Origin of the sequence: uncultured Pseudoteredinibacter sp. (genome assembly GCF_947502065.1) — a bacterium.
GTDB lineage: Bacteria > Pseudomonadota > Gammaproteobacteria > Pseudomonadales > Cellvibrionaceae > Pseudoteredinibacter.
The window spans coordinates 57,672-115,342 of the sequence record NZ_CANMYE010000005.1; the positions used below are offsets into that span (position 1 = coordinate 57,672).

49 protein-coding genes (2 of these 49 cut by a window edge) are annotated in these 57,671 nt (G+C 44.0%); 13 read left to right on the plus strand and 36 right to left on the minus strand.

The genetic code is table 11. The features are described from left to right. Positions 1 to 50: the 5' portion of an NIPSNAP family protein gene (locus Q1A41_RS13660; protein WP_299980061.1), read on the minus strand. 283 nt of this gene lie to the left of the window's left edge; the window shows 50 of its 333 coding nt (coding positions 1-50); its start codon is at positions 48 to 50; its stop codon lies off the left edge, out of view. A gap of 133 nt (positions 51 to 183) precedes the next feature. Between Q1A41_RS13660 and Q1A41_RS13665 the strand changes: the two genes are divergently transcribed. After that, complete coding sequence (locus Q1A41_RS13665; RefSeq protein ID WP_299980064.1) at positions 184 to 858, plus strand: winged helix-turn-helix domain-containing protein; 675 nt, start codon at positions 184 to 186, stop codon at positions 856 to 858. Positions 859 to 873: 15 nt separating this feature from the next. On the opposite strand, the gene Q1A41_RS13670 is transcribed toward Q1A41_RS13665, so the two are convergent. Together Q1A41_RS13670 and Q1A41_RS13675 are read right to left on the minus strand one after the other, a co-directional pair. Continuing rightward, positions 874 to 2,103 carry an NADH:flavin oxidoreductase/NADH oxidase family protein gene (locus tag Q1A41_RS13670; RefSeq protein WP_299980066.1) on the minus strand — a complete coding sequence of 410 codons (1,230 nt, stop codon included), beginning with the start codon at positions 2,101 to 2,103 and terminating at the stop codon, positions 874 to 876. After that, positions 2,100 to 3,047, minus strand: a complete 948-nt coding sequence (locus Q1A41_RS13675) for an alpha/beta hydrolase (protein ID WP_299980069.1) — start codon at positions 3,045 to 3,047, stop codon at positions 2,100 to 2,102. Before Q1A41_RS13675 ends, Q1A41_RS13670 begins: the two co-directional genes overlap by 4 nt. A gap of 133 nt (positions 3,048 to 3,180) precedes the next feature. On the opposite strand from Q1A41_RS13675, the gene Q1A41_RS13680 reads away from it, so the two are divergent. Continuing rightward, positions 3,181 to 3,786, plus strand: a complete 606-nt coding sequence (locus Q1A41_RS13680; protein WP_299980072.1) for a TetR/AcrR family transcriptional regulator — start codon at positions 3,181 to 3,183, stop codon at positions 3,784 to 3,786. Between the two features lie 71 nt (positions 3,787 to 3,857). Then, positions 3,858 to 5,738 carry an amidohydrolase family protein gene (locus Q1A41_RS13685; protein ID WP_299980075.1) on the plus strand — a complete coding sequence of 627 codons (1,881 nt, stop codon included), beginning with the start codon at positions 3,858 to 3,860 and terminating at the stop codon, positions 5,736 to 5,738. A 134-nt stretch (positions 5,739 to 5,872) separates the two neighbouring features. On the opposite strand, the gene Q1A41_RS13690 is transcribed toward Q1A41_RS13685, so the two are convergent. After that, a complete protein-coding gene (locus Q1A41_RS13690; protein WP_299980078.1) occupies positions 5,873 to 6,172 on the minus strand; it encodes a hypothetical protein in 300 nt (99 codons plus the stop codon). Between the two features lie 831 nt (positions 6,173 to 7,003). Continuing rightward, on the minus strand, positions 7,004 to 7,807 hold the full coding sequence (locus Q1A41_RS13695) for a hypothetical protein (RefSeq protein ID WP_299980081.1): 804 nt from the start codon (positions 7,805 to 7,807) through the stop codon (positions 7,004 to 7,006). A gap of 516 nt (positions 7,808 to 8,323) precedes the next feature. Here Q1A41_RS13695 and Q1A41_RS13700 point away from each other — a divergent pair. Continuing rightward, the gene (locus Q1A41_RS13700) at positions 8,324 to 9,385 is read left to right on the plus strand and encodes an AraC family transcriptional regulator (protein ID WP_299980085.1); all 1,062 of its coding nucleotides are present in this window, start codon (positions 8,324 to 8,326) and stop codon (positions 9,383 to 9,385) included. A 239-nt stretch (positions 9,386 to 9,624) separates the two neighbouring features. On the opposite strand, the gene Q1A41_RS13705 is transcribed toward Q1A41_RS13700, so the two are convergent. After that, a complete protein-coding gene (locus Q1A41_RS13705; RefSeq protein WP_299980088.1) occupies positions 9,625 to 10,419 on the minus strand; it encodes a helix-turn-helix transcriptional regulator in 795 nt (264 codons plus the stop codon). Between the two features lies 1 nt (position 10,420). After that, positions 10,421 to 11,392, minus strand: a complete 972-nt coding sequence (locus Q1A41_RS13710) for a helix-turn-helix transcriptional regulator (protein WP_299980091.1) — start codon at positions 11,390 to 11,392, stop codon at positions 10,421 to 10,423. A 289-nt stretch (positions 11,393 to 11,681) separates the two neighbouring features. Between Q1A41_RS13710 and Q1A41_RS13715 the strand changes: the two genes are divergently transcribed. The 4 genes from Q1A41_RS13715 to Q1A41_RS13730 all read left to right on the plus strand — a co-directional run bounded on the left by Q1A41_RS13715 (position 11,682) and on the right by Q1A41_RS13730 (position 14,876). Next, positions 11,682 to 12,986 (plus strand): hypothetical protein, encoded by a 1,305-nt coding sequence (locus Q1A41_RS13715; protein WP_299980094.1) that lies wholly within the window; start codon positions 11,682 to 11,684, stop codon positions 12,984 to 12,986. A 25-nt stretch (positions 12,987 to 13,011) separates the two neighbouring features. Beyond that, the gene (locus Q1A41_RS13720; protein ID WP_299980097.1) at positions 13,012 to 13,698 is read left to right on the plus strand and encodes a hypothetical protein; all 687 of its coding nucleotides are present in this window, start codon (positions 13,012 to 13,014) and stop codon (positions 13,696 to 13,698) included. A 214-nt stretch (positions 13,699 to 13,912) separates the two neighbouring features. Then, entirely contained in the window at positions 13,913 to 14,368 is a 456-nt protein-coding gene (locus Q1A41_RS13725; RefSeq protein ID WP_299980100.1) for a hypothetical protein, read from the plus strand. 19 nt (positions 14,369 to 14,387) lie between these two features. Further along, on the plus strand, positions 14,388 to 14,876 hold the full coding sequence (locus Q1A41_RS13730; RefSeq protein WP_299980103.1) for a hypothetical protein: 489 nt from the start codon (positions 14,388 to 14,390) through the stop codon (positions 14,874 to 14,876). 106 nt (positions 14,877 to 14,982) lie between these two features. Here Q1A41_RS13730 and glmS read toward each other — a convergent pair whose 3' ends face one another. From glmS to rpmH, 22 genes are all read right to left on the minus strand, one after another. Beyond that, positions 14,983 to 16,812: a glutamine--fructose-6-phosphate transaminase (isomerizing) gene (gene glmS, locus Q1A41_RS13735; RefSeq protein ID WP_299980106.1), complete on the minus strand. Its 1,830-nt coding sequence runs from the start codon at positions 16,810 to 16,812 to the stop codon at positions 14,983 to 14,985. A gap of 60 nt (positions 16,813 to 16,872) precedes the next feature. Continuing rightward, entirely contained in the window at positions 16,873 to 18,234 is a 1,362-nt protein-coding gene (glmU, locus tag Q1A41_RS13740) for a bifunctional UDP-N-acetylglucosamine diphosphorylase/glucosamine-1-phosphate N-acetyltransferase GlmU (protein WP_299980109.1), read from the minus strand. Positions 18,235 to 18,410: 176 nt separating this feature from the next. After that, a complete protein-coding gene (locus Q1A41_RS13745) occupies positions 18,411 to 18,836 on the minus strand; it encodes a F0F1 ATP synthase subunit epsilon (protein ID WP_299770677.1) in 426 nt (141 codons plus the stop codon). A 61-nt stretch (positions 18,837 to 18,897) separates the two neighbouring features. After that, the gene (gene atpD / locus Q1A41_RS13750; RefSeq protein ID WP_299770679.1) at positions 18,898 to 20,295 is read right to left on the minus strand and encodes a F0F1 ATP synthase subunit beta; all 1,398 of its coding nucleotides are present in this window, start codon (positions 20,293 to 20,295) and stop codon (positions 18,898 to 18,900) included. Positions 20,296 to 20,337: 42 nt separating this feature from the next. Further along, positions 20,338 to 21,198 carry a F0F1 ATP synthase subunit gamma gene (gene atpG, locus Q1A41_RS13755; protein ID WP_299980112.1) on the minus strand — a complete coding sequence of 287 codons (861 nt, stop codon included), beginning with the start codon at positions 21,196 to 21,198 and terminating at the stop codon, positions 20,338 to 20,340. A gap of 56 nt (positions 21,199 to 21,254) precedes the next feature. Continuing rightward, positions 21,255 to 22,799, minus strand: coding sequence for a F0F1 ATP synthase subunit alpha (gene atpA / locus Q1A41_RS13760; RefSeq protein ID WP_299770683.1), 1,545 nt, complete (start codon positions 22,797 to 22,799; stop codon positions 21,255 to 21,257). A 27-nt stretch (positions 22,800 to 22,826) separates the two neighbouring features. Continuing rightward, entirely contained in the window at positions 22,827 to 23,363 is a 537-nt protein-coding gene (locus Q1A41_RS13765) for a F0F1 ATP synthase subunit delta (RefSeq protein WP_299980115.1), read from the minus strand. A gap of 12 nt (positions 23,364 to 23,375) precedes the next feature. After that, positions 23,376 to 23,846 (minus strand): F0F1 ATP synthase subunit B, encoded by a 471-nt coding sequence (locus Q1A41_RS13770; RefSeq protein WP_299770688.1) that lies wholly within the window; start codon positions 23,844 to 23,846, stop codon positions 23,376 to 23,378. 49 nt (positions 23,847 to 23,895) lie between these two features. Continuing rightward, the gene (atpE, locus tag Q1A41_RS13775; protein WP_166851939.1) at positions 23,896 to 24,144 is read right to left on the minus strand and encodes a F0F1 ATP synthase subunit C; all 249 of its coding nucleotides are present in this window, start codon (positions 24,142 to 24,144) and stop codon (positions 23,896 to 23,898) included. Between the two features lie 98 nt (positions 24,145 to 24,242). Further along, entirely contained in the window at positions 24,243 to 25,166 is a 924-nt protein-coding gene (gene atpB, locus Q1A41_RS13780) for a F0F1 ATP synthase subunit A (RefSeq protein WP_299980118.1), read from the minus strand. Between the two features lie 103 nt (positions 25,167 to 25,269). After that, entirely contained in the window at positions 25,270 to 25,689 is a 420-nt protein-coding gene (locus tag Q1A41_RS13785; RefSeq protein ID WP_299980121.1) for an ATP synthase subunit I, read from the minus strand. Positions 25,690 to 26,070: 381 nt separating this feature from the next. Beyond that, on the minus strand, positions 26,071 to 26,265 hold the full coding sequence (locus Q1A41_RS20400) for an EAL domain-containing protein (RefSeq protein WP_363322399.1): 195 nt from the start codon (positions 26,263 to 26,265) through the stop codon (positions 26,071 to 26,073). Positions 26,266 to 26,450: 185 nt separating this feature from the next. Next, on the minus strand, positions 26,451 to 30,485 hold the full coding sequence (locus Q1A41_RS13790) for an EAL domain-containing protein (protein WP_299980124.1): 4,035 nt from the start codon (positions 30,483 to 30,485) through the stop codon (positions 26,451 to 26,453). Positions 30,486 to 30,795: 310 nt separating this feature from the next. Then, a complete protein-coding gene (locus tag Q1A41_RS13795; RefSeq protein ID WP_299980128.1) occupies positions 30,796 to 31,725 on the minus strand; it encodes a ParB/RepB/Spo0J family partition protein in 930 nt (309 codons plus the stop codon). Between the two features lie 63 nt (positions 31,726 to 31,788). After that, a complete protein-coding gene (locus tag Q1A41_RS13800; protein ID WP_299980131.1) occupies positions 31,789 to 32,601 on the minus strand; it encodes a ParA family protein in 813 nt (270 codons plus the stop codon). An 84-nt stretch (positions 32,602 to 32,685) separates the two neighbouring features. Beyond that, positions 32,686 to 33,318, minus strand: coding sequence for a 16S rRNA (guanine(527)-N(7))-methyltransferase RsmG (gene rsmG / locus Q1A41_RS13805; RefSeq protein ID WP_299980135.1), 633 nt, complete (start codon positions 33,316 to 33,318; stop codon positions 32,686 to 32,688). Positions 33,319 to 33,351: 33 nt separating this feature from the next. Further along, a complete protein-coding gene (gene mnmG / locus Q1A41_RS13810) occupies positions 33,352 to 35,241 on the minus strand; it encodes a tRNA uridine-5-carboxymethylaminomethyl(34) synthesis enzyme MnmG (RefSeq protein WP_299980138.1) in 1,890 nt (629 codons plus the stop codon). Positions 35,242 to 36,282: 1,041 nt separating this feature from the next. Beyond that, positions 36,283 to 37,665, minus strand: coding sequence for a tRNA uridine-5-carboxymethylaminomethyl(34) synthesis GTPase MnmE (mnmE, locus tag Q1A41_RS13815; protein WP_299980142.1), 1,383 nt, complete (start codon positions 37,663 to 37,665; stop codon positions 36,283 to 36,285). A gap of 65 nt (positions 37,666 to 37,730) precedes the next feature. Beyond that, complete coding sequence (yidC, locus tag Q1A41_RS13820; protein ID WP_299980146.1) at positions 37,731 to 39,407, minus strand: membrane protein insertase YidC; 1,677 nt, start codon at positions 39,405 to 39,407, stop codon at positions 37,731 to 37,733. Positions 39,408 to 39,412: 5 nt separating this feature from the next. Continuing rightward, positions 39,413 to 39,652: a membrane protein insertion efficiency factor YidD gene (yidD, locus tag Q1A41_RS13825; protein ID WP_299770713.1), complete on the minus strand. Its 240-nt coding sequence runs from the start codon at positions 39,650 to 39,652 to the stop codon at positions 39,413 to 39,415. After that, complete coding sequence (rnpA, locus tag Q1A41_RS13830; RefSeq protein WP_299980149.1) at positions 39,652 to 40,017, minus strand: ribonuclease P protein component; 366 nt, start codon at positions 40,015 to 40,017, stop codon at positions 39,652 to 39,654. Before rnpA ends, yidD begins: the two co-directional genes overlap by 1 nt. A gap of 37 nt (positions 40,018 to 40,054) precedes the next feature. Then, a complete protein-coding gene (rpmH, locus tag Q1A41_RS13835) occupies positions 40,055 to 40,189 on the minus strand; it encodes a 50S ribosomal protein L34 (RefSeq protein WP_166851970.1) in 135 nt (44 codons plus the stop codon). A gap of 603 nt (positions 40,190 to 40,792) precedes the next feature. Here rpmH and dnaA point away from each other — a divergent pair. The 4 genes from dnaA to gyrB are packed head-to-tail and all read left to right on the plus strand — an operon-like array spanning position 40,793 to position 47,171. Next, positions 40,793 to 42,406, plus strand: a complete 1,614-nt coding sequence (gene dnaA, locus Q1A41_RS13840) for a chromosomal replication initiator protein DnaA (protein WP_299980152.1) — start codon at positions 40,793 to 40,795, stop codon at positions 42,404 to 42,406. A gap of 60 nt (positions 42,407 to 42,466) precedes the next feature. Then, entirely contained in the window at positions 42,467 to 43,570 is a 1,104-nt protein-coding gene (gene dnaN, locus Q1A41_RS13845; RefSeq protein WP_299980155.1) for a DNA polymerase III subunit beta, read from the plus strand. Between the two features lie 26 nt (positions 43,571 to 43,596). Then, positions 43,597 to 44,703: a DNA replication/repair protein RecF gene (gene recF / locus Q1A41_RS13850; RefSeq protein WP_299980158.1), complete on the plus strand. Its 1,107-nt coding sequence runs from the start codon at positions 43,597 to 43,599 to the stop codon at positions 44,701 to 44,703. A 50-nt stretch (positions 44,704 to 44,753) separates the two neighbouring features. Next, the gene (gene gyrB / locus Q1A41_RS13855; RefSeq protein WP_299980161.1) at positions 44,754 to 47,171 is read left to right on the plus strand and encodes a DNA topoisomerase (ATP-hydrolyzing) subunit B; all 2,418 of its coding nucleotides are present in this window, start codon (positions 44,754 to 44,756) and stop codon (positions 47,169 to 47,171) included. Positions 47,172 to 47,251: 80 nt separating this feature from the next. On the opposite strand, the gene Q1A41_RS13860 is transcribed toward gyrB, so the two are convergent. From Q1A41_RS13860 to glyQ, 7 genes are all read right to left on the minus strand, one after another. Beyond that, positions 47,252 to 47,926: a spondin domain-containing protein gene (locus tag Q1A41_RS13860; RefSeq protein ID WP_299980164.1), complete on the minus strand. Its 675-nt coding sequence runs from the start codon at positions 47,924 to 47,926 to the stop codon at positions 47,252 to 47,254. A 179-nt stretch (positions 47,927 to 48,105) separates the two neighbouring features. Beyond that, on the minus strand, positions 48,106 to 49,191 hold the full coding sequence (locus Q1A41_RS13865) for a methyl-accepting chemotaxis protein (RefSeq protein WP_299980167.1): 1,086 nt from the start codon (positions 49,189 to 49,191) through the stop codon (positions 48,106 to 48,108). Positions 49,192 to 49,517: 326 nt separating this feature from the next. After that, complete coding sequence (locus tag Q1A41_RS13870; protein ID WP_299980169.1) at positions 49,518 to 52,244, minus strand: pitrilysin family protein; 2,727 nt, start codon at positions 52,242 to 52,244, stop codon at positions 49,518 to 49,520. A gap of 89 nt (positions 52,245 to 52,333) precedes the next feature. After that, positions 52,334 to 53,032 carry a lysophospholipid acyltransferase family protein gene (locus Q1A41_RS13875; RefSeq protein WP_299980172.1) on the minus strand — a complete coding sequence of 233 codons (699 nt, stop codon included), beginning with the start codon at positions 53,030 to 53,032 and terminating at the stop codon, positions 52,334 to 52,336. An 11-nt stretch (positions 53,033 to 53,043) separates the two neighbouring features. Beyond that, entirely contained in the window at positions 53,044 to 53,601 is a 558-nt protein-coding gene (gmhB, locus tag Q1A41_RS13880; RefSeq protein ID WP_299980175.1) for a D-glycero-beta-D-manno-heptose 1,7-bisphosphate 7-phosphatase, read from the minus strand. A 10-nt stretch (positions 53,602 to 53,611) separates the two neighbouring features. Then, positions 53,612 to 55,690: a glycine--tRNA ligase subunit beta gene (glyS, locus tag Q1A41_RS13885; RefSeq protein WP_299980178.1), complete on the minus strand. Its 2,079-nt coding sequence runs from the start codon at positions 55,688 to 55,690 to the stop codon at positions 53,612 to 53,614. Then, positions 55,690 to 56,634 (minus strand): glycine--tRNA ligase subunit alpha, encoded by a 945-nt coding sequence (gene glyQ / locus Q1A41_RS13890; RefSeq protein ID WP_299980181.1) that lies wholly within the window; start codon positions 56,632 to 56,634, stop codon positions 55,690 to 55,692. Before glyQ ends, glyS begins: the two co-directional genes overlap by 1 nt. Before the next feature lie 224 nt (positions 56,635 to 56,858). On the opposite strand from glyQ, the gene Q1A41_RS13895 reads away from it, so the two are divergent. Then, positions 56,859 to 57,671: the 5' portion of a lysophospholipid acyltransferase family protein gene (locus Q1A41_RS13895; RefSeq protein ID WP_299980184.1), read on the plus strand. The gene runs 45 nt beyond the window's last position; 813 of the gene's 858 nt are visible here — the first part of the coding sequence; the start codon lies at positions 56,859 to 56,861; the stop codon falls past the right edge of the window.

Consider the following 57,671-nt stretch of genomic DNA (forward strand, 5'->3'; position numbering starts at 1 on the left):
CTAATTTTGTTTGGATCTATCTGGTATTCAATAAAACAGGTAATTTTCAAAACAGTTGCCTCTTTGTTAGTTTTTAGGCACTTTACTTACTAAACCTAGCGAATACTTCGATAGCCATCGAACTAATTGCTGTAGAATCAATAGCTACAGAACAGACAGCCATAAGACTATAGAGACCTTAACGTGGAACCCAATATTGCAACTATAGGAAGTCTCGTTGGCGATCAGGCCAGATCAAAAATGCTTATTGCATTAATGGGGGGCAAAGCTCTAACAGCAACCGAGCTTGCACTAGAGGCCGATATAAGTGCTCAAACTGCCAGCAGCCATCTAGCAAAGCTTGTTGAAGGTGGTTTGCTTGTTGTTCGAAAACAGGGGCGTCATCGATACTTTCAGTTGAGAGGCGAAGAGGTAGCCGGGTTAATTGAGAATATGTTTAATATCAGCAGCTCTCTCTCTGAAGAGTCGGTCTTTACAGGCCCCAAGGATAAAAATCTGAGAGCCTCACGTATCTGCTACGACCACATGGCAGGGAAGCTCGCTACACAACTCTATGAATCATTAGTCGATAAACAATTCATAAAAGATAACATATCAGAATCAACATTAAGCGAGGAAGGAAAACAGTTCTTTCTCGATCTCGGCGCCGACCTAAGCGAAGTATCTGGCCTTAAAAGACCGCTGTGTAAACCTTGCTTAGATTGGAGCGAGCGTAAAAGTCATCTGGCCGGTAGCATTGGCAAATGGGTACTTAGCGATGTTATACAACGAAAATGGGCTGCGCGAGATTTAAACTCGAGAGCGCTGCGCTTTAGCGATGATGGTCTCAAGGCGTTCAAGAAAAGATATGGACTGTAAAAAGCAGCTTACTCATTAAGCTCGCCGCTTTTTAAACGCATAAACCCCTAGGTTTTTAAATACCTTCCAAGCAGCATACCACTCATTCAAGTTCGCCTTTGGCGACTGGCCTTTTGCGATTCTATCAAACTGGGCTTCGTACCAACTCATATTCAATAAAACCATCTCGTCTAGTTTTTTGATTCCTGTGGAAAGAGGACGAAGATGGATTGTGTAGCCATTATCGGCCATAGCTTTGTTGGGCAGATCGGGCTCTACTGCAAGAGGGCGTGCAATACCGATTAAATCGCAAGCTTCTTCGGCTAGAGCGTCATTCATTGCTGATGCTGAGCGAAAACCACCCGTTAATACAACGGGGCTATCGACAGATTGACGTAGCTCTTTGGCATATTCTAAAAAGTACGCTTCGCGTTTTTTGCTGCTTTCTTTTTGTATTCCATCAGCCATAGCAGGTACTTCATAGGAGCCACCCGAAACCTCTATAAGATCGATACCCTCTTTGGCTAATGCTTGGGCTACAGTAATGGAATCACCTTCACTGAAGCCGCCATTCATAAAATCAGCGGAATTAAGCTTTACAGCTACGGGGAAGTTATCGCCCACTTCCTTTCGAATGGCACGATAGATTTCCAGTAGAAAACGCATTCTATTTTCTAAAGGCCCACCCCTTTGGTCATCCCGCTTATTATGACGGGGCGATAAGAACTGGCTGATTAGATAACCATGGGCCGCGTGAATTTGCACACCCTGAAAACCCACTTGCTTCGCTAAAGCCGCGCTGTTAGCAAACTGCGCAATCACCTGCCATATTTCATCTTCCTTAAGGGCTCGCGGCTTGTTGAAGTTCAGTTGTAACGAGCCTTCTAGAGCAATAGCCGATGGGGCTACTGGCAGTTTTTGTAAAAATTTGGGTGACTGTTTGCCAGGGTGATTCAACTGTGCCCAAAACCGGGTGTCATTTGCCGAGGCTGCCTGCACCCAAGCCTGATACTTTTCGAGATTACTATGGTCATCTAAGACCGTGTTGCGGGGCTCACCTAAATGTTCCCTATCTACCATGATGTTACCACTAAGGACTACAGCCGCACCGCCTTGTGCCCAAAGGCTATATAAGGTATTGAGGCCTTCACTAGGGTTATGGTCATGATCAGCTAACTGCTCGCTCATAGCCGATTTAAAAAATCGGTTTTTTATCATTTGTCCGCAGGGAAGTTCGAAGCTTGATGATAATTCTATCTCACTCATTTGTTTTCACTCTCCTCGCATGCAATTTGATCCATAAACTCTAAGTAAGCCCCAGCTACATCTTGTGGAGCCTCTACTTGGGGGTAATGACCTATAGCCTCTAACTCTTTTAAATAGTCCAAGCGGCAAGCCAGCTCTTTATAGCGCTCGACCATATGTTTTCCTGAAACAGGATCAACAGAGCCATTAACTAAGGCCAATGGGGTAGCCGAATCTTGTAGTGGTTTTAACCAACGTTCGCGATGCTGCTTGCGATCGTTAATATAGGTAATCAAATTGTGGAAAAGGTGCTTGCCGTCATTCTCATTGATTAGCTGCCAAAACACCTGCAACTCAAATTCACTGGGTTTGCTTTGTGGACCAAAAACGCTACTGAAGTTTTTCTTAAAGCTAGCGTAACCATTAAAGCGATTTACAAAAGCCCCGATAGGGGAGAGCAATAGTTTTTGGGTAAACAATGCTCGATGTGTTTCTGGAAACAAGCCCCCATTTAGAAAACAACAGGATAGGCATTGCCCGCTACCCTTAGCTTCATATTGGCGCGCCAGCAGCTCTTGGGCCACGGTATCACCATAGTCGTGAGCTAGTATGTGGTATTCCTTCAGCCCAAGCTCATCGATCAACGCTTCAAACAAATCGGCTTGGCCATGAATGGTGTAGCGGCGTTGATTGGGCTTTTCAGAAAAGCCAAAACCCAACATATCCAAGCTTACTAGGCGGTAATGCTTATTGAGTGTCTGCCAAATGGGCAGCCAATCCCAGCTGGAAGTAGGGAAGCCATGAATAAGGACAACGGTGGCTTTTTCAGTCTCTATTGATGGGCTATCTATTGTAAATATCTGCCTTTTGCAGAGCTGGCGCAGCTGGCCTTTTTGGCGCCAGCTTTCGATGGTATTTGTTATCTTCTCGTCATTTAGCTTCAAGTTATCGGTTTTTATCGTCATTTTCTCGGATTTTATGTAGTTTTAATAGTAGAGAATGTCCTGTCTTGTTGGTCTAGTCTAAAACATAAGCGAACTTGACTTCCAGTTCATGTTTTATTTAGATTAGATCTTAATACTTGCTAGAAGCTATGTGATGAAAACACTCCCCACCCAAAAACGGGCGCTCGCAAAGCGCGCCGCGCTGATTCAAGCCGGCCGAGAAAGCTTTGCTAACCGTGGTTACGAGCAGAGCACCGCCAAGGTAATAGCAGAAGATGCCGCCGTGGCGACAGGGACCTTCTATCAAAACTTTCAGAACAAAGATGAGTTATTAAGAGTGATCGCCCAGCTTAAGCGCGATGAAATTTTCCACGCCGTACCCGGTTTAGAAACAAAGCAAAGTCGCTTAGATCCATTGGAGCATTCTACCGAGCTGCTATTTCGCAAGGTTTTGGAAATTGTTTATCACTACCATGAAAGCGAGGCAGAGTTGCACCAGGTGCTGGAGCAACGCCGATTCATCGACCCCTTGCTTGACGAGATACTGCTAAAATCTGAAGCCGTGTTGGAAGAAAAGGTGCTGGCCTATGTAAAGGCCCACAACAAAGAAAACCCGGAAGCCGTGGCTTATAACCTGTTTGCGATGGCGGAAGGTTTAGTCCACCGCCATGTATTCGGCCACCCCCTAAGCAGCAAAGAAGACACCCTAGACTTAGGGGCCAAGATGCTGGCCTGTTATTTCGAGTGCGAGCACCGTTAAGCAATACTGAAATCGAATACTTTAAGCCTATTTAGTGACAACATAAAAAACACTATAAGAAGAGAAATATAATGAGTGAGCAAACTCCAGCCTATGACACCCTAATACAGGGCGCGAAAGTCTTTAACGAAGGTAAAGCCCCCATCATCGAAGATGTCGCTATTAAGGATGGACAGATCATAGAGCGCGGTGCCAAGCTTGATAGTACTAAAGCAGCCACCGTCATAAATGCCGAAGGGCAGTGGTTGATGCCTGGTTTATTCGATATACACACTCATTATGATTTGGAGCTAGAAGTTGCACCTGGGCTACCAGAATCTATCCGTCACGGTACGACATCAGTAGTTATCGCCAACTGTAGCCTAGGCTTGGCCTTTGGTAACCAAAGAGACGGGCGCAACGACCCGATTGTTGATTGCTTTGCACGGGTAGAAAACCTGCCCAAATCTATATTGAAAAGCTGCGCCGATAAAGTCGACTGGGAAACACCAGAAGAATACTTAAACCATCTAGATACTTTAAAACTCGGACCTAATGTTGCAACCTTGCTACCACATTCTATGTTGCGTATTGATGCAATGGGTTTCGAAGACAGTATTAGTCGTGATCCAAGTGCTAGTGAACTTAGCGCCATGAAAAACACCTTGGCCGAAGCTGTCGATCTAGGTTATGTGGGTATGTCCACCGATGCCTTACCCTTTCACTATCTGGCCAGTGCCGCGCACTGTGATAAAACCATTCCCACACAGTTTGCCAAGTATGAAGAAATTAAAGAGCTCACCTCGGTGCTGCGAGAAAAAGATGCACTCTGGCAAGCCACACCGCCAAAAGATAGCGCCATAGGCACACTTAAAACCTTTATGTTGTCCAGCGCCTTCTTCCATGGCAAACCTTTAAAAACCACAGTGGTAGCTGCACTAGATGTATTCAATAACTTCAAAATTCTAAAGTTAGGCCGTTTATTATCGCGAGGTTTAAATTCCAAATTACTTAAAGGTGATTTTCATCTGCAAGCCCTGGGGGCACCTTTTAAAACCTGGTCAGACGGCGCCGTGACACCACTGGCTGAAGAGATTCCAGAGCTACGTCGCTTAAATGAAACCGATTTGGAAGACAAAGAAAGCCGTTTAAAAATCCTTAATGACCCAGAGTACATAAAAACCTTTAAAGAGATGTGGCTTAAAGGTAAATCTGGCTTTAATGTCGCCAGGCTAAAGCGAATCATCAACATGGAAGATTACGCCTTTAACCGCAGTATGGAAGATATGTTCGTAGAACGCTGCCCCATCGAATACTGGCAGGGTAAAGACTTCCAACAGCTATTCGAGAGAGTTCTCGATATAAAAAGAGGCGTTGAAGTCGCTAGCTTAAGCGATGAAGAAGCCAGCATTGTCGCCAGGGATTTTTTCTGGGTAAGTGACGAGGCTGACTTTGTACTACAAACCTTAAGAACCTTTGATCTTGAATTAAGCTGGTGCACCACCACTGCAAACCGCGACCCTAAAACCACTCGCGATTTAATTATGGATCCATTACTAATGCCCGGCTTTAACGACAGCGGCGCACATCTAAATAATATGGCCTTCTATGATGTAAACCTACGATGCTTACAACTAGCCTCACAAGGTGGCGATACGGATGTTAGCTATATGGTGAAAAGGCTAAGTAAAGATGCAGCGGATTTATTTGGCGTAGAAGGCGGCAGTATTAATATCGGCGATAAAGCCGACTTGATTTTAATAGACCCTAAAGCGCTAAGCAGTTATGACGGTGAAGCCAATATTCAACGTGTTCTACGTGATGAGTATCAACACCATCAACTCGTAAATCGCTCAGATGATGTGGTACCACTGGTAATGGTGGGTGGCCATATCGCCTGGCAAGATAATAAGCATAGTGAAGCGCTTGGACAGATTCCAATGGGGCGTCTGTTGAGAGCTAATAAGGGCTAAGCCTCATAATATTCAATAGCAACTTAAGAGCTAAACCTTCTCTTAGCTCTTAAGAGCTCCTTCACTAATATAGTAGGTTAATGAGTCAATTCTGATCGCCGATGAACAAAGACCAACTTGTATTGCAAACACCTTTATAATTCTTCACTCCGTTTGAACCCCAGCAGTTCAAGCTGGCTCTGTTTTACCGGCTTTTCAATTTTATCTATTACTTCAAATAACTGCTGACTTTGGTTTAAAGGGACACTGTAAATCCAGATAAGGTCGTCTCCGCCCTGGATTACAATTCTGGCATAGTCGCTATCGCCGGCGAGTTCCGCCCTGAAGGTGTCGACATATACCCATACACTGGTCTTTAGAAAGTAGCTCTCCCAACTGGGATCAGCATCCCACATTTCATCGATATGGACAAAGTCTCTTGGCGTTTTACGCATAGTCAGTGCTCATCGGCTTGTTTTACCACGTATGGGTGGTCTATTTGACTATGCTATCTTATGATTTGCTTTGCTTATAGGTACAGATCTCGATAAAAAGAAGGGTACAGTCCAGTAGCGGCGGATGCTGTTGCTTTAATATGAGAATGGAAATGCTGTTTTGACATTCCTATAAGGGTGAAAAGATAGACTAACTATTGCTTGTTAAAAACTTCATTGTTTTGTTAGCAACTTTATTGTTCGCCCACAGCCTCTGTGGATTGACAAAAAAGTATCATACTAACTTAGGGCTAATAACTTTTTGAGTCCCCAAAGGCTACAAAAAAGTATCATACTTGAGAAAAACCTATTTAAAATCAGATGGTTAACAATTAACTGCCTAAAGCTCATAGGTTTTTGACTTTCTTAACATACAGGCCGAAAAGATATTGCTTATTGAGGTAATCAATTTGGTTTCAACTTCAATCAAGTACCGGAAATAGAGAATCTGCCCAGTGTTTAGTAGCTTAAACTCAAAATCTAGTTTTTCTCCATTATCCCTAGACAACACAGGTTGACACCGACAATCAAGCCAGTAGGGATTGATGTACCTTTAAGCTACCTTGCAGTGGACATGGATATCGATCTCTTTTCTGGGTCCATCCCGTCTATCTTGCTATCTATATTATCCGCAATCATTACTAATAAAATAATCTGGAGAATTGTAGTGATGCTCACTGTGCGAGTAACAAAACATAGAGCTAGGCACTCCCTAAGTATGAATAACGAATAAACTACATGTGCGGCTCCACAAGGGAGCCGTTTTTCTGTATTTTACTAATAGAGATATAGCTAATATCTAGTAGTGACGCTCGATTGCTTCCTAATTCGGCCAGCCGCTATAGGCAAAAAAGTCAATGCCAGAATAATTAGCAACGGTATTGGAAGCGCCGGTACAGATTGGGCGCTTTGAGCACCCGGCGAATTTGGTACACCGTTTACGCCTAAGTTATACCAAGCTGGAGCTCGATTATTTAATGCAATACCTGAAGCCCTTGATATTATCGCAACCTCACCAGGATTACTTGTTGGCAAACCGTCACCAAAGCCTGCACTAGTAACAGCTGGGTCAGTAACCTGTCCATAGAAAAAACCAATCTGCCCTTCTCCTGCCGGAACGCTATACGCGCTTGATCTTATGACTAACTGAAATGTGCTTCTGACCGAGTAGTTCTTGTCGTAATGCCCAAGTTCGACGTAGGTCACGACTAATTGGTGTGGCGTAGATATGTTTAGGTAAATGAGTGAAGGGGCGTCAGAGGTACTGTCTAGATCCGTAAAGGAGCCCGCTATCATAGGTGCAATTGATTGGGTGTTTAATGGATCAGCGCTATAGGAGGTTCCACCTATACCAAAGGTTACATATCCATTACTACTAATATACAAACCGTTGTAATTATTCCCAAAGAAATTAATGCTAGACCCTCCTGGGAATGACACGGGGCCGTCGAAACAGTCATCACAATCACTTACCGTAATTAGCGGCGCACCAAAATCATTAGTGTAGAGCTGCGCATTGGTATTATGTACAAACATAAGCATCGTCGACATAGAAATGGCTAGTAACTTGAGTTTGGCCAAGGTGGGTTTGAGCATTAATAGATCTCCAATTACTTATTTTGTTAATAATATAGTTGTTGTAAATCAGGGTATTTAGAACCGGTATGTTTAAGTAGTAGCAAGGATTCGTCCTTCATTTTGTATCGGGCTTAGTCTGTTCTTGATTTCAAGAAATTTAATTCAATCGCAGTAACTATGTTTTTACTGCCACTTAATTGGGGCGCAATCATACACAAACGCGTAGGAATTCCGATGACCTTACTGATCGACAATGAGGAACATTTTCGATCAAGGGGATTTGCTTGTTTTCTAATAGAGAAATTACATGTGCGGGTTTATGGATACTTATTATTAGTACTTTCTAAAATATCTGATACAAAAAGATACAAATAAAAGAACATTACAGAGCCAATTTACATATAATTGTCAGCTAGATTATGTAGCAGCCTTGCAACTGGTCACCCTTCGTTAAATAATCACTGAATGGTGGTTTAATGTAGTAAATGGCCTACATGGGTTCATGGCGAATAGAAATAGGAATTTAGGTAAAACGTGGGACCATACTTTGTCAGTGCAAGTGAGCTAGACACTTTATTATGCGATTTAAACAGTACAGTTATAAACACAAACCAATCGGAAATTTTAAGTTATTCACAAAATAATCCTATTGGTGAGTTAACCGAGCCCGAAAATGAAAAGCGCAATGTGAGTGATCTTGTGGCGCTTCCCCAAGCTCTAAAGATGCTTGAAAAGCACCAAGCTCTTACGCTTGATGAGAGCTACACAATCTCTAAAAGAAAACTGAGAAAAGGAAGTACAAGGTTAATATTTTCCGCATTACAGAATTGTAAAACCTTAGAGGAAGCGCTTGTTTCCTTGGCTGAAAGCTACAATATTCTCCACGGAGGTGAGTTTAACCTAGTTATCAAGAAAGGAAATACTATTAGCTATGTTGTAGACGACAAAAATTTTCACTATCAAATTGAAGCCGTACCATTAGCAATTGAATTGGCGCTACTAGGTATTCATTGCACTCTTTCATACTTATGTGGCCGGCCACTGAAAACCACCAGAGTGGGGAGCAAAAGAAAGAACCAGCCAGAATACAAACATCACCTAGATATATTCAGTTGTGAGCTGGAGTTTTCAAGACGACAATATGAACTTAGCTATGAGATCAGCCAAGCCAGCCTAGATATACGACTTCAATCCGTAGAAGATATTATCGATGTGCAAAAAAACTATTATGAATATTTCATAAAATTAGTGCGTAACGAAGACAAGGCTAACTTCTTACGTCATTGCAAAGGCAAGTTACTTACTGCTAGCGCTAAATACGTCCTAGTTGAACAAGAATACATTGCTAAATGCCTTGATATCAGTGTAGCAACACTCAGACGTAGATTGAGAGAATACGGTAGTAGCTTTCGAGAAATAAGAGACGAATGTAACAACGCAATAGCTTGTAAGTTCTTATTGAGGGGCTGGGAAATAAAGAGGATCTCTGAACAACTAGGCTATAGCGATGTGCGGAGTTTTACAAGAGCATTTAAACGCTGGCAGGGTGTATCGCCATCTATATATGCAAAAGTTAGCGCCGTCAAGAAAGATTAATTAGGTCGATTCCCCGATACTCTAAAGTCAAAATAAATCAAGCTTTGAGATCTAGTTTTGATGAACTTTATTATCCTATTTGAATGTATTAAATATTTTATTATTCAAAATGAACTGCTGAGATTTGGATACATTTTAAGAATGGAACCGTATTTTCAGAAGTTTTAGAGAATAGTTGTTAAATAACCAATGATTAAAACCTAGGCATTTGATGCTTAGCCAGCAAATACCGAGAGCTTCTATTTATATAATTTTAAATTGTGAATTAACATCGCACGCGAACGAATACCTAGTTTTCGATATATAGTCGTCAATTGGTTTTCAATCGTCTTCTCAGAACATTCTAGGGCCAAAGCTATTTCTTTATTAGTTTTGGCTTTTGCGACAAAGAAGGTGATTTGCTTTTCTTTATTACTGAGACTATTAAAAATCTCTGGTATCTGAAGTATTTCCAAATAGCGATAGCCTAATAGCTCCCCACCAAATAATATTGCATTTTCACTGCATGAAAATCCTTCTTTATAAGAAAAATCACCACTAAGGTTATCGGTGCTAACACTAACTTTACCCAAAAAATCAAATATACAAAAACCAAAATCTAAGGATCGACAATACCGTAAAGCTGAATAAAGTAGCTGTAATCGATGAGCTTGTACTAACTGTGGCCCGAGAACTTTCAACGGGCATAAGTTACCATCTAAATCGCCGGATTCTTTATTTGCGTCGATATATATAGCATGCCGGCAATTACTTTTTTCACAATAATTCACATAACTAGGTTGAGTTTGCTCCAGAGGTGAATCCATGAACGTCAGCGGTGGCGGGATTTCACCCTCCCGATTATTTACTCTGCTTTCCTCTCCAAAAGAAGTGAACCAATGGAGTCCACTGATACTCAACTCTTTTTGAATGTGATTTATGCACTCAGCCCTAAAACTCTGTTGATCTAAAATATGGATAAAGCTATATATTTTAGCTACAACCTTGCCAAGTTGAATGCTAGCCTGTGGCTTGCTGATCTGTAGTACTGACATATCAATTTTGTTTAATCGACCTGGAAATGAGCTGCTCTCTCGATTCGCAGTTTTTGGTCTTTAGAATAGATTTGACATGGTTTTTAACTGTCGCCTCACTGATACCCAATTTATCCGCAATTTCTTTATTAGAAAGCCCTTTTGTCACCCAGCTCAGTATTTCTCGCTGTCTTTTGGTTAGACTATTTCCTTCATTCGCTGTCGCATAGAGGTACAGCAAACCTCTGGCGCTAACAGCCCTAAATCTTGTATCGCCAATAGTAAACTCATCCACTATCGGTCTCGGAATAGCTAACTTACCTTGATTTATCAATGAGTTTTCATCTGCGAAACACCAAAACTCATCATCCGCTTCTATCAAGTTTCCATAATGATCCACTACCACCTTCAAAAGTCCTGGTTTCGAAGGTGACGCTTGAAATCCATCTAGGATATTTAGTTTTAAAGCTGCACAAAGATTGGGAACTAAAAACTCTTTAATCTGCTTCTCTGTGACAGAAAAGGGCTTTTGCACATTGTGACGAGCCAAAGTAATAATATGCATTAGTTGATTTTCTGGGGCTACTGTAACAGTCATTAGCGAATGGTACAGCTGATACTTTTCGCAATAGAGCTTATACATATCTGATGCAAGCCAATCTTCTTCTGGCAAGATATCAAGTATATCTTTCGTGTGCCCTAAATTTCCTAGCATCACTCCAAATATTTGTTGAACTTGTTGAGAGACGCTAGATAAATCATGGTAGTCCTCTATAAACCCTTTTGGAAGATTCAAGGTGAGGGCATCTTGTTCATAAAATGGTATTTGTTGCTCGGCTCTTGTTATCCATACACCGCTGTCAGCATCTAAATGTTCTGCGAATAGTTTAAAAGCCGCTTCCTTAAAGGAATCGTAAGGTTCCTTTAACGCTAACTCAAAAAACTCGCCTACTATTTGATCAAGATACCTAAAATTGTTGATACTGCTTTCCATCAATTTATAAAGCTCTTAATGGTGAAGTCGACTCGTATAGCCCTTTCCCCCTAATAGGTAGTAAACAGCTATTTCTGCTTGTCGTGATCGTCGGTAGCTCAGTGGTAAAACCTATTGACGATCAGTGCTTTGAAAACACATTTAGTTTACATCAGCCATATTTTGACTGCTACTAACCTCTGATTGCCGGGCTTTTCCTATCCGCATAAACTCCGCGCCCTTATAAACCCAGTAACCCTAATCCAACAGGCGGCATGGGTTTAGAGCCTTAACGGATTTAGGGGAAGAAATGAGAATAAACTTTTTTACGTTGCTTTTAGCAATAAATACGGCTGTTTGTAACTTTGCATTGGCAAATGATACCTCTTTGCAAGATGAGAACTCTGAGTTTGCCACCCGTAGCTGTAAATTGAAGCAATATATAAAACACAAAACAGCACTGCCTGCTGATTGCCGCTGCGGCTCAAATCGCTCCAATTCAAGTGGTCTAAACGTATGTCAAAGGCCAACTGAAGTCGCTAGAAATATGGGTATTAATATTGGTAAGGGGCCTTCATTCGCTAACTATTATAATTCACGGCTAACCGGTGGTTTCATTGATTATAAAAACAACGAGCTTATTGCTTCTGTTCAATGGGGCTCAGGAAAAGAGTCTAGAGGCTTAATTGTAGCTTACGATATGTCTGATTGGTCTCGCCGTTTTGTGAGCGGAGATGCTCAAGATGAATATGGGCACCATGTAATTGCTAAAGGACCCAGTTTTTTTAAGTTAAAAGATGTTCAAGCTGGTAAAGATGGATACTGGTACGGGTTCTCTCATGAGCAGGTTAAAGGAGGTGGCTTAAGAATCTTGCAAGTCGACCCCAAAACTGGTGAACGCAAGTTAATCTGGGCTGGCAGAGATAGTAGCTATGGCCAGTGCCTTTCAGGCAGAAAGATAGTTAGAAACGATTCTCAGAAGTATGTCCAGTACACACAAGAGGCTTTCGCTGTCGATCCATCAGACGGCTCGTTCCTAGTCACGTTTAGCAATAACAAAATGGGTGGCACAGGTATAGCACGTATTTCATCAGATGGATCAACTTGTAACTTTGTCACCTTAAGTGGTAGTCGCGACGATAATCTTAAAGTAGGTAGAGGCTTTGATCTACGAGGTCCAATGCTTGGTTTGTATATCCACGACGGGAAAATTTTTACGCACTCCAGTGGAGAAAAGACTTTTTATGAGATAGATCCAAACAATGGCAACCGAAAAGCTTTAGCACGTAAAGGCCCTAAACCACCCGCATGGAGACGGGTAGCATGGGACGAAAAACGGAAGGTATTTTGGGTTTCTGGAAAGATGAACTCTGTTTCTATTGCCGCCTTTGACCCCGAAAAGAAAAAGTATCTCATTGCCCACAAGAGTTGCGGAATGAAATTCCCTTGGGCGTGGTACCCCCTGTGTATGGGTGGCCCAATAAGAATCAACTCTCTTAACTACGGCCCAATGTGGCTAAACAAAAAGACTGGCAATCTTCTTTTTGGACAGGATTTGATTGGCATTGTCGAATTCGAACCATCAACTGGAAATTCAATCAATCGTAGCTTCTAACTTATTCAACTAATGAGACTTATTTATGTATAAAATTAAAGCTATAGCTTTTATGCTAGTGTCACTATTTAGCACCTCAGTAATTGCAGATCCATTTGTGTATGGCATTACCACGTTTACCGCAGCTAACGGTAATACCGGCATATTTTCAGGTAGCAACAGTGTTCCCGTAACTTTTTATGTAACACTCGATAATGGTGGTAATTCTAGGTTGAATCAAACCTGGGCAGTTAGTGATATTCAGGAAGTAAGTTTCGTTTTGAATGGTGTTAGGGTTAGCACAATTAATACTCAAGCTCCAAGCTATACCCTAAATGCTACTGGTACAACCACCACCTTTCAAAGCGATGCATCAGGAAACATGACCCTTGTACCCAACGGTATCACGGGAAGTAACTCATCAGCAGGCGCCGTCACCGTCGGGAGTGACCCAAGCTTATTGGTTGACTGGGATTTATTGGGCCCTGTTTTCTACTCTTCTAACCTTGGTGCAAATCAATTTTTGTTGTTAAACCCTTCTTTATTAGCAAGTGCTCCTAGTAACTGGATTTTCTATTCGTCTGGTGCACCATCTGGTGGGGGAAGTAGCGGCGGCTCACCTGCGGCTGGAGTTTCTTCTCATTCAGTGCCCAGCTTGCCTATCTATGGAGCTGTTTTCTTAGCCTTATTGATGTTAATTTTTGGTTCACGCCGAGCAAAGCTTAGTAGTTAAGCTTCTTATGCAACTGCTGTCCCCTTACGCTGCAGTTGCTTTTTTTCCCTTTCTGTGTCTGACAGGTGTATATAATTTTCACTAATTACCTTTCATTGTCCGAAATTCGCATTCGAATGGCAGAGAATCGAAACTTCTTTTTGATTTCCAAAAACCCTTCTGTGCTAGCTTATATAGTTAATTCACTACCTTAAGAAGTATAAGAAGTAAGACTATGTCCTCAATTAAAAAGTTACTTTTAACCATCTTTATTTTGACCTATTCCATTAATAGTAGCGCCGCAGCTGAAGCTCGCGGAAAAATTAATAATATGGCGTACGTTATTGGGAAAGGTCTGCGCTATGACTATACCGCTTTTTTCAAGATTAAAAATCGTGGCTCAGATATGAAAGCCTACGCCGACATTCACCAATTCATAGATAGGAGCTCAGATTTCAAACTGGTAGCTACCGGGATATACAAAGGCTGCGTTTTAGCATCGTTCAAAACGCAAAGTAATGCCAGTGAAGGCCAGATTTCTATCAAGCTAGCAAATGCCTCTAGGAAAGCGGACCTTAGAAAGGTGAAAAGCAAACGAGGATTAGCTAAAGCTGAAATGAAGGTGGTAAACAGTAGCAGGTATCAGGATGCTAATATGGACGACGTTTTTCTAGAAAATTTTTGCCGCTAGTAAATCGGGAGATATCTTCATGAATGCTTTAATTTTACGATTACTCTTTTCTTCAGTATTACTAATAAGTGGAACCGCTCAATCTTCGCAAGACCTTGATTTAACTATTTATTTTACAGATGGTTCGAGTCTGAACGGACCAGCAGAACTAGACGGCCAAAGCAATAAGCACTTCTCTGTTAACTACGAGAACGAAATAATTAAGGTGCCTTTTGTGGATATCTCAAAGGTTGAGATAGAATCATATAGAAAAGGAAAAGGTATAACTCGAAAGTTTGGACCTACAAAGGAGTGGTGGATAGATTATACATTTAAGTTATCCACTAAAGCCGGGATGGATGTAATCGTCAAAGGTGACCGCTTTCCATGCTACGCAAATATTCTTAGAGTTAACAAGCTTACAAAAAAGACAGAGAAGAAGAGATTCCTCTTTACTGGCGCAAATAGTGCTTGTAAATATAGTTCGGATAGTTCTCAGAAAAAAATAGTAGCAATTGAGTTTAACTGAACGTAACACTTCCACATTCTCTATAATTTTTTACATATACAGACGTATAGTGTTTTTGAAGCAATGATAAGAGAGCTTAGCGCTTCAACCTAAGCTCTCTTACCAATTACTCCACAGTAACCGACTTTGCCAAATTTCTGGGTTGGTCCACATCCGTGCCTTTCAATACAGCGACATGATAGGAAAGCTGTTGTAGCGGCAAAGTATAAATAATAGGCTCTAAACTTGCTGGTACATGGGGCAGATTAATCACCTTGGTGCTGCCATTGTTTTGGAAGCCAGCATCTTTATCGGCAAAAACGTATAGCATTCCGCCGCGTGCTTGCACCTCTTCTAGGTTTGATTTTAGTTTTTCAAGCAAATCATTATTTGGGGCGACCGCAACGATAGGCATATCGGAATCAACCAGCGCCAGCGGGCCGTGTTTTAGCTCGCCTGCAGGATATGATTCGGCGTGGATATAGGAGATTTCTTTAAGCTTAAGGGCGCCTTCCATTGCCACTGGATACTGTGGACCACGGCCTAGGAAAAGCGAATGATGCTTTTCTGAGAAATGTTCTGACATCTCCAATACTTCTGGATCCAATGCCAGTACTTCTTCACATAGTGAAGGTAAGCTGTGCAGGGCTTTTACCAGCTCTGACTCTTTTTCGCTACTTAGCTGGTGGCGACGACCTAGCACAATGGTAAGTAGCTGCAATGAAACTAACTGAGTGGTAAAAGCTTTGGTTGAAGCTACACCAATCTCCGGGCCAGCTTGAGTCATAAATACTAAATCAGATTCACGAGCTAATGAGCTATTGGGTACATTACAGATAGTCAGTGATGCTAAATAATTTAGCTCCTTAGCTAAACGTAACGCCGCTAACGTATCGGCTGTCTCACCTGATTGAGAGATAGTTACAAATAGGGTACCTGGACTAACAACTACTTTGCGGTAGCGATATTCAGAAGCTACTTCGATATCACAGGGAATGCCCGCCCAATCTTCTAACCAATATTTGCAAACTAGGCCGGAATGGTAACTGGTACCACAGGCAATAATTTGCACACGTTGCACTTGGTCAAAAATTTCTGCAGCCGAGGTACCAAAGACTTGCTCTAGTACTTTGTTTTGCCCAATACGGCCTTGCAAGGTATTTCTAATAACACGAGCTTGTTCAAAAATTTCTTTTTGCATGAAGTGTCGATAGTGGCCCTTATCCACAACTTCATCAGCCTCGGCTATTTTGGTGATAGGGCGATCTACAGACTCACCGGAAACATCGACAATGCTGTAAGTCTCACGACGAATATCGACCATATCGCCTTCTTCAAGGTATACAAAGCGATCGGTAACTTGGCGAAGCGCCATTTGATCAGAAGCCAGGAAGTTTTCTTCGATACCGATACCGATCACCAAGGGGCTGCCGCTGCGAGCCGCAACAATTCGATCTGGCTCTCTGCTGGAAACAACCGCTAGGCCGTAGGCACCTTCAAGCTGTGAAACAGTTTTTTGTAAGGCCGTAAATAAATTCTGCTCTTGCTCGTAAACTTTATGTAAAAGGTGAGCAATTACCTCTGTATCGGTTTCAGTAATAAACTCATAGCCATCTGCGCTTAATTGCTCGCGCAAAGGTTCATGGTTTTCGATAATACCGTTGTGGACGATCGCGATATGCTCAGAGTAGTGTGGGTGAGCATTGGCCTGACTTGGCTTGCCGTGGGTTGCCCATCGTGTGTGAGCGATACCTAGATTACCGCGAGTAGGGTTGTCTGTTAGCTCTTTTTCCAGCTCGCTAACTTTGCCGAGTGCTTTACGAACACTCAAATCGCCATTGGGTTCAACCAAAGCGACACCCGCTGAATCATAGCCGCGATACTCTAGCCTTTTTAAACCTTCAACTAAAATACCCAACACATTCCGTTGTGTTACCCCACCGACAATTCCACACATAGTCTTTCCTACTTTCTAGTTTTGTTTTAGCTTTTTGAAGTACGCCGTTATCCCTGGCGCTTACTTTTTAACAGGCTTCTGCCAGTTAGCTATATTTCTTTGCTTGGCTCTAGCAACAGCAAGTTCACCTTCTGCAACGTCTTTCGCTACGGTTGAGCCAGCCCCCACAGTAGCTTCGCTAGCAACGGTTACAGGTGCTACCAAAGATGTATTGGAACCAATAAAAGCACCATCACCAATAGTAGTTTTTGATTTGTTCACGCCATCATAGTTACAGGTAATCGTACCGGCACCTACATTAACGCCAGTCCCTAGCTCTGCATCGCCAACGTAGCTTAAATGATTAATTTTAGAACCTTCACCAACCTTGGCTTTTTTGGTCTCTACAAAATTACCAATTTTCGCGCCTTTGCCTAGCTCTGTGCCAGGACGTAATCGAGCGAATGGGCCGATGTCTGAATCACCGGCAATCACGGTGTCTTCTAAAACACTATTGGCTTTAATCGTTGTGTTGTCGCCAATTTTACTGTCAGTGATAACACAGTTTGGGCCGATATAAACGTTATTCCCAATTTCTACGATGCCTTCAAAGACGCAGTTAACATCAATCGTAACATCGCTTCCTGCACTTAACTCACCGCGGCAATCAAAACGATCTGGATCTAATAAGCTTACGCCTTCTTCTAAAAGGATCATCGCTTGTACAGACTGATAGTAGCGCTCTAACTCTGCTTGCTGCACGCGGTTATTAACACCCAGCACATCCATCTCGTCGTCGGCTTGGACGATATTAATGTCGATATGATTGCTGCTCGCCATTTCAACAACATCAGTAAGATAGTACTCACCTTGGGCGTTTTCATTGGAAAGGTTTGGTAACCATTCTTTAAGCAGTGCTGTAGGTACTGCCATAATACCCGTATTGACTTCGCAAATTGCCAATTGATCTTTACTGGCGTCTTTTTGCTCTACGATGGCACTGGCATTACCCTGGGCATTACGAAGTATGCGACCATAACCCGTTGGGTCATCAAGCTCTACAGTGAGTAGAGACATCGCGTCTTCTCGAACTTGCTCTAGTAACTCTCTTAAAGTCGCTGTAGGTGTTAATGGGACATCACCATAAAGAACTAATGCTGTCGCATTGTCTCGTAGATAGGGCAGGGCTTGTTGTACGGCGTGGCCAGTACCTAGCTGCTCGGTTTGCTCAATAAAGTTAACCGGCTCTTCGCTAAACTCACTTCTAACAATTTCTGCGCCGTGACCAATAATAATATTGATATTGTCGGACTCAAGCGCCTTCGCTGCACCCAGTACATGAGAAAGTAGGCTGTGACCGCCAACCTTGTGCAACACCTTCGGCAGGCTGGACTTCATCCGTGTCCCTTTACCGGCCGCGAGAATTACGATGTCTAATAACATAGGGGATCCTTGTTGTTTTGCCTTAGCGCCAATTCATTTGGAACTAAGTTTTTAAGCAGTTACCGCAACAGTTTACAGTACACGGAGAGTTTGACAGTTTAATGCCAATAAATACTCAACTTACAGAGGAAAAAAAAGCAGCCGAAGCTGCTTTTTTAACTCTGGGCAAATAGAGCTTATTTACCCAGTTTTTTGCGAATAGCCTGCAAGGTGCGAAGCTGTGCAGAGGCTTCCGCCAACTGTACGGCTGCCGCCGAGTAATCAAACTCACCAGACTGATTAGTCAGTGCTTGCTGAGCTTCTTTTTGCGCTGCTAATGCTTTGGATTCATCCATATCATCAGCACGCAAAGCCGTATCGGCCAATACAGATACTTGGCTGGCTTGCACTTCCAAATAGCCACCGGAGATGTAGTAGATCTCTTCCTCACCACCTTGCTTGATGATGCGGATTGGGCCTGGCTGTAGGGACGTCAGTAATGGGGCGTGGCCATAAGCAACACCGATATCACCTTCTGTACCTGCAGCAATTACCATTTCTACTAAACCGGAGTAGAGCTGCTCTTCTGCACTTGCAATTTCGCAGTGGACAGTCATTGCCATTGTTCTAGCCTCTTTCGGGTGTATGGTAGGGAGCTAGAGCATTCTCTAACTCCCAAGCCCATTACATGTTTTTGGCTTTCTCGATAGCTTCGTCGATAGAACCAACCATGTAGAACGCCTGCTCAGGCAGATCGTCGTACTCACCACCTAGAAGACCAGTGAAGCCACGAATGGTTTCTTTCAATGGTACGTACTTACCAGGTGCACCGGTAAATACTTCAGCTACGTGGAAAGGCTGAGACAAGAAACGCTCAATCTTACGAGCACGAGATACAGTCAACTTATCTTCTTCAGATAGTTCGTCCATACCCAAGATCGCAATGATGTCTTTCAACTCTTTATAGCGCTGCAATACAGTCTGTACGCCACGAGCTACGTCGTAGTGCTCTTGACCAATGATCAGTGGGTCCAACTGACGTGAAGTAGAGTCTAGTGGATCGATCGCAGGGTAAATACCCTTAGAAGCAATATCACGACTCAATACAACAGTTGAATCCAAGTGCGCAAAGGTGGTTGCTGGAGACGGGTCAGTCAAGTCATCCGCAGGTACGTATACCGCCTGTACCGAGGTAATAGAACCAGTCTTAGTTGAAGTAATACGCTCCTGTAGAGCACCCATTTCTTCAGCTAGAGTTGGCTGATAACCTACCGCAGAAGGCATACGACCCAATAGTGCAGATACTTCAGTACCCGCAAGGGTGTAACGGTAAATGTTGTCAACGAACAACAGTACGTCTTTACCTTCGTCACGGAATTTCTCTGCCATGGTCAAACCAGTCAAGGCAACACGCAAGCGGTTTCCTGGTGGCTCATTCATCTGGCCGTAAACCATCGCTACTTTAGATTTGCTCTGGTCTTCAACGTTTACAACGCCAGACTCCTGCATCTCGTAGTAGAAATCGTTACCTTCACGAGTACGCTCACCAACACCTGCGAACACAGACAAACCACTGTGCTCCAATGCGATGTTGTTGATCAATTCCATCATGTTTACGGTTTTACCTACACCCGCACCACCGAATAGACCAACTTTACCACCCTTAGCGAATGGGCATACTAAGTCGATTACTTTAATACCAGTTTCTAGCAAATCGCTAGAGGCTGACAACTCATCGTAAGCTGGAGCTTTACGGTGGATAGCACTACGCTCTTTTTCACCGATTGGGCCACACTCATCGATAGGGTTGCCCAATACATCCATAATACGACCCAAAGTCTCAGTACCTACAGGTACAGAGATAGGGGCACTGGTGTTATCAACGCTTAAACCACGGCTCAAACCTTCTGATGAGCCCATGGCGATTGCACGTACCACGCCGTCACCTAGCTGCTGCTGAACTTCAAGGGTTAAACCCTTTTCAGCAACGGTCAGTGCGTCGTAAACCTTAGGTACGGAATCACGGGGAAATTCCACGTCAATAACGGCGCCAATAATTTGTACGATACGTCCGCTACTCATTTCCGGATCCTCTTTAAAAAATAATTCCTTGGATGCTTCGGCTTATACAGCCGCGGCACCGCTCACAATTTCAGACAACTCTTGGGTAATGGCGGCTTGACGAGCCTTGTTGTAAACCAACTCAAGATCATCAATAAGGTCACCGGCATTATCGGTGGCGTTCTTCATTGCGATCATACGAGAAGCTTGTTCACAAGCACCATTTTCTACTACCGCCTGATAGACCTGAGACTCAACATAACGGGTCAATAGACCGTCTAGTAGTTCACGTGCATCTGGCTCGTAGATGTAATCCCAAGCATGTTTTTTCTCGGTGTCTTCTTGCGCTTGTAATGGCAACAACTGCTGAACTGTTGGGTTTTGAGTCATGGTATTTACGAACTCATTACCTACTAAGTAGAGCTTGTCGATCTTGCCATCGGCGAAAGCATCGAGCATTGTTTTAACGCTACCGATCAAATCGGCGATGGCTGGGTCTTCACCTAAGTCGCGCACTGCTGCAACGACATTACCACCATAGCTGTTAAAGAATGCTTGGGCTTTAGCACCGATCAAACACAGGTTGATACCCACATCCAAGTCGGCCCACTCTTTCATGGACTTAATAGAAGCTTTAAACAAATTAATGTTTAAGCCACCACAAAGGCCACGGTCGGTGGACACTAAAATATATCCAACCCGCTTAACTTCACGCTCTTCCATATAGGTGTGCTTATATTCAGGCGTTGAGTTGGCGATATGGCCAACAACGTCACGAATACGCTGAGCGTAAGGTTTGCCTAACTGCATGCGGTCTTGGGCTTTACGCATCTTACTCGCCGCAACCATTTCCATGGCGCTGGTAATTTTCTGCGTAGATTTAATACTCGATATTTGAGTACGTATTTCTTTTCCGCCTGCCATAACCGGCCCTCGAACAAAGCCTCCAGTTAGCCTAGGCCACTGAAGGCATGATTAATTTACCAGGTTTGAGTTTCTTTGAACTTATCCAAAGCTGCTTTAAAGCCGCCTTCGATTTCGCCATTGAAATCACCGGTATCGTTGATCTTGTTCATTAGGTCAGCGTGCTCTGCGCCCATGTAGGACAGCAAAGAGGCTTCGAAGTCGCCGATTTTGTTCACAGCAACATCGTTCAAGTAGCCTTCGTTAGCAGCGTAAAGTACAACACCCATCTCTGCGATAGACAGAGGAGAGTACTGCTTCTGCTTCATCAGCTCGGTTACGCGCTCACCGTGATCTAGCTGGGCTTTAGTAGCGTCGTCTAGGTCAGAAGCGAACTGAGAGAACGCCGCCAATTCACGATACTGAGCCAAAGCAGTACGAATACCACCAGATAGCTTCTTGATCACTTTAGTCTGTGCAGAACCACCAACACGAGATACCGATACACCAGCGTTCATCGCAGGACGGATACCGGCGTTGAACAAGTCAGTTTCCAAGAAGATCTGACCGTCAGTAATCGAAATTACGTTGGTAGGTACGAATGCCGATACGTCACCAGCTTGGGTTTCAATGATAGGCAGTGCGGTTAAAGAACCGGTTTGACCTTTCACTTCACCATTGGTGAACTTTTCTACGTAGTCAGCGTTAACGCGAGATGCGCGCTCTAGCAAACGTGAGTGCAAGTAGAAAACGTCACCAGGATAAGCTTCACGACCTGGTGGACGACGTAGCAACAAAGAGATCTGACGGTAGGCCCAAGCCTGCTTGGTCAAATCATCATATACGATTAGGGCATCTTCACCGCGATCGCGGAAGTATTCACCCATTGAACAACCACCGAAAGGTGCCAAAAACTGCATCGCAGCTGGGTCAGAAGCGGTAGCGGCAACAACAATGGTGTGCTCCATTGCGCCGTGCTCTTCTAACTTACGTACTACAGAAGCTACCGAAGAAGCTTTCTGGCCAACGGCTACGTAAACACACTTAATACCTTTGCCTTTCTGGTTGATGATGGCATCAACGGCAATGGCGGTTTTACCGGTCTGACGGTCACCAATGATCAACTCACGCTGACCACGACCCACGGGTACCATGGAGTCAACCGCTTTCAAACCAAACTGTACAGGCTCATCTACTGATTGACGCTCAATTACGCCAGGCGCGATTTTTTCAACCGGCTCAGTGATGCTGTTACCTAATGGACCTTTACCGTCGATTGGGTTACCTAGCGCGTCAACTACGCGGCCTAGCAACTCTTTACCAACAGGTACTTCCAAGATACGGCCAGTACACTTACATTTTTGCCCTTCGGCAACGCCTTCATAGGCGCCCAAGATTACGGCACCAACGGAGTCTTGCTCCAGGTTCAATGCCATACCGTAGATGCCGCCTTCGAACTCGATCATCTCACCGTACATCACATCGGCTAGGCCGTGGATGCGGATGATACCGTCGGTTACGGAAACTACAGTACCTTCGTTCTGTGCTTCAGTTGCAACGTCGAGATTGTCGATTCGCTGCTTAATAATTTCACTGATTTCAGAAGGATTCAGTTGCTGCATGCTCTGTTCCTCTATTCCTAAAACGTGTTAGGAGTTCATTGCTTCGGCCAGCTTAGCCAAACGGCCTCGCACCGAACCATCGATTACTGTATCGCCGGCGCGTACCACAACACCGCCCAAAAGACCCTGATCAACAGAGCTTTGTACAGTGACTTCGCGGTCCAGTTTGGCACTCAATGCTTTCGCCAATTTTGCTTCCAAGTCGCCAGACAGTTCGAAAGCGGTTTCGACGTGAACGTCGACTGCTTTTTCCCTTTGAGATTTGAACTGTTCAAACAGAACAGCAATCTGCGGCAAAAGCTCCAAACGCTTATTGTCTGATAAAACACGCAAAAGATTTGCCGCTTTCTCAGAAATAGCGTCACCACATACATTCACAAAAGCTTCTGCTTTTTGTGCTGCAGTTAGGCTTGGGTTTGCCAGGGTTTTTTGCATGGCACCTTCTTGGGCCACCGCTGCGGATACGGCTAAAGTGTTTGACCAAGTGGCCAAGTCACCTGCCGCATCGGCAAATTCGAATACAGCTTTGGCGTATGGTCTGGCTAACGTTATTAGTTCAGCCATGATAATCCTCGCTTAAAGCTCTGCCGCCAACTTGTCTACCAAGTCGTTGTGTGCGTTCGCATCGATAGTATTGCCCAGTACTTTTTCAGCACCGGCCAAGGCCAAGGTAGCAACCTTCGCACGCAATTCTTCTTTCGCGCGATTGGCTTCCTGTTCGATCTCAGCTTGAGCAGCCACTTTCAAACGATCGCCTTCAGCGCGCGCTTGATCTTTGGCTTCATCAACAATTTGGTTAGCACGCTTGTTAGCTTGCTCAATAATTTCCGCGGCTTGTTGCTTCGCTTCGGTCAAAGTTTCACCGGCTTTTTTCTGAGCCAGTTCTAGATCTTTGTCCGCACGATCAGCAGCTTCTAGGCCGTCGGCGATTTTCTTTTCGCGCTCTTCCATTACGGAAATTAGCGCAGGCCATACGAACTTCATGCAGAACCAAATGAACGCAATGAAAGTTACCGATTGACCAATCAGAGTTAGGTTGATATTCACACTAACACCTCTTGCTTAGTTAAAGTTAAATTCAGCAAAAAGCGGTGAATTAAGCAGCCAAACCTGGAGCAACAACGAAGATCAGGTACATGCCGATACCAACACCGATCATTGGAACCGCATCCAATAGACCAGCCATTAGGAACATTTTACCTTGTAGAGCAGGACCTTGCTCAGGCTGACGCGCAGAACCTTCAAGCAACTTGCCACCCAAAGTACCGAAACCGATAGCGGTACCCAAAGCGCCCAAGCCGATCAACAGAGCTGCTGCAACATATACTAAACCAAGTGCTTCCATTGTTTTCTCCTTAAGAGAGTAGTTAAGTTTAAAATTAAAAGTTTAGGTTTAAATTATTAGCGCATCGCCAAGGCGCTGCGCTGAATTCTTTTTAATGCTTAGTGTTCTTCTACATCGTGAGCCATGGCCATGTATACGATGGTCAAAACCATGAATACAAAAGCCTGAAGGGTAATTACCAAGATGTGGAAAATTGCCCAACCCATTTGTAAGAAGAAGCCCATACCTGCCATTAGCGCGCCGGCACCAAACATTAATGCGATCAAGATAAAGATCATCTCACCGGCATACATGTTTCCGAATAGACGCAAGCCAAGAGAGATAGGCTTAGCAATCAAAGAAACGGTTTCTAGAATAAAGTTGATGGCAATCATCAACGGCGCTAACACAATTGCCGCACCTTTAGTCGGTGGTGCAAAAGGGTGCATAGTTAATTCTTTAACAAAGCCGATAAAGCCTTTTTGGGTAATGCTGTAGAACACCATCAGAGCAAATACCGTTAGGGCCATACCCATGGTGGCATTTGGATCGGTAGTCGGTACGACTTTGAAGTAGAAGTGCGGGTCGCCAGCGGCTGCGGCAGCCACTTGTGGCAACCAGTCAACTGGGATCAAATCCATCAAGTTCATCATGAATACCCAAGTAAAGATGGTTAATGCCATCGGGGCAATCACGCGGTTTTTATGATGGAAAATATCGGTAACGGTGTTGTTAACAAAATCGACGATAAGCTCGACGAAGCTTTGAACACCTTTTGGTGTGCCGGTATTCGCACCCGCAATTGCCTTGCGGAATACAAAACCTAGAATCAGAGCTAGAGCAATTGACCAACCTAAAGTATCTAGGTGGATCGCCCAAAAACCCATATCTGCTGCCTCTTGGGCAGAATGCGCAATAGTCCAAGTATCCTGGGTAACCACAGAGCCATCAGCGCGGGTGTAGCCGGCCTCTAGCTTGCCATAAGCAAGGTTTTGCAGGTGGTGTTGGATATATTCCGTTGAAGTTTGACCTTCGCTTGCCATGTCTCAAGCACCTTAAATTTAAAAGCTAAAAGATAGAAGTTGTAAAAACACTCTTGAGCTTAAAAGCGCTTTTAGAACTTCTAACCGAGGCTTTTGCCTCGTCTTACCAACGCACCTGGTTAATTACCCGGTTTTGTAAAATATTGCCCAGCACTAAACAAAGCCCGTAGGCTAAGAATACTGTGGCGATTGACCAGCTTACCGGGCTGTTAAACAGACAGGCGAAGCCAACCAAAGTTAATACATACTTGCCTACTTCGCCCCGATAAAACGATTGAGCAATCAAACGACTGGCTCGGGCGCCACGGAAGCGAAAGGCATATAGGGCAAAATAGCTTTGCGGGATGATATAGAGACAAGCACCTGCCATGATGGACTGCCCCAAAATAGGGCGAATTCCATATACCAGTAGGGAAACCACCCCACTAAGCAGGAAAAGCTGTAGCATCACACGCAAAATTGCGGGTTTATCGATGGTATTGCTATGCATGATGGCAACGCCGTTTTCCAATAAGCCCCACATTAAGCACCGAATATGCCTGTATCTGCGCTTATTTTGGGCGCAGTTAGGCGTCGCGCATTATAGTGTTAAGAGACTTTGCATTCAAGACACTAAAATCCCCTAAAATTGGCAATTTGCAGATATGTAAACACTTACTAATCAGCAAAACCATAGGGCTGGAAACCGCGTTCAAAAAACACCCAGCAATTCAGCTTACTGTATTCAGAATATTCATATAAATTATATTGCTTGTAGCGTTATTATCTAAAGCAAATACCGACTAAATCTCTTCTCACGCCCAGCTCTTAGCAAATACTGCAACAAAAACGCCTTAGCTGGCACAGGCCTGCCTTACAGAAACCTTTGGCCAATATGGCAAACCACAGGCTGATGCAGCACAGCTTACGAAGGATTCAATCTCTTCAGCTTCCACTGTGTGCAAATAACACCGTCACGGGGAATACGCTTGATAAAAAAGCGATCGATCTTTACCCATTTCATGGGCAGCTTGGCTAGATAGGGAAGGGGAGGATACCCAGTGCCAAAACCGTCAATATAGATTTTATACCCCAATGCCCGCCGCTCCGACCGACTCATGGTGGTCGTCCCTGGCCTTTTTCAGAATTCGCTTCCGAGTGATCTCAAGCTCTAACAAGTTATGTTGGATGTTAAGCCGTTTCCATCTGCTGATAGCCTGAATAGAGCTTACTTATGGGATCACATCATGGGGTCACATCGTATTTGCACAATTCGCATTAGGGGGGCACACCACCTGATCATTTTCAGGCATCATTTGGTTCTGTATTACTAAGGCCAAAAGACGTTACAAAAAGGTCGGTTTCCATTAAGTCCTTAGCTGATAATGGATGGCAGTAGTAAAACCCCTGTGCAAATTGACAGCCCAGTTCTTTGAGATACTGGTGAACCTCTTTCTCTTCAACACCTTCAGCTACCACTTTAAGACTCAAGTTATTAGCTAACTCAACAATGGTATGAACAATACTTTTTTTACGATCATCAACTAAGAGGTCTTTAATAAAAACTTGATCTATCTTTAGGTAGTCAATTGGAAAATCAGCCAAGTAAGATAGTGAAGAGTAGCCTGTACCAAAGTCGTCTATATAAATTGAATGTCCCTTATCACGTAGTAGCTTCAGCACAGCGATGGATTTCTCTCGATCATTCATTAATAGGTGTTCAGTTATCTCAAACTCTAAGAGATAACGGTCAAAATCGTATTGCGATATAATCTCTTCAATCATATCAACAAAGTTGTCTTGAATAATTTGCTGAGCAGACAGATTTACTGCAACAGGTATTTTTACTCCGATTTCCCACCAACTTTGAAGCTGTAAACAAACATCCCTTAAAACCAAACTACCAATTTTATTTATTACACCAGACTTCTCCGCCGTTTCGATAAAGCTATCTGGCGACTGTATTTTTTGTTTGTCCCTGCGCCAGCGAACTAAAGCTTCCGCCCCTATTACTTTTCCGCTCTTTAAGCACACCTTAGGTTGAAAGTAAGATATAAACTCAGAATTTTTAACCGCCTTGCGCATATCACTCTCAAGGCGTATATGATTCTGAAGTTTAGAATTCATACTTTCTGTGTAAAACTGAAACTTACCACCGCCATCTTCTTTCGCGGATTTCAATGCAGCATTCGCTTGACTGAGTAATGTTTCAGGATTGAGGGAGTCAGTTTTATAAATACTAACCCCAATGCTTACTGTTACACTTACGTTTTCTTCTTGCGTTTTTATTGGCAGCTCAACAACTTCTATGATTTTTTTCGCCAGTTGAGCCAATCGTGTAACATCCTCAATATTTTCCAAAATAACACAAAACTCATCCCCCCCTAAACGGGCAATAGAATCTTGCTCTCGAATACAGGAATTAATTCTCTCACTGGTAGATTTAAGGAGGTCATCTCCGAACTCATGGCCAAAGCTGTCGTTTATCCACTTAAATCTATCAATACCTATAACAAACAGCGCAAATTTGCTGAAAGTTAAATGATCGGCATTTTTTACCGCTTGCTTTAGATTGTCATTAAATAAATTCCGATTAGCCAAGCCTGTTAATCTATCGTAGTTGGCCAATCTACGAAGCTCCTCTTCCTGGCGCAATTTTAGGGTGATGTCGCTAATTAGAAGAACATATCGATTTTCAAGTTCGTTGTCTTGATCGACTTTACTGGCGACACACTCGATTGCCACCTCCTCTTCGTAGCGTCCCCTAATATGGGTCTGGCCAAACCAATGCCCAGTTTCAATAAGCTGCTTCCACAGTTGTCCAAAGTAACTTGAATCATAACTACGAGGCCTAAGCTCCAATAAACTTTCTACTCCGGGCCTGGTGATACTATCAAAAGCTAGATTCTTAGCCTGAATATTTCCATGCTGATCAACAACACAGAAACCCTCTGCTGCATGCTCAAAACCTTGCGCATAAATTTTAATCTTATTATATGACTCCTTTTTGATTTTGTTTTTTTGCAGCCATAAATAGTAATATAAGCCCAGTGCTAAAATAACCATTAAAGAGTAGATAGCGTACGCCCAATAAGATCTCCACCAAGGCGGGATCACTTCTATATCTAGTTGATACTCTGCTTGCTGTAAAAACTTCGACCTTAACTTGAAGGTATATTCACCAGGACTTAGCGCCGAATAAATAGCGTAGTTGCCAGCAGCGTTATGCCAATCCTCATCTCGGCCTTCTAACTTCAGCTGTACACCTAGAGCACCTAAGTTTTCAATACTATTATCCGAGAAATTTATAGTGATAAACTTATCTTCAGGTTCGAGGATTAATTTTTTTCTGGTGTCGTAGATATAGTTTTCTATTTGTTGATTATTTTGAACAACAATGCTGCTTACCTTTAAAGGAAGGTTTTCGATCGAGAGCTTCTTAGTTTGCTCACTAATTCGATAAATTGATTCACCTTGAGTTAAAAGTAGATTCTCCCCAATATATGCGATACTTCCAATAGGGTTTCCACCTAAGAGCCCTGACTTTGCTCCTATGGATTTGTAGTGATTAGATTCTATATCTAGCTTAAATAAACTTTTTCCATCTAAACTAGAAAACCAAATAAAATCTGTTGCGAGAACCGCAGAGCCAATAACATTGTTTTTTAAAATTGGAAATTTTTCAGAACCTATCACTTCATAAGTTTCCGATCGTGTAGATAATATGATTTTTTCAAAACCATTATTACCAAATACCCAAAGCACTCCGTCACGATAAATAATAGGAGCACCTGAATAACTGTACTCGCTTTGATAGGGTATGGACTTTAATCGTCCATTTTTGTTTAAAAAGTATATATTATTACTAGCTACAAACCATATCCCGGTACTAGGATCTGAGTAGGGCTTCGATATTGAACTGTCCGGATTAGGTAGATCGAACTTTCTAGCCTCGCCTGTTTTATTATTTATCAAATAATAAGATCTAACCATAATTCCAAAGACACCAAGCTCAGGATGATGCTCTAAATAATTTATACGGCTTGATACCGTTGTGGTTTTTCCAGTTTCAGGGTTTAGTTTTATTAACTCACGTCCAACAATAGCCCAAATCTCTTTTTCGTTTATATAAACGGCATCACCAACTTCTTTGTTTCCCTGATAGACATAAGTTAGCTCTTCACTTTCAGTATTTATCTTTACAATCGTATTATTGCTATAGGCATAAATTGAACTACCGTTTTGACCTATAATTCCATCTATGGCCTTATTGAATCTATCGCTCGATAAATTTATTTTTTCAAATTCATCATTAATTAAATTGTAGAACCTTGGATATTCATCAATGTAGATAGCTATTAGATTACCAAGCCTATCTTTAGTGAAGTTGTAAATTTTTTTGTTGGGTAAACCATGTTGATCGACGGCTTCAACTAGGTATTCTGTTTGATCGCCAGTTAACTTGGCCAGCCCTCGACTTTTAAATGTAAGCCAAACATTAGATTTATGATCTTCTTGAATAATATTGGGGGTTAAAGTTTCGCCTTTATATTCAAAGTCTCTGACAGCCGTTATTTCTTTCCCTGAAATACTAACGAGTTTGTCTTGCACACTGACAAGCAATAGGCCATCTTTCGTTACATACAAATCGCTAATTTTGTCTGTCTTAGTGAATTTGAATTTAACCCCATTGTTATCAATATATTCAGCTAAGTATCTATTGAACTCTCCAGTTAAGGGGTTAAGTAGAAACAAACCGTCGTAGGCACTACCCACCCAGATTTCACCAATATCATTATCAGCTATGTTGGTAGTAATAATTTTTTTAGCTGAATCTATATCAGGATGCTTAATGGGGAATGGTGTGAATTGGTCTAAACCCGCCTCATACAAGGTAACGCCGTTATATGAGGTCATCCACAAGCGATCACTATTATCTTTTTTCATGTTTAAGATAACATCGTCGCTGATGGTATGTTTTTTATCTTCTTTCTCTACTAGGACATATTCATAACTATCTAGATCAACTCTAGCAACCCCCATAGTCGTACTTATCCATAGATTATTATCTACGATCGTTAACTCATGAGTTTGTCGTGATTTTAGGTCTTCAGCTCCCGGAGGAATAAAGTCAATAAGACTCTGCCCGTCATAACGCTTAATACCGTAGGCAGTTGAAATCCATAGATATCCATTTTTGTCCTCTTCCACGTCATAGGCATGTCCACGTAATTCATCAAGTGGTTTTTGGTAGAAGTGTATATCCAGCGAATTATCCGCAAAGCTATTACTGCAGAATAACAACAAGCCCATTAGCAGTCGTAACAACCACTGGTTCATAGATCCCTCACAAAGCAGCATTATTGTTGTATTAGCGCCACCAGTTAAGGAACTGAACTACGGCAGATAAATTAACAACCATCTTTAAGTCTAAGTGTAGAAGAGCTTTTTCTAAAATGAACCGCTTAGCTGATTCAATAGAAATTGATCGTAAAGACTCAGGATTATTTTTAATTGCTTAAACTATAGTTGCTCAAGATTGCCAAACAATCAAGTGGGAGGGTAGGCAGTGACTCTTAAAACACCGAGCCGTAGGACTTAAGGCTCGGTTATTGAGAAAAAATAAGAAATTAGAATGAGATATTAAAGATTAAGCTTCGTAGTTAAGGTGATTTAATATTCCGTCTAATTCATCGAGACTAGAATAGCTTAATACCAACTTGCCTTTTCCTTTAGCACCGTGCTGAACCATAACCGGCACGCCAATTTTCTCAGACAAACCATCCTGCAACTTTTTAATATCAGGGTCTATGGTTTTGTCCGCCTTAAACTTGTCATCACTTTGCTCAAGCTGCTGAATACGTCTAACCAAAGCTTCTGTTTGACGCACAGATAATCCTTTAGAACTTACCTGTCTGGCGACATCTTTCTGTTCATGACTAGGCAGCGGAAGTAGTGCACGGGCGTGTCCCATCTCTAGATCGCCATGCTCAAGCATCTTTTTTACTTCATCAGATAAACTGATTAAGCGCAGTAGATTGGTTACTGTAGTGCGTGACTTACCAACCGCCGCGGCAACTTCTTGCTGAGTTAACTCAAACTCATCTTGAAGGCGTTTTAGAGCGATAGCTTCTTCGATTGGATTTAGATCTTCACGCTGGATGTTCTCAATTAGTGCCATTGCAATAGCAGCTTCATCAGCAACTATTCGAATGACAGCGGGGATCTTATCCAGACCAGCTAATTGCGTCGCTCTCCAACGACGTTCACCGGCAATAATTTCATATTTAACGGTGTCGTTACCAGAATCTATCGGACGTACAACAATTGGCTGCATAACCCCTTGAGCTTTAATCGACTCACTGAGCTCTTCGAGCGCTTCGGGGTGCATATCTCGGCGCGGCTGGTACTTGCCGCGTTGAATAAACTCAACGGGTATTTCGGTTAGAGTGCCATCTTTGCCGGGCTCTGGAGAGGAAACAGCTGCAATTGCTTGTGTAGCATTTTCGACCTGGCTTGCACCACCACTGCCCAATAGGGCATCCAAGCCTTTACCTAAACCTTTGCGTTTCCCCGCCATTGTGATTCCTACTTCTCAAATATCTTAATGTTTTTATCTAATTATGTTTATTCAGGTTTCGGGCTAAGCCGTTACTTCAGCCGACTCTCTTTGGCTGATTTCATTCCGTCGAATCAACTCACCTGCCAAAGCCAAGTATGCGATTGCGCCCTTAGACTGGCGATCATAGACCAATACCGGCTGGCCAAAGCTCGGGGCTTCAGCCAAGCGTACATTTCGAGGTACGCAGGTACGATAAAGTTTATCACCAAAGAAGTCTGCCAGCTGTGCCGATACATCATTGGTTAGGCTATTGCGAGGGTCGTACATGGTGCGCAATATGCCTTCTATCTGAAGCTCAGGGTTAAGAGCACTTTGAATCTGGTTGATGGTGCTGATAAGCGCCGACAAACCTTCAAGTGCGTAATATTCACACTGCATCGGGATTATTACCCCTTGGCAGGCTACTAGGGCATTCAAGGTCAACATATTCAACGAAGGAGGGCAATCGACTAAGATATAGTCAAAATCATCCTTCAAGCTTTCCAAAGCTGATTGCAGGCGACGTTCTTTTTGATCCAAGCTCAGCATTTCTACTTCTGCTGCTGTTAGATCACCATTGGCAGGTAAGACTGAGTAGCCACCTTCCTCGGACTTCACCAACGCCTCTTTGGCGGTGGCTTCTCCCACTAGAACATCATAAACCGATAGCTCTAGCTCATTTTTGTTGATCCCCGAGCCCATGGTGGCATTGCCCTGCGGATCTAGATCCACCATTAGCACCTGCTTTTTGGTTGCTACCAAAGATGCGGCTAGGTTTACGGTAGTTGTGGTTTTACCTACACCGCCTTTCTGATTAGCAATAGCGTATAGGTGGCAGGGGCCTTGGGTGCTCAATGTCGTTATCCTTATGACTTGTCACGGCAAGTAAGAGGCCGCAAACAAGTGTATTGTCGCTATTCGGGTCAATAGCACAGCTCGCTACTTAAGAGGGTGTATCTCCAGTAGGTGGCGCTCGCCTTCTTCACCCGGAATCATTAATGCATGGGAGTTAGCGACGATATAGTGTTTTTGCAACGGCTTCAATTCATCTGTGGGATAAATTCCCTTCATAGCCCAAAAGCGGCCATTTTCCTTAAGCAGATGCCGACACCCTTGGGTCATGTCTTCTAAACTGGCAAAGGCTCGACTCATAACTCCGTCAAACAGCTCTTGGGGCTGATAACTCTCTACGCGGCAGTTGTGGACCTGAACATTATCCAGTTTCAACTCAGTCTTTACCTGAAACAAAAAGCGCGTTTTCTTGCCATTGCTGTCTAACAAGTGGACATCGCGCTCAGGGTGGCAGATCGCCATGGGGATTCCTGGCAAGCCGCCACCAGTACCGACATCGATTAATCTCTGGCCTTCTACAAATGGCATGATTGCCAGACTGTCGAGTAAATGCCGAGAGATCATATCTTCGATATTTCGGATGGCGGACAAGTTGTAGGCCTTGTTCCACTTATCAAATAGCTGGATGTAGGCTAATAAGCCATCAATGCGGTCACTATCTAGTTCTAAACCTAGCTTTGTGACTCCAGTTTCCAAGCGATCGCGTAGCTGCGTGGACATTTTTATCCATTTTCCTCGATTTTAGCGGCGAGATCAGGCACTTTGCTTGCGCAATAAGCCATGTTTCTTCAAATAAACCAATAGCAGAGAAACGGCAGCCGGGGTCACTCCAGGTATTCTGGAAGCTTGAGCCAAAGTGCCAGGCAATGATTCCTTCAATTTCTGCTTAACTTCATTGGATAAGCCTTCTACTGAATCATAAGGGAAATCCGTAGGAATCAAGGTATTTTCGTTTTGGCGTAATTTTTCGATATCTACCAACTGGCGCTCAATGTACCCAGCGTATTTCGCACTGATCTGCACCTGCTCGGATACTTCCGTAGCAATATCGGGCTTCTCGTAAGGCAACTCGGCAATATCGCCATATTCCAACTCAGGCCGGCGCAATAAATCCATCAAACTGTACTCGCGCCCCAATGGTGACTTCAACTTGGGCTCCAGTTGCTTCGCCTCATCACTACCGGCCTGAACCCAAGTGCTTTTTAAACGTTGCTCTTCTTGAGCGATAGCTTCTTGCTTATCGCAAAAGTGCTGCCAGCGATTATCATCAACCAATCCAAGTTTGTGTCCTTGCTCAGTCAAGCGAGCATCGGCATTATCTTCTCGCAGTAGCAAACGGTATTCGGCACGGCTGGTAAACATACGGTACGGCTCTTGAGTACCAAGGGTAATCAAGTCATCGATCAAAACACCAAGATAAGCTTCGTCTCGGCGCGGATGCCACGCCGCTTTGCCTTGTGCCAATAGCGCCGCATTGCTGCCGGCCAATAGACCTTGAGCCCCGGCTTCTTCATAACCCGTGGTGCCGTTAATTTGACCGGCGAAAAACAAACCTTTGATGTGTTTGGTTTCTAGGCTGTATTGCAAATCCTGCGGGTTAAAGAAATCGTATTCGATGGCATAACCTGGGCGGGTAATATGAGCTTGTTCAAAGCCTTTAATGGAATGCACTAGATCCAGCTGAACATCAAAAGGCAAGCTAGTGGAGATACCATTTGGGTATAACTCATGGGTGGTAAGGCCTTCGGGCTCGATAAATACCTGGTGGGAGTCTTTATCGGCAAAGCGCTTAACTTTATCTTCAACAGATGGGCAATATCGTGGGCCAACGCCGTCGATCACTCCTGTATATAGCGGCGATCTGTCTAGACCGGACATGATAATGTCATGGGTTTTGCTGTTGGTATGGGTTATCCAGCAACAAGTTTGCGCGGGTTTATCTTCGGCTTTGCCCATATAGGACATGATCGGTGCAGGATTATCACCCCATTGCTCAGCTAAGCCTTCAAAGTTAACGCTGCGAGCATCGATTCTTGGCGGGGTTCCAGTTTTAAGTCTTTCAACTCGTAGAGGCAGTTCTCTTAATCTATCCGCCAGGGCTATAGATGGCGGGTCACCAGCTCGCCCCCCCGAATGATTTTCTAATCCAATATGGATTTTGCCACCTAAGAAGGTCCCAGCGGTTAACACTACCGCGGGGGCATAAAACTTTAAGCCCATTTGGGTAACAACCCCTCGGACTTCTTCACCTTGCAATATTAGGTCATCAACTGATTGTTGGAATATTTGCAGGTTTTCCTGGTTTTCTAAGGTTTCACGAATCGCGGCTTTATAGAGAATTCTATCGGCTTGTGCACGAGTCGCTCTAACAGCGGGGCCTTTGCGACTATTCAGAACCCGGTACTGGATACCTGCTCTGTCTGTGGCTAATGCCATTGCTCCACCTAGTGCATCGATTTCTTTTACTAGGTGTGATTTACCGATTCCGCCAATAGCTGGGTTACAAGACATTTGCCCCAAGGTATCAATATTGTGGGTCAACAATAGGGTAGAGCTACCCATGCGAGCTGCTGCTAAGGCAGCTTCGGTGCCGGCATGTCCACCACCAATAATAATGACATCAAAGGTCTTCTTGTAATCCACGGTATCGCCTTTGCCTTTTGGGCATGGGTTAGAAAAAGGGCAGGCATTATAGGGATCTTTCTAGCAGAGTTCAAAACTTGTTTATTATTTAATCAGTCATTTTTTTTAATTTAAAATCTCATTATTAATATATAAGTAGATAAATAAATATTTATATATATGAATAGATAAAGAAGATTATGTTTGTTGTTATATATAGTGAGGCGTTTTTCTGTGGATAAGCGGTTTTACCTTAAGTAAATCAACATCTTACAGCTCTGATAACGGTGTATAAAACCCTTTATTTCGCATAGGTAAAAGCTCTGTTTTAAGGTCGAATGATTTCTGGATAACTTTGGACCTTGTGGTCAATTTGCTGTTATCCACATTTTTGCGCCGAGCTAGAGCACGCTTTCTGCTATGAGTTATTCACATTTGACAAAATTACTCTAATGATCGAACAAAAAACCTTCAAAATTAGGCACTTATGTGGCAAAGCTGTGAGTAATTGTGGATAAGCCTTTCTAAGTGTCGGTAGTTATTCAAAAAATCTGTGGGTAAGTTGGGATAACTTTTTTTGGCCAGATATGACTAGGTGATTTTTTAGCGTTATTTAGCTATAAATTTTATTGGTCTGGAGACGTAAAAAGCAGAGCCTATGATAGCTCGCTTCCTTTTGGACTCGCACCATCCAGGCGCTCAGCCGTTGGCAAAGCCCAAAAAACCTCTCCAATAGATAGAAAACGCCCCTGTACAGCATGAGCTATACAATACTGACTACTTTGCTGCTTGTTATAGCTTGATTGAGTACAAAATGCGGTGGGTAAGCTTGATAAAGAGTTTATAGGGCAACTACTTGTTGTGCTTTGCAGCTGGCCTGCACGGTTTGACCTTAAGTTAAAAGGAAGTTTTAAGTGGGTCGAAAGTTGAGAGCCTGTATGAGCTGAACCTACAAGCTTGCTGGCGGCGAAAAAAACCTATGGTCTACAAACGAATAGACGGGTAGATATGTAGGCCTAATAGGCCTACAGGGTAGCCGTATGGTTGTAATAGCTGGGGTTACTATTTCCCAATACAAAAGCTCGAGAAAATTCTCCCAAGAAGCTCATCCGGTGTAAATGTTCCGGTAATCTCACCTAGGGATTCCTGCGCGGCGCGCAAGTCTTCGGCTAGGAGTTCGCCTGCGCCCATATCGTGTAGTTGTAGCGCGCCATTATCCAAGGCTTCTTGTGCCCTTTCGATGGCATCTAAGTGGCGTCTACGAGCGGTAAACCCTCCTTCGCTGGCGCCTTGATAGCCCATGACGGATTTCAAATGCTGTTTAAGTTCTTCTAGGCCTGCTCCAGTCTTGGCGCTAATCCCTAGGCATTGTTTATTATCCCCTTCTTCTTTTAGCACCCCTACGCCATGCTCACTTAAGTCGGCTTTATTAAGGATCACAGTAAGCTGATTTGGGTTGGGTAGCTTTTCTGTAAATTCTGGCCATATAGAAGAGGGGGTAAAATCTGTATCAACGGCCTGGCCGTCCACCATGAGCAGTACACGATCCGCTTTTTCGATAGCTTGCCAGGCTCGCTCTATGCCAATACGTTCAACTTCATCGGGGCTTTCACGTAATCCGGCGGTATCAATAATATGCAGTGGCATACCGTCGATATGAATCTGTTCCTGAAGAATATCCCTTGTGGTGCCGGCGATATCGGTGACAATGGCTTTTTCAGTTCCTGCAAGGGCATTCAGTAAGCTTGATTTACCAGCGTTGGGTTTGCCTGCAATGACTACGTTCATGCCTTCGCGCACTAAAACGCCTTGTTTTGCATCGGCCAATAATTTTGCCAATTGTTCTTGTAGCTGCTGTAAATCGCCAGCAACTTTACCATCGCTTAGAAAATCAATTTCTTCTTCTGGAAAATCGATGGCCGCTTCGACATAAATGCGTAAGCGTATCAGTGCTTCAACTAAGTCGTGAACTTGTGTTGAAAATACACCTTGTAAAGAGTGCAGAGCATTGCGAGCGGCTTGAGCAGAGCTCGCTTCAATTAAATCGGCGATCGCTTCGGCTTGGGCTAAATCCATTTTGTCGTTGATAAAAGCGCGTTCTGAAAACTCACCAGGCTTAGCCATTCTAGCGCCGAGTTTGCAAACCTCAGCGAGCAGTAAATCGAGAATAACGGGGCCACCGTGACCTTGCAGTTCTAGTACATCTTCGCCGGTAAACGAATCGGGGTTTGGAAAAAACAGTGCAATACCGGAATCTAAAACTTCACCTTCGCTCGATAAAAAATCGCAGTAATGTGCATGTCTTGGGCTTAGCTCTTTTGCACAAATATGTTTCGCTATTTGTGCTGCATGTTTACCTGAGACACGAATAATTCCAACACCTCCTCGTCCGGGTGCTGTCGCTATTGCTGCAATGGTATCGCTAAATTGATAAGACTCTTGCATTGTTTTTTTCCAAAAAAACTCTATAAAAAAAGGGGCTCTAAGCCCCTTTCCGTAAAGCGAAAAGCTTAGGCTTCTGCTTCAATTTGTTTGGTGATGATGTACTGCTGAATCATCGAGATGGTGTTGTTAACCACCCAGTACAATACCAATCCCGCAGGGAACCACATAAATAAGAAGGTAAAGACAATCGGCATATAGCTCATTATCTTAGCTTGCATTGGATCCGGCGGAGTTGGGTTCATCTTCATCATAAACCATTGGGTCGCACCCATTATCAGCGGCAAGATAAAGTAAGGATCCTTCACCGATAAATCTTCGATCCACAAAATAAACGGAGCGTGGCGTAATTCTACAGACTCTGAAAGCACCCAATATAAAGCAATAAATACAGGCATTTGAATTAGAATCGGTAAACAACCACCTAAGGGATTCACCTTTTCTTTCTGGTAGAGCTTCATGGTTTCTTGGGACATCTTTTGACGATCGTCGCCATAGAGCTCTTTTAATTGTTGCATCTTAGGTTGCAGCTTGCGCAAATTCGCCATGCTACGATAGCTGGTTGCGGTCAGTTTAAAGAACAAAGCTTTAATTAAGATGGTAAGAACAACAATCGACCAACCCCAGTTAATCACCACACCTTGAATCAAGGTCAGTAAATAGAAAAGTGGTTTTGCCACCCACCAGAGCCAACCATAATCAACGGTTAAATCTAGGTGCGGAGCAATTTCCTCTAAGCGGTAAACGTCTTTAGGGCCCACATAAAACTGAGAGTTGATTACGCCTAATGTACCTGGCTCTACAAGTGTTTGAGGAGCTGTATAGCCAAAGGTGTACATCTGGCTGTTACGAATTCGGCGCAAGGTATAAGTATTGTTCTGTTCTTTGTCGGCAACCCAAGCACTAATAAAGTAGTGCTGAACCATGGCAACCCAGCCACCTTCAATTTCTACTTTTAGTGATTCTTCATCTAGGTCATCAAAATCAACTTTTTTATAGTTCTCATCTGGGGTGGTTAAGGCCGCCCCCAAATAAGGCTGTAGACCAATGGCGCTGCTACCGGTGGCCACTGGAGATCGGTCACGCTTGATTTGAGCGTAGAAGTTACCTTTCCAGTTGCTGCTGCTTTTGTTATCAATCAAATACTCAATATTGATTAGGTTTTCACCACGGGTGAAATTAAAGCGCTTGGTGATGGTTACCTCACCTTGTTGCAAGACAAGATCTACAGCGAGATTGTCTTTGCCTGGGGATAACTCATATTCGCTTTGGCTTGCTTGGAATACTGGGCGACCTTTAGCGGTATCGGTAGCGTTTGGTCCAATTAGGCCACTCTGAGCAATATAGGTTTTATCTGCAGTGCGGTTGAGGATAACAAATGGCAGTTCTGGACGGTTAAGTTCAGCGTAGTGTTGTGGCAGTGCGGCTTTAACAATGTCACCACCATGGGTATCGATAATAAGATCGAGGGCATCGGTCTTAACACGAATAAGCTGGGAGCTGCTTGGAGTTTCTACACTGGTTTGTTCTGCAACTGTGCTGGGCAGGTCACTCGCTATAGTTTGTTTGCTAGGTGCAGCAGTTGGTATTTCGCTGGCCGCAACAGGCGAGGCCAAAGTCTCTTGGCTGGCTGCTACGGGCTTGTTGGCTGCTTGTTTGCGGTCTTGGAAGTCATTCCATTCCAGAACCAAAAGATAAGAGACCACAGCCATTGCGATGATCAATAAATACTTTTGCCAATCCATAATATCTATTCTTGGTCTTGAGAAGTTGAAGGTTTACCGGGCACATAGTCAAAGCCGCCAGGGTGCCATGGATGGCATTTAGCTAAGCGGCGAACGGTAAGATAACTACCTTTTATACTGCCATGGGTTTCTATTGCTTCTTTCGCATAATGAGAGCAGGTCGGATAAAAGCGGCACTGGTTGCCAACCCAAGGGCTAGCAAGGTATTGATAGATTTTTATCAAACCTAAAAGCAGTGCTTTCATTATTCACTCGTCGCTTTGCGAATCAGCTTTTGCCATTGCTTATTCAGCTGGCGTGTTAACGCCGCATTGTCCAATGTGTCCATGCCACGGCGAGCGAGCACTATAGCATCGAATGGCGGTAATTGGTGTTGCTGAAGCCGAAAAGATTCTCTAATTAGACGTTTTAATCGGTTGCGATCAACGGCATTGCGCACGTTCTTTTTGGCGATTACTAGGCCAAGCCGAGGGCGGTCTAATTGGTTCTTGCGGACAAGAATAAGAAAGTGCTGATGAGAAGCACGAAAAGAAGGCGAGTCAAAGACAGGCTTAAAGTCACTGGAGTTCAGCAGCCGCAGGGATTTATCAAAACCTAAATGCTGCGACAAGCGGAAACTCCAGTTTACAGGGCAGTATCTGAGCTGATTATGCAGCTAGTACTTTACGGCCCTTGCTACGACGGCGAGCAAGCAATTTACGACCGTTTTTGGTCGCCATGCGAGAGCGGAAACCGTGAGTGCGCTTGCGCTTCAATACGCTTGGCTGAAATGTTCTTTTCATGATAATACCCGTGTTCAATCATGTCGGCTTTAGAGCTTAACTGAAACCCATTGAACAGCCGAGCTCGTGGAAAAATGAGGCGCGATATTAATGGATACTCCTAGAAATTGCAATGCTTAATTAGAAAATGATCAGTTTTTCCGCTTGTACAGGCTTTTAAACGATATTTGTACAGGCTTTATTCAGTTTTTCAACAGGTTTATCCACAGGTGTTTGTTTGCGCTGTTCGTGTAGGGGTTTTTGAATAGTTGAGGGTAGTTGTTGATTCTGTGGGGGTTTTCAAATTGTGCTATAAAATAGATTTCTTTTATGTGGATAACTTTTCTCTGATAATGTAATCTACGCGGATTGCTGTGGTTAACTCTAGTTATTTGAACAAACACAGAGAGTATTGGAATACTTATACACATCTGCATTCAACTGATGTTGGAAAGAGCAATCTATATAACGGTTGTTGTCAGTAGATATAAAGTCTTCCTTCTATATATACATATTTTGAAATCTATAAGTGCGCTGAAATTTTCAAAGCGCTAATGGCTTTATTCTCTGGTAGTTTGCGATTGCTTAGAGAGGGTTAGACTTACGGGTTTACTGGGGGATTCATTGTCAGGCCTTATTTGGGACAAATGCTTAAGCAGTTTAAGTCAAGAGCTGCCAGCACAACAATTTAACACTTGGATAAAGCCGTTACAGGTGCAAAATGATGAGGCGGGTGGCCTCTGCTTGTTGGCGCCTAATCGATTTGTTCATGATTGGGTAAATGACAAATACCTGTCTCGCATTATAGAGTTGGCCAACGAATATTCAGATGGAATGCGAATAAGTGTTAGCGTGATCGTAGCTAACCGACAAGCTAGTCGCTTTCAAAGGCGTAACCATCGCTCAAGCCCCGAGCCTATCCCCACGGCAATTGCGACGCCAACTATGAACCCTGTGCCGGTTAGCTCTAGTGCTTCTGCTTATCAGCAGGAGCCTGAACCTACTCAGCAATTAGAGTTGGCTGGTACCGATAACAATGTGGGGGCCGCGCATTCATCTTCTATGGGCGCTCCAATTAGTCAACTTAGCAGTTCTGGGGGAGGTTTTCCCAATTCAGCCTTAACTATTAAAGATAGCCAGTCTCTCAAGCAAGTAGAGAGTGTCCCTGAGATTATCAAGCCTAATAGCGATATTGAGGTCGAAGGTGGCCTTAAGCATCGTACTTATCTGAATGCTGGCTTTACCTTTAAGAGTTTCGTGGAAGGTAAGTCCAATCAGCTTGGTTTGGCGGCTGCAAGACAAGTTGCGGAAAATCCAGGCGGTTCATACAACCCCCTATTTATCTATGGCGGTGTGGGTTTGGGTAAAACTCACTTGATGCATGCAGTAGGTCATCACTTAGTCGAGCAAAACCCACATGCAAAGGTTGTGTATCTGCACTCTGAGCGTTTTGTTGCTGATATGGTAAAGGCATTACAACTTAATGCCATCAATGACTTTAAACGCTTCTATCGCTCAGTGGATGCTTTGTTGATTGACGATATTCAATTTTTCGCAGGTAAAGAGCGATCACAGGAAGAGTTTTTTCACACTTTCAATGCCTTGCTAGAAGGTGGTCAGCAAATTATTTTGACTTGCGACCGCTATCCAAAAGAGATTCAGGGCTTAGAGGAACGACTTAAGAGTCGCTTCGGCTGGGGCTTAACAGTATCTGTTGAGCCACCTGAACTGGAAACACGAGTTGCGATTCTTATGAAGAAAGCAGCCCAGTCGAATATGTTATTGCCTAATGACGCTGCTTTCTTTATTGCACAACGAATTCGATCAAACGTACGTGAGCTGGAAGGTGCATTGAAGCGCGTAATTGCAAATGCGCAGTTTACCGGCAGAGATATCGATGTACCTTTGGTTAGAGAGGCTCTAAAAGATCTATTGGCACTGCAAGATAAACAGGTTGGTATTGATAATATCCAGCGTGTTGTGGCGGAATACTATAAAATCAAAGTTGCAGACTTATTATCAAAAAGGCGCAGCCGTTCCGTAGCTCGCCCTAGACAAGTTGCCATGGCTTTGGCTAAAGAGCTAACTAATCACAGCTTGCCAGAAATCGGAGATTCATTTGGCGGTAGGGATCACACCACTGTGTTGCATGCCTGCCGTAAAATTAAAGAGTTAAGAGAAGAAGACGCGGATATTCGTGAAGATGTAAAAAACCTACTGCGCTCTTTAACGACGTAATACATAGTATATTATATAAGATAAAACTAATATAAAACCATTAGGATTTGGGATAAATTGATGAAATTTTCTATCTCTCGAGATGCTCTTTTAAAACCTCTTCAATTAGTTGCTGGTGTTGTGGAGCGCAGGCAAACCTTGCCTGTCTTGGCTAATGTATTGGTAGTTTTAGAAGGTGATCAGTTATCTCTTACCGGTACTGATTTAGAAGTTGAAATAGTTGGCCGTGTACAGCTTGAACAAGCTGGCGAATCCGGTCAGATTACTGTTCCAGCCCGAAAGCTGTTCGATATCTGCCGTTCCTTGCCCGATGGTGCATTAATCGATTTTATTGAAGATGGCCAAAAAGTCATCGTTAAAAGCGGTCGCAGCCGCTTTAGCCTGGCGACACTGCCAGCTAATGATTTCCCCAATGTGGAGGATTCAGCACAGGATCTTCAGTTTACCTGTGCCCAGTCAATCATTAAAACTTTGATCGATAGCACAGGCTTTGCAATGGCACAGCAAGATGTTCGTTATTATCTAAACGGTATGCTGTGGGAAGTTAGTGAAGGTAAGCTTCGTTTTGTAGCTACGGACGGTCACCGTTTGGCAATGAGTACCGAAGATATCGCTATCAGTTGTCCTGAAAATAAACATGCGATTTTGCCACGTAAAGGTGTCGTAGAGCTGTCCCGTCTATTGGACGACTGTAGTGAAGAGGTTACGGTTAGCTTGGGAAGTAATCACGTTCGAGCTATCACTGAGTTTTATACATTTACGTCTAAACTGGTTGACGGTAAATTCCCAGATTACGAGCGTGTGCTGCCAAAGAATGGTAACAAGACTGTTATCGGTGAACGCGCTGAGCTTAAACAAGCATTTGCCCGAACTGCTATTTTGTCTAATGAGAAATATAGAGGTGTGCGCCTGCTACTTAGTGATGGGCAGCTAACCATTACAGCGAATAACCCAGAGCAGGAAGAAGCTGAAGAACAGGTGACTGTAGACTACGCCGGAGATAGCTTAGAGATTGGCTTTAACGTTAGCTATTTACAAGATGTCGTCAATGTATTGCAGTCTGACAATGTGAAGTTTACTTTGTCTGATTCTAACAGTTCTGCTTTAGTTGAAGCGGAAGAAGGTAGTAATGCTGTATATGTCGTAATGCCTATGCGCCTATAGTAGGGCAGTTATTCCCTGCTTTTTTGATGCCACTTCAACGCATTTCTATTAACAATCTACGTAACTTGGGTTCAGCGAATTTGAATCCAAGTTCTCGTCTAAATTTTATATACGGCGCTAACGGTAGCGGTAAGACCAGCGTGCTGGAAGCTATCTACTTATTAGGTAGCGGCAGATCGTTTCGAAGTCATAAGATTAAACCCCTCATTAAGCACGATAGCGCATCACTAACGCTATACGCTGAACATACAAGCAATAATTCAATTCACAAAATTGGTCTTGAACGAAGCGGCGCTAACAACGCATCCAGAACAAAGGTTGATGGTAGGGTTGTCAATTCAGCTTCTAGTTTGGCCTCATTGCTTCCCACCTTAATGATTGATGCCCATAGTTTTTCCTTGATAGAGGGCAGCCCAAAGGAGCGACGCTCATTTTTGGATTGGCTAGTGTTTCACGTGAAACATGGGTTCCATGATGCCTGGAAAGGCTATTCTAAAGCGCTTAAACAACGGAATAGTTTGCTGCGACGTGGTAGAATAGAAGGCTTCGAAATCCGCCCTTGGGAGCTTGAGATGTGTGATAAAGCACATCAATTAGAGGCGATGAGGCTGGAGTGCTTTAAGTATCTAAAGCAGAACTTAGAAGCTGTTATCAGCGATTTTGTCCCTTTAGAGGGCGTTAGTTTCGAGCTATACAAAGGTTGGGACAGGGATAAAACGCTTGAACAGCAGCTCGATCTTGGTCGAGAGCGTGATTATAAACTAGGTTACACCTGGTATGGCTCTCAGAAAGCAGACCTGAAAATAAAGGTTTCGGGTCATGCTGCTGATCAGGCTCTCTCTAGGGGGCAACAAAAGTTACTGGTTTGTGCTTTAAAAATCGCGATTGGTAAAACGTACAGTGAGCTTAGTGGTAGGCAATGCATCTATCTAGTTGATGATTTGCCCGCTGAACTGGATTCAGGCAATCAAAAACGATTGGCAAGTTGGCTAAATGTCATCGGCGCACAGGTTTTCGTTACTGCCATTGAGTTAGAAAGCCTTTCGCTTGCATGGAAAGAAACAGAACGAGATAAGATTGCCATGTTTCACGTGAAACATGGCAATGTGGAACAAATAAAACAAGAGCCCTAAAAGCTCAGACTATAGGTAAAGCGTTTACCTATACAACAACGGAGTATGCTATGTCAGAAGAATCATCTTATGATTCGTCCAGTATTAAGGTACTAAAGGGCCTGGATGCTGTGCGTAAGCGTCCAGGTATGTACATTGGTGACACGGATGATGGAACCGGTTTACACCATATGGTGTTTGAAATCGTTGATAACTCGATTGATGAGGCCCTGGCAGGGCATTGCTCCGAGATTAAAATCGTAATTCACCCCGATGAATCCATATCTGTTTCAGATAATGGCCGTGGTATTCCTACTGAAATGCACGAAGAGGGGGTCTCAGCAGCCGAAGTTATCATGACTGTACTGCACGCTGGCGGTAAATTTGATGATAATACCTACAAGGTGTCCGGTGGGCTGCACGGTGTAGGCGTTTCGGTAGTAAACGCTCTATCTGCAGAGCTTAAACTTACTATTCGTCGAGAAGGCAAGATTCACGAGCAAGTTTACCATCATGGTGTGCCTCAAGCGCCATTAACCATCGTGGGTGACACTGAGGTTAGCGGTACAGAAGTACATTTTGTACCTTCAGCTGAAACCTTCAGCAATATACAGTACAACTATGACCAGCTGGCAAAGCGTCTGAGAGAGCTTTCATTCCTAAACTCAGGTGTTCGAATTGTTCTTAAAGATGAACGTACCGCGAAAGAAGATGTCTTTGAGTACGAAGGTGGCCTAAAAGCTTTTGTTGAATATCTAAACCAAAACAAAAACACCGTAAACCAAGTGATGCACTTTGACATACAGCGAGATGACGGTATCGGTGTAGAGGTGGCATTGCAGTGGAACGACTCCTTTCAAGAAGGTCTTTTCTGTTATACCAATAATATTCCCCAGAGAGATGGCGGTACACACCTAGCAGGTTTCCGTTCAGCGCTTACCCGTGGATTAAACAACTATATCGAAAAAGAAGGTATGGGTAAGAAGGAAAAGGTTTCGACTACCGGCGATGATGCTCGTGAGGGTTTAACCGCAATTATCTCTGTGAAAGTTCCTGACCCTAAATTCTCATCTCAGACGAAAGATAAGCTGGTTTCATCTGAAGTAAAGGGCGCCGTAGAGCAAGAAATGGGGGCAGCCTTTAGTGACTACTTGCTAGAAAACCCGCAGGAAGCAAAAGCGGTAGTTGGTAAGATGATTGAAGCGGCGAAAGCCCGAGAAGCGGCACGCAAAGCTCGAGAAATGACTCGCCGCAAAGGGGCCCTGGATATTGCAGGTTTACCTGGAAAACTGGCTGATTGCCAGGAGAAGGATCCGGCTTTATCAGAAGTATACCTAGTGGAGGGTGATTCGGCGGGTGGATCTGCAAAGCAGGGCCGTGATCGTCGAACCCAAGCTATCTTACCGTTGAAAGGTAAAATCCTTAACGTTGAAAAAGCACGTTTTGATAAAATGCTTTCAAGCGCCGAAGTAGGGACCCTTATTACCGCGTTAGGTTGTGGTATTGGTGCTGAAGAGTTTAACCCTGACAAGCTTCGTTATCATCGCATCATTATCATGACGGATGCTGATGTTGATGGATCACACATCCGTACGCTCCTATTAACATTCTTTTTCCGCCAAACTCGAGAGCTTATTGAGCGTGGTCATGTGTATATTGCACAACCACCGCTTTATAAAATCAGTAAAGGTAAGCAAGAACAGTACTTGAAGGACGAGGCGGCGTTAGAAGAGTTTTTAACTAACGTTGCTCTAGAGACAGGTGCCTTGCATGTCAATAAGGATGCCCCTGGAATTACAGGCAGCTCTCTACAGGAATTGGTTGTTGCTTATCGATTGGTAATGGCTACTATCGATCGTTTGTCTCGCCTGTACCCTGCCGAAGTTTTGGAACAGATGATCTATCAAGACGCCATTAGCTCCGAGCAACTGAAAAGCGAATCAGAAGTTCAGCAATGGAGTGAGTCCTTACTAACTAGGTTGCAAGGTGAAAACAGAGCGGGAAGCCATCGCTATAATGTGACAGTTACCGAAGACAGTGAGCGTCATGTTTTTCTACCAACCTTTACGATTACCGCACACGGTGTCGATACTGATTTTCAATTTGGGCATGATTTCTTCCAATCTGGTGAATACCAGTCCATGGTAGAACTTGGAAAGCGCCTAAATGGTTTAATGGAAGAAGGCGCATATTTCTCTAAGGGTGAGCGTAAACAGGAAACACGAGACTTTAAAGTTGGCTTGGAGTGGCTAATGAAAGAGTCTAAGCGTGGCTACAATATTCAACGCTACAAAGGTCTGGGAGAGATGAACCCTGAGCAATTGTGGGAAACTACTATGGATCCTGAGACTCGTCGCATGCTTCAAGTAACCATTGAAGATGCGATCAGTGCTGACCAGATATTCAATACGCTAATGGGTGATCAAGTTGAGCCTCGCAGAGACTTTATTGAGACTAATGCCTTGGCGGTAGCTAACTTGGATGTTTAAATTCCTTTAATCGGCTCTATAGAAAAAGGCGCCATAGGGCGCCTTTTTGGCTTTCGACAAGAAAGTATATAGATTCAGTGTTATTGAACTCGCGTAATTTCTACCTTAGCTACTCGGTCTGCCCACTGATAAGCTGCGCGACTTAAATCTCCTTCACCGTGAATACCTGGGCTAGGGTAAATATAACCTTCACCTTGATCGTCGTCTGAGAAAGGCTCGCCACCACAACGTGGGCCTGGGATATCGGCACAAAGTTCACTATTCACTTCGCTACCACCATCATAGGCTCGCATAAAGTGAGTGAGTGTAAAGCCTGGATAGTGAGGTAAGCGTGCATTCAAAAGACTAACTAAGGTATCGTTTGTTGGTAATGCCATACTGATTAAACTAAGGCGCGGGAAAGCATTAGTCGAACTTAAAGTGATCTCTACAGATTCCCCTGGGTTTAACAAGCCTTCGCTGTGAGCCGTCGCACTAACACCTTGATCTGCATTTAGCTGATCTTGCAGTGGAGCAATATCGCCCCCTTCAGCAATACGGATAACTTCAGGTGAAGCTTCTTCGCCAATATTAAATAGACGTACATTGTGGTTGTGTGCCACTGAAAGAACAGGGGTAAAAGAAATACCCTTTGTTATATTGGTAACTTTGACTGTGTATTCAAAGGTTCTTTGAGCTTGTGCGGAAATACTTAGTGCTATACCAGCTGTAACTATCGCCGCCTTGCTTAGGCTCTTTAGATTTAATGAAAACATGATCTTTCCTCTGCTGACTAGTTGGTGACTATCGAATAGATAAACTAACCAGCAGTGAAAACATAGCGGTCACCTCTTTATAAAAAAAAGGTCACAAGTTCATTGGAAATAATAACAAACTCAAAAAAGGTAGCACTTTAGAAGGGCTACCATTTACATATGGGGATATAGACGCCAGCTTAAAAATCACAATGCCGACTAAGATCATCTAAGCAATCCATTACCTGATGGCTAGCGCGCTCCATTTCCTCGAAGTATAAAATGGCATTTTCCTTGTCACCGCCCTCTAGTGCGGTTAATGCTGCCAAACCACTGTCATGAACCTTTTGATGGGGTGGATCAATATTTTTAAATGCCGTTACAGTACTGTACTTTTGAGCCCCTTCTTTCTGATACCACTGACCTAGCCTGCAGCTAAGATGATTGGCGAAATCACTAATGGATTTATCGCTTTTGCCCGCCGCGACTTCATAGACCTCACTTTTCCAAACGATATGGTCGAGTTTAACGGTCTGAATGAAGGTCCTTAGCGAGGCGTTATTGATTGTGGACTTCATGGTATTGCAGCAACCGATGATAGACCCGTAATCTTCGTTTAAACGAGCTACACCATTGGATAAGTCATTATTGCTGTTTTGTATGGTATTAACCGACTGGACAGTTTCAGAAGTCGACTGAATGATCTGGCCTACTAGCTCTGAGACTTCGTTAGCCGAAGTGTTCGTGTTATTAGCCAGCGAGCGAACCTCATCGGCTACAACACTAAAGCCTCTGCCAGCTTCACCTGCGCGAGCCGCTTCAATAGCGGCGTTAAGGGCAAGTAAATTGGTTTGATCTGAAATCTTAGATATTGTTTCTACGAAAGAATTAATATTATCGGCCATCTCAGAAAGGCCAGATATATTTTCGGTCATTCCGCCCATATTACTGGTTAGACCTTTCATTTCGTTGACGATCTGATTCAAAGATTCATTGGAAACATCGAGCAAATCATTGATCTTGTCTGTCGATTGGCTTTCGACTTCTATGGATTGGTGAGAAGACAGTACGGCCTCGCGAATTCGCTCTATTTGACCTAAACACTCTAGGGTACAAGCTAATAGCATAGACTCAAAAGCATTGGTATTAGCACTACTATGTTCTTCTACTTGTTCTGCAGGCGGTTGCTGGAGTTGTAGATTATCCTGTTCAAGCTGTCGTAGTTGCTTTCGCAGTGATTCGTTCTCTTGTTCTAAGTTTTGATATGTGGATTTTAATACAAACATTGACCCTTGCTCTTGCATTCAATGTACTGTCGCCGAGCAAATACTATTTCCCTGTGCCTGGCTAAAAGGTCCTGCTCAGTACTAGTTGTTGGTTATGCTCGTCCCTGATCCATCAAAGTATGATTTTTTATCGGCATTTATCAAAAAAGATTAATATAAAAGAGAATAGATCAGAATTCTGGATACGTGCAAAAAGATTTGTTTTTAGTTGGCAGCAGGGCCTAAAGGGCTTAAGGCCCTGCTATGAGCATGGAATTGTCGATGAAAAGAGCCGCCAATAGGCGGCTGTGCCACTGTAAAGTGCAAAGTCCTAAATTCTGGAGTGACTACTTTGTCTTACTGAAATCAGCACCTGTTAGGATCGCAAACTTATCGATCTCGAGATAGCGTTTCATTACCTTATGGATATCTTGCGCTGTTAAGGCGTTGATCTTCTCTTCAAAGTCTTCGGACCACTGCATATCTCGCTTAAGGTAGGCATTGCTGCCCAATATTGGTGCGAGTTCATTGTCTTTGGATCGAGATATCTTGCGTTGTTGTAAGTAGCCAGATTTAGCGCTGGCTATCTCTTCGGCAGTAAAACCTGAATCTAGGACTTTTTGAAGTACCTCTTTTACGCCCTCTTCAACTTTTGACAGATTTTGAGGAGCGCATATCGCATAGATCCCTAAGGCGCTGCGCTCGTCAATAGAGCTTTGGTTAAAGAAGGAACCTGCGCTATAGCTCAGTCCGTCTTCCTGGCGTAGCTTGGTAGCTAACCGACTGTTCAAAAAACCACCGCCTAGCATATAGTTACCCAGAACTAGAGCCGGGCTATCGGCATGCTTATCGGATACCGGCAAAGAAATCGTGGCGGCAAAAACGGCATTTTCTTTATCGGGGGTATTAAATTGCTGCGCATTGCTGTCAACCGCCTTAAAGTCACGAGCTATGCGGGTATAACCAGTTTTCGGTTCCCAGTTTGCAAAATGCTTCTTTAATGCCTTACGGATAGCTTGCTCATCAAAGTCACCTACTATCGCCAGTTCACCGTTAGCGCTACCGTAAAACTCGTTATGGAAAGCTTTAATATCATTTAGCTTTAAGTTGTCTAAACGCTTGATGCTTTCATCGAAAGTAGGAACATAGTAAGGGTGATCTTCAGGCACCTGACGGTGGCGACGGCTGTACTCACGGAAGACGAGGGCTTGAGGGTTTTGTAAGCGTTGCTCTAAATCCACTTTGGCAGTGGACTTATACTGCTCAAACTCTTTCTCATCAAAATTAGCTTCTTTGAGTACGTGTGCTACCAAGTCGATTGCTTTAGCTAAATTTTCACGCTTGGTTTTAACCCGGGCACTGACTGAGCTGGCACTACCACTGATTGAAACACCGGCTTTTAGCTTATCGAACTCGTCTTGTAATTGCTCGCGGGTATATTTATTGGTACCTCGCATTAGTAGGGTTCCGGCAGCACTACCAATCTCGGCCTTATTCATTAACGACTTTTCATCGCCTAGGTTAAGGCTTAAATAAAACTCTACGGATTCACCACGTGTTTTCTTAGGGAGCAAAGATACTTTTAGGTTGTTGGCAAGAGTGTAACTGTTGGTGCGCTTATCAATATTATCAGGGGAAGCATCAAACAGCTCACCGGTGCTTACAGCTTTACGACCTTTATAGTCTTTTAGCATGTCAGCTACGCTTGCTACTGCAGGAATTTCAATTCGTTCAGGGTTTTCAGCTGGCAAGAATCGACCCGCAGTTCGGTTGTTTCGGGTTAAGTATTTTTCGGCTACACGTTGGACATCTTCTACTGTGACTTTTTCGATTCGGTCGCGATTTAAAAATAATAGCCGCCAATCGCCCATGCCAAGCCATTCGCTCAGTTCTAGAGCCACACTCTCTGAAGAGTTAAAACCAAGCTCAAAGTTTTTAATAAGCTTACGTTTGGTGCGTTCTACTTCTTCTTTGCTGACGGGGTTTTTGGTAATGTTTTCCAAAACTTTGTGGCTGGCCTCGATAGTTTTTTGTAAGTCTGCAGATTGATCTACCTCCATACCAAACATCATTAAGCCTGGCTCGGCCCACTGGAAATTGAAGCCGAAACTTCTGCTGGCAAGTTTTTGCTCTACGATTTCTTGATGCAAACGCCCGCGAGGGGTTTCGCCTAGAATGCCAGAAAGCACTTCTAATGCAGCAAAGTCTTCATGGGAGCCTGCTGGCACATGATAGGCTGTGGCATAAAGCTGAACATCACCAACGCGACGAATCGTAACAAGCTTTTCACCGTCCTGTGCAGGTTCTTTAGTATAGAGTGGCTGTAAGCTTCGATCTGGTTTAGGTATCGGGCCGAAGGCATCTTCAACCTTATTTAGCATCTCTTGTAATTTAAACTTACCCGCAACAATAAGTGTAGCGTTGTCTGGTTGATAATACTTTCTATAGAACGCTTTTAAACGATCAATCGATACGTTCTCGATATCAGAACGGGCACCAATTGTAGACTTGCCGTAGTTATGCCAGCTATAAGATGCTGCCAGAAGGCGTTTGAGTAGTACCCCGAATGGGCTGTTTTCGCCACGTTCAAATTCATTTCGAACAACAGTCATCTCACTGTCGAGATCTTTTTGGGCGATAAAAGAATTTACCATGCGATCGGCTTCCATGCTCAAAGCCCAATCGATATTTTTTTCGCTCGCATTGAAGGTTTCAAAGTAGTTGGTGCGATCGGTCCAAGTGGTTCCATTTGGACGAGCACCGTGTTCGCTTAGCTCTTTTGGGATGTCTTTATGTTTTGGGCTGCCCTTAAATACTAGGTGCTCTAGTAAATGAGCCATGCCAGTCTCACCATAGTTTTCATGCTTAGAGCCAACTTGGTAAGTAACATTTACAGTGACGGTCTCTTGAGTGACATCAGGGAACAATAAAACCCGTAAACCATTCTCTAGGCGATACTCGCTGATACCTTCTACTTCGGTTACTTTTACAGGTTTTGCAAAGATACCTTGAGACAAAGTACCGGCGGCAATGATCGCTGATGCAATCAGAGTTTTACGAAAAGACAAGCCCATAGCTGGCTCCTTATGATTAGGCAGCCCCCATCGTTGGGTGCTGGAATTACAAATGAATCAAAGCTAGGCCGCGAGCAGCCTTAATATTATTAGACGCTATATTGCTCGATCCAGTTTCGTACTTCTTGGGTAAGTTCTTTGCTATTGCGATCTTCAGTGCTGATCATATCACTAATTGTGATTGTTACGACGCCGGCTTGCTTGGCCAGTTTGTGCGGTGCCCATGCTACGCCGGCATTGTGCGCCACAGCAACTATAGGTACATTGGCCGCTATGGCGATATCGGCGCCACTGCGGGCAAAGTTACCGAGTTCGCCAGGTTTTTTGCGAGTGCCTTCTGGGAAGACTAAGACTGAAATGCCGTCTTCTAGACGAGATACGCCTTCGCGACGGACTTTCTTTAGAGCTTCCCTCGGGTTGCCCCTATCAATAGGTATTGAGCGAAGCGCTCTTAGGCCCCAACCAAAAAACGGAATGTTTAAAAGTTCTTGTTTTAGAATAGTAGCAACAGGATTAAAGTGAGCCTGTAAAAAAAGTGTTTCCCAGCTACTTTGGTGGTTGGCTAATATCACACAAGGACGTTCTAAAGCAGCTTTATTGCCTTTTATTTCAATACCGATACCGCAACAGACTTTTAGCCAAAGCAAACAAAAGCGATTCCAGCTCACCAAAAAACCAGAGCGAAATGAATAGGGCAGTAACATAAGTGGCAGTGCGAGGGCACCGTATAAGATACCGGTTATGACGTAGCCGATATAAAAAATTATTGCGCGTAGCTTTGCAATCAAAGTTACTATCCTTAACCGAAATTATCTGCAATATAAGCAGCAGCCGCTGCTAAGTCTTCAAATACAGGTGTATTTTCCAACCCTGGATACGGTTGCTCAGCAAGCTTAGCGAGAGTTCTTTCCCCTTTGCCTGTGCGAACCAAAATAGGGCGACAGTTTTTAGACAGAGCAGTTTCTAGATCTCGTAAGCTATCGCCTACGAAAGGCACATCATCAGCGCAAATATCAAACTCGACTTCTATCGCATCGACCAAGCCTGTCTTCGGCTTGCGACAACTGCAATTATCATCGGGCCCGTGTGGGCAGTAGAAAATCGCGGCAATACTTCCGCCACGAGTTTCCACCATATCGCTTAATTTGCTGTGCATAGCTTCTAAATCGTCAAGATCGAATAAACCCCGAGCTAAGCCCGATTGATTTGTCGCGACGACCACCGTGAAGCCAAGGCGAGATAACTTCGCAATGGCTTCAAGGCTACCTTCAATGGGCTGCCACTCCTCTACAGACTTAATATAGTCGTCAGAGTCGTGGTTGATTACACCATCTCTGTCGAGAATGACCAGCTTCACTAAAGGCTCCTTATTTGGCCGGAACCAAGTGAGAAATATCAGCAACTTGTAAGAATAGCTGGCGTAACTTATTCAATAGGGCTAGGCGATTATTGCGTAGCTCTAAATCATCAGCCATTACCATCACATCGTCAAAGAAGCTATCCACAACTGGGCGTAAATCCGCCAAAGCACTAAGGGCCTCGGTATAATTAGCTGCGGCAAATAGAGGTGCTACTTGATCGGCTTTTTCTGCGACAGCTTGTGCTAAATTCTTCTCGGCTGTTTCTTGCAATAGTGCTTCATTAACCTCATCGGACACAGCTGAATCCAATTTGGCTAAAATGTTAGATACACGCTTGTTGGCTGCAGCCAGTGCAGCCGCATCGGGCAATTGACTGAAGGCATGTACTGCATGAACGCGACGATTAATATCCAAAGGAACCGTTAGGTTCTTCGCACTCACCGACATAAAGACTTCTACAGCGATTTGCTCTTCCTCGTACCAAGAGCGGAAGCGTTCCAACATATACTCAAGAGCGGTAGCAACTGAAGCGTCACTGTCTTTAATGCTGTCACCGTGATTAATGGTGGCCAACTTTAATAGCTGGGCCAAATCTAAAGGAAGCTCTTTTTCTACCAACAGACGTAAAACTGCTACGCTAGCACGACGCAGTGCGAAAGGATCCTTAGAGCCAGTAGGCTTCTGACCAATACCAAAAATGCCACTTAATGTATCTAAGCGATCTGCCAATGCGATGATGGTACCGGTTTTACTGCTAGGCAATTTATCGCCAGCAAACTTCGGTAGGTACTGTTCTTGTAGTGCTAGGGCTACTTCTTCATCTTCGCCAGCATGCTTAGCGTAGTAGTAACCAGCAACACCTTGCATCTTGTCAAACTCACCCACCATGTCAGAGACCAGATCACTCTTACACAGTTCAGCGGCACGCTGTACTTTCGCAAGGTCACCGTCAACTTGTTGAGCGATCATTTGGGCTAGGTTTCGAACACGTTCGGTTTTATCGTAAATAGAACCAAGTTGGGCTTGGAAGACGATGGGCTTTAAGCGCTCGCGCATATCGCTTAGGCTAATCTTCTTATCGGTTTCATAGAAGAAGGCCGCATCTGCTAGGCGAGGGCGAATAACTTTTTCGTTACCCGAAATTACTTGTGCTGGATCTTTACTCTCAATATTACTGATAGTAATAAAATAAGGCATCAATTCGCCAGCAGCGTTTTGCACGGGGAAATATTTTTGATGTTCTTTCATTGAGTAAACCAGAGCTTCGGAAGGTACTTCCAAAAAGCTCTCTTCAAATTTACCCATTAAAGCGACCGGCCATTCAACGAGTGCAGTTACCTCGTCTAATAGCTCTTCATCAAGCATCGCTTGGCCGTCTACTTTATCGGCTTCGGCCAAAACTTGCTGTTTAATGGTTTCTCTTCGCGATTCAAAGTCTGCATTGACATAGGCTATGCTGTTTAGCTTATCAGCGTATTCGCCTGCTGATTCGATGATTAAAGTCTGATCATAGTGGAAGCGATGGCCGCGAGTCTCGCGATTCGCTTTTACGCCATAAACTTCAGCTTCTACCAATTCGTTTCCGAACAGAATGAGTAACCACTGTACTGGGCGTACAAATTCATCACGACGGGCACCCCAACGCATACGCTTTGCAATGGGAAGCTTAGCTAGCGAGTTTTGGATAATGCCCTCTAGCTTGCCGGTGGTTAATTCACCGCCAGCGGATTTACGGTAAACCAGCTTATCTTGCTTGCCATCGTTTTCGGTTTTTAACTCAGCAACATCAATACCGTTTTTATTCGCAAAGGCCTCAGCGGCTTTACTTGGATTACCATCGGCGTCGAATGCAATCTTGGCCGGCGGCCCCCAAACAGTAACTTCTTTTACAGCGGTTTGCTCATCTAGCCCGTTTACTACCACAGCGAGACGTCTTGGTGCGGCGTAGGATTTTACAGAGTCGAAGTTAAGTTCTAACTCTGTCAATCCGTCTTCGATACCCTGGGTAAAAGCCTTTGATAAGGTTTTAAGCGCTTTTGGAGGTAACTCTTCGGTGCCCAGTTCAACTAAAAAATCTTTTTTCATTAGGCGTCCTCCTCCCGGGCTAAAAACTCCTTGCGCAAGCTCTCTTCGGCTAGCGGGAAACCGAGCTCTTTACGGGCATCGTAATACGCTTGGCAAACCGCACGGGCAAGGGTTCTTACACGAAGGATATAGCGCTGACGCTCGGTGACCGAAATAGCATGACGGGCGTCTAACAAGTTAAAGGTGTGAGAAGCTTTCATTACCATTTCATAGGCGGGTAATGGTAGGCCTGCTTCTACCAAGCGAGCGGATTCGCTCTCGTATTTATCAAAACACTGGAACAAGAAATCCACATCGGCTTCTTCAAAGTTGTAGCGCGACATTTCTACTTCATTTTGGTGGAAAACATCACCATAAGTCACAGGGCCTTGCGGGCCGACGGTCCAAACTAGGTCATAGATGCTATCGACACCCTGAAGGTACATGGCAATACGCTCTAGACCATAGGTGATCTCACCCATCACCGGCATACACTCTAGGCCACCTACTTGCTGGAAGTAGGTAAATTGGGTGACCTCCATACCGTTTAGCCAAACTTCCCAACCTAGGCCCCATGCACCAAGCGTTGGAGACTCCCAGTTATCTTCAACAAAGCGCACATCGTGAACTGTAGTATCGATGCCAAGGGCGTCCAATGAACCTAGATATAGTTCTTGGAAGTTTTCAGGGTTTGGCTTCATGACCACCTGAAACTGGTAGTAATGTTGTAGACGGTTGGGGTTTTCACCATAGCGGCCATCAGTTGGGCGGCGACATGGCTGCACATAGGCGGCATTCCAGTTTTCAGGCCCTACCGCGCGTAATGTAGTGGCAGGGTGAAAGGTACCGGCACCGACTTCCATATCCAGAGGCTGTAAAACCACACAGCCCTGTTGGGCCCAATATTGTTGCAAGGCTAGAATTAGCCCTTGAAAAGTACTTGTATCAGCTTTGGGGTCGGACACCGCGAAATTGCCTCCGGCAGAATGAATCAAAAGGGCGGATTATATCGCTGCAAGCGCAATAACTCTATGGTAGAAGAGGGCTCTAAGCTCCTAAAAGCCCTATTTCGCTTGGGAGTTATAGCGCTTTACGTTAAGCTGCGCCCTTGATACACCTGAAGTACAGCGAAACTATGACAAACGCCAGCAGCTCGCCCGCTCCCAAGCGAGGACCTATTTACTTTCTTATGGCCGCCGTATCCCGATTGCCCTTGGGTATAAGCCGCGCAATTGGTAAGGCAATTGGTAGTTTACTGTGGGCTGTTAATGGTCGTGAAGCGAAGGTCACCAAGCGTAATCTGGAGATGTGCTTCCCCGAAATGCCCGAGCAAGAGCGCTTGATCCTTGCCAAGCGTAGCTTGCAAGAAACCGGTGTTATGTTGATGGAAACGCCCGCTGTGTGGATGCGGGATATGGATTGGTTACGTAGCAAGGTCATTGAAACTGAAGGCTGCGAGCTGGTTGATGAAGCTCTGGCTAAGGGCAAGGGCATGGTGCTCATCGCCCCGCACCTGGGGAACTGGGAAGTGGTTGGCCTATACGCGGCCACACTTGGACCAATTACCAGTTTGTTTGAGCCTCCGAAAAACGCGGAAGTAGGCGCTATCATTCAAGAATCGCGGGAAAAATCGGGCGCTACCTTAGTGCCGACAGACCGCCGTGGAGTGATGAGCTTATTAAAGGCCATTAAAGCCGGTGGTATTTCTGGAATATTGCCAGACCAAGTGCCTGGTGATGGCGCAGGTGAGCTTGTTGAGTTCTTTGGCCGCCCGGCATATACCATGACGTTACTGTGTAATCTGGTCAGCAAAACAGGCTGTGAAGCCCTAGTGAGTTATGCCGAACGAGTACCTGGTGGTTTCAAGCTTGTCTTCAAAAAATCTTGCCCAGATCTTTATAGCGAAGATTGTGATAAATCGCTGCGAGCTTTAAACCGCAGTGTAGAAGATGCCATTAAAGCACTTCCTGAGCAGTATCAGTGGGAATATAAGCGTTATAAA

What these genes read in the sequence shown, in the direction of transcription:
- Q1A41_RS13670 (WP_299980066.1), bottom strand. Translation starts at nt 2,103, where the DNA reads ATGAGTGAGATAGAATTATCATCAAGCTTCGAACTTCCCTGCGGACAA.
- Q1A41_RS13675 (WP_299980069.1), bottom strand. Translation starts at nt 3,047, where the DNA reads ATGACGATAAAAACCGATAACTTGAAGCTAAATGACGAGAAGATAACA.
- Q1A41_RS13680 (WP_299980072.1), top strand. Translation starts at nt 3,181, where the DNA reads ATGAAAACACTCCCCACCCAAAAACGGGCGCTCGCAAAGCGCGCCGCG.
- Q1A41_RS13685 (WP_299980075.1), top strand. Translation starts at nt 3,858, where the DNA reads ATGAGTGAGCAAACTCCAGCCTATGACACCCTAATACAGGGCGCGAAA.
- Q1A41_RS13690 (WP_299980078.1), bottom strand. Translation starts at nt 6,172, where the DNA reads ATGCGTAAAACGCCAAGAGACTTTGTCCATATCGATGAAATGTGGGAT.
- Q1A41_RS13695 (WP_299980081.1), bottom strand. Translation starts at nt 7,807, where the DNA reads ATGCTCAAACCCACCTTGGCCAAACTCAAGTTACTAGCCATTTCTATG.
- Q1A41_RS13705 (WP_299980088.1), bottom strand. Translation starts at nt 10,419, where the DNA reads ATGTCAGTACTACAGATCAGCAAGCCACAGGCTAGCATTCAACTTGGC.
- Q1A41_RS13710 (WP_299980091.1), bottom strand. Translation starts at nt 11,392, where the DNA reads ATGGAAAGCAGTATCAACAATTTTAGGTATCTTGATCAAATAGTAGGC.
- Q1A41_RS13715 (WP_299980094.1), top strand. Translation starts at nt 11,682, where the DNA reads ATGAGAATAAACTTTTTTACGTTGCTTTTAGCAATAAATACGGCTGTT.
- Q1A41_RS13720 (WP_299980097.1), top strand. Translation starts at nt 13,012, where the DNA reads ATGTATAAAATTAAAGCTATAGCTTTTATGCTAGTGTCACTATTTAGC.
- Q1A41_RS13725 (WP_299980100.1), top strand. Translation starts at nt 13,913, where the DNA reads ATGTCCTCAATTAAAAAGTTACTTTTAACCATCTTTATTTTGACCTAT.
- Q1A41_RS13730 (WP_299980103.1), top strand. Translation starts at nt 14,388, where the DNA reads ATGAATGCTTTAATTTTACGATTACTCTTTTCTTCAGTATTACTAATA.
- glmS (WP_299980106.1), bottom strand. Translation starts at nt 16,812, where the DNA reads ATGTGTGGAATTGTCGGTGGGGTAACACAACGGAATGTGTTGGGTATT.
- glmU (WP_299980109.1), bottom strand. Translation starts at nt 18,234, where the DNA reads ATGTTATTAGACATCGTAATTCTCGCGGCCGGTAAAGGGACACGGATG.
- Q1A41_RS13745 (WP_299770677.1), bottom strand. Translation starts at nt 18,836, where the DNA reads ATGGCAATGACTGTCCACTGCGAAATTGCAAGTGCAGAAGAGCAGCTC.
- atpD (WP_299770679.1), bottom strand. Translation starts at nt 20,295, where the DNA reads ATGAGTAGCGGACGTATCGTACAAATTATTGGCGCCGTTATTGACGTG.
- atpG (WP_299980112.1), bottom strand. Translation starts at nt 21,198, where the DNA reads ATGGCAGGCGGAAAAGAAATACGTACTCAAATATCGAGTATTAAATCT.
- atpA (WP_299770683.1), bottom strand. Translation starts at nt 22,799, where the DNA reads ATGCAGCAACTGAATCCTTCTGAAATCAGTGAAATTATTAAGCAGCGA.
- Q1A41_RS13765 (WP_299980115.1), bottom strand. Translation starts at nt 23,363, where the DNA reads ATGGCTGAACTAATAACGTTAGCCAGACCATACGCCAAAGCTGTATTC.
- atpE (WP_166851939.1), bottom strand. Translation starts at nt 24,144, where the DNA reads ATGGAAGCACTTGGTTTAGTATATGTTGCAGCAGCTCTGTTGATCGGC.
- atpB (WP_299980118.1), bottom strand. Translation starts at nt 25,166, where the DNA reads ATGGCAAGCGAAGGTCAAACTTCAACGGAATATATCCAACACCACCTG.
- Q1A41_RS13785 (WP_299980121.1), bottom strand. Translation starts at nt 25,689, where the DNA reads ATGTGGGGCTTATTGGAAAACGGCGTTGCCATCATGCATAGCAATACC.
- Q1A41_RS20400 (WP_363322399.1), bottom strand. Translation starts at nt 26,265, where the DNA reads ATGAGTCGGTCGGAGCGGCGGGCATTGGGGTATAAAATCTATATTGAC.
- Q1A41_RS13790 (WP_299980124.1), bottom strand. Translation starts at nt 30,485, where the DNA reads ATGAACCAGTGGTTGTTACGACTGCTAATGGGCTTGTTGTTATTCTGC.
- Q1A41_RS13795 (WP_299980128.1), bottom strand. Translation starts at nt 31,725, where the DNA reads ATGGCGGGGAAACGCAAAGGTTTAGGTAAAGGCTTGGATGCCCTATTG.
- rsmG (WP_299980135.1), bottom strand. Translation starts at nt 33,318, where the DNA reads ATGTCCACGCAGCTACGCGATCGCTTGGAAACTGGAGTCACAAAGCTA.
- mnmE (WP_299980142.1), bottom strand. Translation starts at nt 37,665, where the DNA reads ATGCAAGAGTCTTATCAATTTAGCGATACCATTGCAGCAATAGCGACA.
- yidC (WP_299980146.1), bottom strand. Translation starts at nt 39,407, where the DNA reads ATGGATTGGCAAAAGTATTTATTGATCATCGCAATGGCTGTGGTCTCT.
- yidD (WP_299770713.1), bottom strand. Translation starts at nt 39,652, where the DNA reads ATGAAAGCACTGCTTTTAGGTTTGATAAAAATCTATCAATACCTTGCT.
- rpmH (WP_166851970.1), bottom strand. Translation starts at nt 40,189, where the DNA reads ATGAAAAGAACATTTCAGCCAAGCGTATTGAAGCGCAAGCGCACTCAC.
- dnaN (WP_299980155.1), top strand. Translation starts at nt 42,467, where the DNA reads ATGAAATTTTCTATCTCTCGAGATGCTCTTTTAAAACCTCTTCAATTA.
- recF (WP_299980158.1), top strand. Translation starts at nt 43,597, where the DNA reads ATGCCACTTCAACGCATTTCTATTAACAATCTACGTAACTTGGGTTCA.
- gyrB (WP_299980161.1), top strand. Translation starts at nt 44,754, where the DNA reads ATGTCAGAAGAATCATCTTATGATTCGTCCAGTATTAAGGTACTAAAG.
- Q1A41_RS13860 (WP_299980164.1), bottom strand. Translation starts at nt 47,926, where the DNA reads ATGTTTTCATTAAATCTAAAGAGCCTAAGCAAGGCGGCGATAGTTACA.
- Q1A41_RS13865 (WP_299980167.1), bottom strand. Translation starts at nt 49,191, where the DNA reads ATGTTTGTATTAAAATCCACATATCAAAACTTAGAACAAGAGAACGAA.
- Q1A41_RS13870 (WP_299980169.1), bottom strand. Translation starts at nt 52,244, where the DNA reads ATGGGCTTGTCTTTTCGTAAAACTCTGATTGCATCAGCGATCATTGCC.
- glyS (WP_299980178.1), bottom strand. Translation starts at nt 55,690, where the DNA reads ATGAAAAAAGATTTTTTAGTTGAACTGGGCACCGAAGAGTTACCTCCA.